Raw genomic sequence first — 56,103 nt, 5'->3', positions numbered from 1 at the left:
CATTGTGCTGCTGTCGGGACCGGAGACGCCCGCGTCCGGCGCGCTTCTGCCGCAGACGCACATCGCCATCGTGCCGGCGTCGCGCATCGTCGCCGCGCACGAAGACGCCTTCGCGCTGATGCGCGCGGAGCGGGGCGAGTTGCCGCGCGCCGTGAACTTCGTGTCGGGGCCGTCCCGCACCGGCGATATCGAACAGACCATCGTGCTCGGCGCGCATGGCCCGTATCGTGTCCACGCCATCATCGTGCGGGGAGCGTAGGGACAGTGCCGCGTTTCGTTTGGGGCTTTCTGCTATCGCTTTGCGCGATCTCTGACGCTTCGGCCGCCGCGCTCGACGGCGCGTCCCTGTCAGCGGCGTGGGGCGTTCCATTCATCGGCATCCTGCTGTCCATCGCGGTGTTTCCGCTCGTCGCCGGCAAAGTGTGGCATCACCATTTCGGCAAGATCGCGGCGGCCTGGGCGCTGGCGTTCCTCGTGCCGTTCGCGTTCGCGTTCGGCATCGGCACGGCGTTCGGCGTGCTCGTTCACGCGATGGTCGAAGAGTACGTGCCGTTCATCATCTTGCTCGCCGCGCTCTATACGGTAGCGGGCGGCATCTGCGTGCGCGGCAATCTGCACGGCTCGCCGCGCGTCAACACCGCGTTGCTCGCGCTCGGCACCGCGCTTGCCAGCATCATGGGAACGACGGGCGCGGCCATGCTGCTGATTCGTCCGCTCTTACGGGCCAACGACAATCGCAAGCATGTCGCGCATGTCGTGGTGTTCTTCATCTTTCTGGTGGCGAATGCGGGTGGCTCGCTGTCACCGCTCGGCGATCCACCGCTCTTTCTCGGCTTTCTGAACGGCGTCGATTTCTTCTGGACGACGCAGCATCTCGCACTGCCGACGCTCTTCGTCTGCGGCGTACTGCTCGCGCTTTTCTACGCGCTCGACAGCTACTTCTGGCGCGGCAAAGGCGAGTCGCGGCGGCCGTTTCTCGATCCGACGCCGGACACGCCCACGCTCGGCGTCGACGGCATGATCAATTTCGTACTGCTCGCCGTGATCATCGGGCTCGTGCTGATGAGCGGCTTGTGGAAGCCGGGCGTCGCATTCGATGTATTCGGCACGCACGTCGCATTGCAGAACGTCGTGCGCGATGCGGCGCTGGTGCTCGTGCTCCTTGCCTCGCTCGCGCTCACGCCCAAGCGCGCCCGCGCGGGCAACGCATTCGACTGGGCGCCGATGATCGAAGTCGCCAAGCTCTTCGCGGCGATTTTCGTCACCATCGCTCCGGTCATCACCATCCTGCGCGCCGGCGAGGCGGGCGCGTTTGCCGGGATCGTGCGCGCGGTATCGGATGCGAACGGCGAGCCTGCTCATCTGGCCTATTTCTGGGCGACCGGGCTGCTCTCGTCGTTCCTCGACAATGCGCCGACTTACCTCGTCTTCTTTAACCTCGCGGGCGGCGACGCAGACACGCTGATGACCACGGGCGCCACGACGCTCGCCGCCATCTCGGCGGGCGCGGTCTTCATGGGCGCGAATTCGTATATCGGCAATGCGCCGAATTTCATGGTGAAGGCGATCGCGGAATCGCGCGGCGTGCGCATGCCGGGTTTCTTCGGTTACCTCGGCTGGTCATGCGTCGTGCTGTTGCCGCTTTTCGCCGTCACCGGCTGGCTATTTTTCTAGGAGCATGAGATGAAGAAAGTGCTTGTGGCTCGCCCTACGTTTCCTGACGTGATCGAGCGCCTGAAACAGTATTTCGAAGTCGACGTGAACCTGGGCGACGTGCTGCCGCAAGACGAATTCGCGCGCCGGCTCGCCGATAAGGACGGCGCGTTCACGGCCGGCGAGATGGTCGGCGAGAAGGAACTGGCGGGCGCGCCGAACCTGAAAGTGGTCGCCAACATGGCGGTCGGCTACAACAATTTCGACATGCAGGCGTTCGACGCGCACAAGGTGCTCGGCACCAACACGCCGCATGTGCTCAACGAAAGCACCGCCGATTTCGGCTGGGCGCTGATGATGGCGGCGGCGCGTCGCGTCACCGAGTCGGAGCACTTTCTGCGCGCGGGCAAGTGGCAAAAGTGGTCCTACGATTCGTTCCTCGGCGTCGACGTGTACGGCTCGACGCTCGGCGTGATCGGCATGGGACGCATCGGGCAGGCGCTCGCGCGGCGTGCGAGCGGCTTCAATATGCGCGTGATCTATCACAACCGTTCGCGCGTCGCGCCCGAGATCGAGGCGCAACTCAACGCGGAATACGCGTCGAAGGAAGATCTGCTCAAGCGCGCGGATCACGTCGTGCTCGTGCTGCCGTACTCGAAGGAAAGCCACCACACGATCGGCGCGGCCGAGCTTGCGCTGATGAAGCCGACGGCCACGTTGACGAACATCGCGCGCGGCGGAATCGTCGACGATGCGGCGTTGATCGAAGCCCTGCGCGAGAAGCGCATCGCGGCAGCGGGCATCGACGTGTTCGAAGGCGAGCCGAATCTGAATCCCGGTTTCCTCGCGCTGGAGAACGTCGTGCTCACGCCGCATATCGCGAGCGCGACGGAGACGACGCGTCGCGCGATGGCGAATCTCGCCGCGGACAATCTGATCGCCGCGCTCGGCGAAGGCCCGCGCGCCGGCAATCCGCCGAATCCGATCAACCCCGGCGTGCTCGGCTCATGATCGAATTGCTGTACGGCGCGCTCGCGTTGCTGGCGGTCGCGCTGGTCATCGCGTTGATCGCGCTTGTCGCTGTCATGCGGCGCGCCGCGTCTGTCGATATCGACGAGGAGTTCGCCGCGCTCACCGATCGCGTGAACGACATGGGCGAAGCGCATGCGCGCGCGCAGGAGCGGCTCGAACGCGGACTGCGCGGCGACATCGCGGAACATGCGCGCGTCTCGCGCATGGAATCGCAGGGCGGTTTCGCGCAGTTTCATCAGACGCTCGCAACGCAACTGGCGAGCACGTCGAGCGTGCAAAACGCGCAGTTCGACGCGCTCGCCCAGCAACTCGCGCAGCAGAGCCAGCAGGCGCGCGAGGATCAGAGCAACGCCCTTAAGCGTTTCGCCGATTCCATGACGCTGCATCTCGCGCAACTTTCCGAAGCGAACGACCGGCGCCTGGCGGAAGTGCGCGCGACGCTGGAAGCGCGCCTTAAGGACATCGAAGCGAACAACGCCGCGAAGCTCGAAGAAATGCGTCGCACGGTCGACGAGAAACTGCACGCGACGCTCGAGCAGCGGCTCGGCGAATCGTTTCGGCTGGTGTCGGAAAGGCTGGAGCAGGTGCATCGCGGGCTGGGCGAGATGCAGTCGCTGGCTGCGGGCGTCGGCGATCTGAAGAAGGTGCTCACCAACGTCAAGACGCGCGGCATCTGGGGCGAAGTGCAGCTCGAATCGCTGCTGGAACAGTTGCTCACCCCCGATCAGTACGCGAAGAACGTCGCCACCGTGCCGAACAGCAACGAACGCGTCGAGTTCGCGATCAAGCTGCCGGGCCGGCACGACGCGCCGGGTATCGCCGGTTCATCGGGCGATGTCGCGACGCCGGTGTGGCTGCCCATCGACGCCAAGTTTCCCCGCGAGGACTACGAGCGTCTTATCGACGCTCAAGAGCGCGCCGATCCTGTCGCGGTGGAAGAAGCGTCGCGTGCGCTCGAAGGGCGCTTGCGCGCCGAGGCGCGGGCGATCGCGCAGAAGTACGTCGCGCCGCCTTATACGACGGATTTCGCGTTGCTGTTCCTGCCGACCGAAGGGTTGTACGCCGAAGTACTGCGCCGTCCGGGCCTGAGCGACTTCTTGCAACGCGAGTACCGCGTGAGCGTCGCTGGCCCAACGACGCTGACCGCACTGCTCAACAGTTTGCAAATGGGATTCCGGACGCTCGCCATTGAAAAGCGGTCGAGCGAAGTATGGCAAGTGCTCGGCGCGGTGAAGACGGAGTTCGGCAAGTTCGGCGACGTGCTCGCGCGCACCAAGGCGCAGCTGGAAACCGTCACGCGGTCAATCGAGGCGGCGCAGACGCGCACGCGTCAGATGGGCAAGCGCCTGCGCGACGTGGAGGCACTGCCGCACGAGAAGGCGGCAGGCGTGCTCGGAGATCTGTCGTCGCCCGAGAGCGACGACGAAGTGTGAACCGCGCTCAGGCCGCGCCGTCCGCGAGGCGATCCAGCGAATCGCCGGTAATGCGCACGACGCGCCAGTCCGGCAGCACGGTCGCGCCCATCTTCTCGTAGAAGTCGATGGCGTTCTGGTTCCAGTCCAGCACCGACCACTCGAAGCGTCCGCACTGGCGCTCGACGGCGAGCGCGGCCAGTCTCTTCAGCATCATCGTGCCGACGCCGCTGCCGCGCAGCGCGGGGCGCACGTAGAGGTCTTCGAGATAGAGACCGCGCTTGCCGAGGAAGGTCGAGAAGTTGTGGAAGAAGAGGGCATAGGCGACGACTTCGCCCGCCTGCTCCGCGACGAGCGCCTCCGCTGCCGGGCGCGCGCTGAAGAGCGCGTCGCGCAAGCCGTCCTGCGTCGCGACGAAAAGATGCGTGAGCTTCTCGAACTCCGCGAGTTCGAGCATCAGGCCGTAGATGGCGCCGATGTCGGCGGGCGTGGCCGGTCGAATGGACGCGGCGCTCATGCTTCTTCCGGTGCGTCGGACAGCACAATTTCGATGCCGCCGAAGCGCGACGCCACCCAGTTATACGCGTGGCAGGCAATCCACAGCAGCACGAAGCCGAGAATCGCGTTGAGCAGCAGCGCGCTCGTGACCGTGCTCACTTCGACCGAGCCGTAGCGCACGAACGCGACGACGACGCCGAGCAGCACGATCGGCACGCTGAAAGTCAGATACACGAGGATCAGCGCCTTGGCCGTCTGTCCCGGTGCGATGGATGAGATCTGCTTTTTCATGGGAGGAGAACCCCGTCTATCGATAGTTGGAATGTGGGTCGCCGCGGCTTCGCGCATGATGAGTTCGCTATTAACTGTTCGCTGTCAGATGAGGCCGTCGAACGGCACGATGTTCACTTCGTCGCCCGCGTCGATATCGGCGCGGTCGTGTTCCAGCACGATGAAACAGTTGGCCTCGCTCATCGAACTCAGCACGCCGGACCCTTGCGGGCCGGTCGTCACGACGCTCCACTGGCCGTTGCTGTCGCGCGCGGCGATCCCGCGCTGAAACTCGGTGCGGCCCGCGCGCTTCCGGATCGGCTCGCTGCAACGCGCCCGGATCACGATCGGCGCTTGCCGCGCGGCACCGGACATCGCGAGCAGCGCCTCGCGCACGATGAAATAGAAGGTCGCCATGACCGCGACCGGGTTTCCCGGCAAGCCGAAAAAGAGCGCCGACTTGCCTGTGCCCGCGCGCGGACCGGACCACAGGCGGCCGAACGCGAGCGGCCGTCCGGGGCGCATCGCGATTTTCCAGAACGCGACGTCGCCGAGCGAGTTCATCAGTTCGCGCGTGAAGTCGGCATCGCCCACGGACACGCCGCCCGAGCTGATGACGACGTCCGCCGCTTCGGTCGCCTCGCGCAGCGCTTTTTCCAGCGACGCGCGATCGTCGCGGACAATGCCCAGATCGACGGTTTCGACATTCAGCCGGCGCAGCATCGCGAAAAGCGTGTAGCGGTTGCTGTCGTACAGCGTGCCGGGCGTCAGCGGTTCGCCGACGGAGCGGAGTTCGTCGCCCGTCGAGAAGAACGCGACGACGAGGCGCTTATGCACGTCGACTTCCGCGATGCCGAGCGAGGCCAGCAAGCCGAGATCCGACGCGCGCACGATGCGGCCCGCGCGCAACGCCGGCTTGCCGCGCGCGAGGTCTTCGCCCGACAGCCGCCGGTTCTGGCCTGCGCGGACGGCGTCGGCAGCAAAACGAATCTTGTCGCCTTCGCGGGCGACGAGTTCTTGCGGCACGACGGTGTCGCAGCCTTCGGGCATCAGCGCGCCGGTCATGATGCGCACGCATTCGCTCGGCGTCGGTCGACCCGCGAACGGCCGTCCGGCGAGCGCGGCGCCCGCGACTTCGAGCGTCAAAGCCTGCGTTGCCGACGAGAGCGCCGCGCCGGAGAACGCATAGCCGTCCATCGCGGAGTTGTCGAACGCCGGCACGTCGATGGGCGAGATCACGTCTGCGGCGAGCACGCGGTTCAGCGCATCGAAGAGGCCGACGCGCTCCACCTGCTGCGCCTGCCCGCGCGGCATCGCCCATTGACGCACGATTTCCTGCGCCGCCTCGACGGGCAACGCATTCGGATCGTAGTGAGCGACGCAACCGGACAGTGGCTTCAACGTGGTCATGAACTGGCGTGAGGCGCGACGTGCGCGAGAAGCGGCAGACGCCGCGTGACGAAAGGCCGCCGGTGGGCTGGCGCAACGCTGTGCGAGCGCCGGCGTCTCTTTACCGGCGCTCCAGCTCGGCTAGCTGGCGTAAATCATTAATATTGTAAAACGCGCGATCCTCGTGAAATGGCACTTGCACCGCCTTGTGGCGCGCGTACCACGCGCGTACTTTGCGCTCGCCGGCCGCGAGCCGGGCGTCGAGATCGTCGGCGAGCGAGGCGCGCTGAATCGCGAAAACCGGGTGCGCGATGCGTTCGCCGGTCGGTTCGATCGTCGCGGCATAGGCGATGTCGGCGTTTTCGGCGTCGAGCGCTTCGCCGAGCAGCACGCCGAGCCGTTCATCGACGAACGGAGCGTCGCACGGCGCGATCAGCACGAACTCCGTGTGCGCCGCGCGCAACGCCGCCGCGATGCCGGCGAGCGGGCCGGGGTAGTCGCCGAGCGTGTCCCCGATCACGCGGGCGCCGAACGGCGCGGCAAGTTTCGAATACGCCTGGATGTTCCGGTTGGCGCTGATCAGCATGGCGCTCGCTTGCGGCGCCAAGCGGCGCAGCACGTGCAGCGCGAGCGGTTCGCCGAGAAACGGCTGCATGCCCTTGTCGACGCCGCCCATGCGCGAGCCGCGCCCGCCCGCGAGCACGAGACCGGTGATGTTCGAAGCCGAAGCGGCGCGCGCAGTCCCGATCACGTGAAAAAACTCAGCCGCCGATGTACGACATTTCCACGCGCGGGCCGTCTTCCCGCGAGGCCGCCGACGCGCTGCCGCGCAACTGCGAGTAGCGGTCGCCGCGCGCTTCCCAGATGCGGGCGATGGCCGTGGCTACGTCGTCATCGCTCGCACCGCCGCGGATCAGCGCGCGCAGATCGTGGCCAGCGGACGCGAAGAGGCACAGATAGAGCTTGCCTTCGGTGGAAAGCCGGGCGCGCGTGCACGAGCCGCAGAAGGCGCGCGTGACGCTCGAGATCACGCCGATTTCGCCGCTGCCATCCCGGTAACCCCAGCGTTGCGCGGTCTCGGCGGCGGTGTGCGCTTCGAGCGGCGCGAGCGGGAAGTGCGCCGCGATGCGCTCGACCACTTCCGCGGACGGCAGCACTTCGCTCATGTTCCAGCCGTTGGACGCGCCGACGTCCATGTATTCGATGAAGCGCAGAACCACGCCGCTGCCTTTGAAATGGCGCGCCATCGGCACGATTTCCTGGTCGTTCGTGCCGCGCTTGACGACCATGTTGACCTTGATCGGCGCGAGACCGGCCGCTTGTGCCGCCGCGATGCCTTCCAGCACGTCGGCGACGGCGAAATCGGCGTCGTTCATGCGGCGAAAGAGGGCGTCGTCGAGCGCATCGAGGCTGACCGTGACGCGCGAGAGGCCCGCGTCCTTCAACGACCGAGCCTTGCGCGCGAGCAGCGAACCGTTGGTCGTGAGCGTGATGTCGAGCGGCCGGCCCTCGGGCGTGCGCAGTTGCGCGAGCCGCTCGATCAGAAATTCGATGTTCTTGCGCAGCAGTGGCTCGCCGCCCGTCAGGCGAATTTTCTCGACGCCATGCGCGACGAACACGCGTGCGAGCCGCTCGATTTCCTCGAACGACAGCAGCGCGGAATGGGGGAGAAACGGGTAGTCCTTGTCGAAGACATCGCGCGGCATGCAGTAGACGCAGCGGAAGTTGCAGCGATCCGTGACCGAGATGCGCAAGTCGCGCAGGGGACGCGCGAGCGTGTCCGTCAGCAAGCCGGATGGCGCTGCCGCGGCGCCGGCGAAATCCGGGATCGCGCTGACATCGGCTAACGGGATGATGCGTCGGTACATGGCTGCTCGGGACTTCGGTCGAAAAGGCGATCAGCCCATTTTAGCGGAAGCGGGCAAGTCCGGCCGGGCACGGCCAGGCTCGGTGGACCGGGCTTTCCACTAGTGCGCAAAGAAAAAACGCCATCGACCTGAGGTCGATGGCGTTTCGCATGCTACATCGCGCGATCCCGTCAGTGCGCGCTCTTGCCGGTTTCCACCTGCTGCATCGGGGCGGTGTCGAGCGGCGGGAGCGGCTTGCGCTCGCGCGGCACGCGCACCGGCGCCGGTTCCTGCGCGGCCGCGGCATTGGCCGCGCGCAGCTTGTCGGCGTCCGTGTTCACCCAGACGAGGCCGGCCGTGTCGAGCATCGGCTTCAGCGCGTCCGTTCCCGTCGACGATGCGGCGGGCGTCGGTTGCGTCGCGGCAGGCTTCACCGGCTCCGACACGACCGGAACCTGCGGCTCGATCGTCACTTCCGGCTGCGCTATCGGCGCGGCTTCCGACTGGATCGGCTCGACCGCGGTCGCAGCCGGCGTCGAAGCAATCGCGGCGGTTTTCACCGGCTCGGAGACCACGGGTGCTTCCTGCGCTGTTTCCGCCTGGCTCGCGGCTTCGACGGGCTTCGGCTCGTCGACGACCACCGGCGCGAACGGATCGACCGGCTTCGTTTCCGCGACCTTCGGCGACGGCCCGAACGGGTTCTCGACGGCCGGTGCCACTGCGGGCTTCGCGAAGATGTCCGGCGCAGGCTGGGAATCCGCGTTGGCTTCTGCCTTCGCTTCTTCGCTCGCTTGCAACGGCTCGGCTTGCGCGGCCGACGCTGCTACCGGCGCGGCTTCCTGCGGCTGCGCCTGGCGGTTGTCCGCAACCCGCTGCGACTCGGCTGCAACTGGACGCGTTTCTCGGCGTGCGGCGGCTTCCTGCGCGGCTTCGGCATCGAACACACCAGCTTGCGCCGACGTGCTTTCGGCTGCGCCTTCGGCTTCCGCGACATCGGCGGCGTGGTTCACCGTCATGCCTTCTTCATCGCGATCACGGCGACCGCCACGGCGACCCCGGCGGCGGCGACGGCGCTCTTCGCCTTCGCGCGCGGCTGCGGCCTGATCGGCGGAGAGGGCATCGATGTCTTGCGGCAAAGCGTCGGCATTGAGCGGCGTGGTGTCCGCAATTTCCGATGCTGCCGTCTCGCCTTGCGTCAATGCTTCGACGGCGGCTTCCGGCTGCGGCTTGCGGCGCTCAGCGCGTTCGGGACGCTCCGTCCGTTCGGCGCGCTCGCCACGGTCGGCACGCTCGCCACGGTCGGCACGCTCGCCACGCTCCGGACGCTCGCGGCGTTCCTGACGCTCGGCGGCTTCCGGACGCGGTGCGCGCTCGGCGCCACGTTCCTGGCCGCGATCGCGCGGCTCACGCGGTTCGCGCGGTTCACGAGCCTCGCGCGGTTCGCGGGCCTCACGCGGTTCGCGCGTCTCGCGGGGTTCACGCGCCTCGCGCGGTTCGCGGGATTCGCGCGGCTCGCGGACTTCGCGCAGTTCACGGCCTTCGCGAGCTTCGCGCGGCTCCCGGCCTTCACGCGTGCCACGTCCTTCGCGATCTTCGCGACGCGCGGGCTGACGGCTCGCACCGTTGCCGGTTGTCGCCGCGCCATTGGCGGCCACGCCTTCACGGCCCGCGCCGCCGCGACGATTGCGATTGCGGTCGCCGCCGCCCGTGCGCTCGCCGCGCTCGCCGCGTTCCGTACGCTCGCGCTGCGGGCGCGCTGCCGGCTGCGCTTCGACGGGTGTCGGCGCCGCCTTCACTTCGGGCTGAATGCCAAAGAGGTTCTTGATCCAGGCGATGAAACCGCCGCTCGCCGGCACGGGCGTCGGCGCGGGCGCGGGCGCGGCCTCGACCGGCGCGGGCTTGACCGGCGCGCTCGGCGCCGGCTTCTCGGGCGTGATGCCCTTGACCGCCGCTTCCTGCTTCGGCTTCACTTCCTCGGCGCGCTTGCTGTAGCCGGTCTCGGATTCGAGTTCGCTCGCCGCTTCGACGGCCATCTTCCACGAGGCGCGCGGATCGTCCAGACGCGCATCGTCGTGGCGCAGGCGCTCCAGTTTGTAGTGCGGCGTCTCCAGATGCTTGTTCGGAATCAGAACGACGTTCACCTTGAAGCGCGACTCGATCTTGTTGATTTCCGAGCGCTTTTCGTTTAGCAGGAAGGCGGTCACCTCGACCGGCACCTGGCAATGAATCGCCGCGGTGTTTTCCTTCATCGCTTCTTCCTGAATGATCCGCAGCACTTGCAGCGCGGACGATTCGGTGTCGCGGATATGGCCCGTGCCGTTGCAACGCGGGCAGGTCACGTGACTGCCTTCGGACAGCGCCGGACGCAGGCGCTGACGCGACAGCTCCATCAGACCGAAGCGCGAGATCTTGCCCATCTGCACGCGCGCACGGTCGTGCTTGAGCGCGTCTTTCAGGCGCTGCTCGACTTCGCGCTGGCTCTTGGCCGACTCCATGTCGATGAAGTCGATCACGATCAGGCCGCCCAGATCGCGCAGGCGCAACTGACGCGCGACTTCGTCGGCGGCTTCGAGATTGGTGCGCGTGGCGGTTTCCTCGATATCCGCGCCCTTGGTGGCGCGCGCCGAGTTCACGTCGATGGCGACGAGCGCCTCGGTGTGATCGATCACGATCGCGCCGCCCGAGGGCAGCGGCACCGTGCGCGAGTACGCCGTTTCGATCTGATGCTCGATCTGGAAGCGCGAGAAGAGCGGCACGTCGTCGTGATAGCGCTTCACCTTTTGCAGGTTGTCGGGCATCACGATATCCATGAAGGCGCGCGCCTGGTCATGGATTTCGGTCGTGTCGATGAGGATTTCGCCGATGTCCGGCTGGAAGTAGTCGCGAATCGCGCGGATGACGAGGCTCGATTCGAGATAGATGAGCATCGGCTGGCCGGCGACGCCACTTTGCGACGCGGCTTCGATCGCGCGCCACAGCTGCATCAGGTAGTTCAGGTCCCACTGGAGCTCTTCCGCCGAACGGCCGATGCCGGCCGTGCGCGCGATGATGCTCATGCCTTCCGGCAGTTCCAACTGCGCCATGGTTTCGCGCAGTTCCTGCCGCTCGTCGCCTTCGATTCTGCGCGACACGCCGCCGCCGCGCGGGTTGTTCGGCATCAGCACCAGATAGCGGCCGGCCAGCGAAATGAACGTGGTCAGCGCCGCGCCCTTGTTGCCGCGCTCTTCCTTTTCGACCTGAACGATGAGTTCCTGGCCTTCGCGCAGCGCATCCTGGATGCGCGCGGAGCGCATCTCGACGCCGTCGCGGAAATACTGGCGGGCGACTTCCTTGAACGGCAGGAAACCGTGGCGGTCTTCGCCGTAGTTGACGAAGCAGGCTTCGAGCGACGGCTCGATGCGGGTGACGACCCCCTTGTAGATGTTGCCTTTGCGCTGTTCGCGCCCGGCGGTTTCGATGTCGATGTCGATGAGCTTCTGTCCATCGACGATGGCGACGCGCAGTTCTTCTTGCTGCGTCGCATTGAACAGCATGCGTTTCATTGAACGGCTCCAGAGCGGCTTTGACCCTTCCTCGTCTGGCGAATCGGCGCGGATTCGAACATCGGCGCGAAGCGGGAGGGCGGGCGTGCCACGCTTTTTGTGTTGTCACAAAAGCACGCCGGAGCGGATTTTAGGCGGGAGAATTGCCGAAAGCTGGCATCGGGCCGACGAATGCGGCGGCCGGGCCAAGGGGCACATGCGACAACGGCAGCGCGCGGAGGCGATGCGGCCCGTGGCAAGGACGAACGGCGGCGCGGGGCTTTCCGCGTCTCGAAATGGACGCACGGAAAGCCGCAGCGCTCTTTCAACAGAGCCTTTCCCTCCCGACGGCGTTCGCGAAAGGAAGAGCGGTGTCGCGCGAACCGGCGCGATGCTTCGTTACCGATCTTCGTCTTCGCGGACGTGCCGCGCCGGCAGCCGCGGGCTACGTGCTCCCGCCTGCTTGCCGTGTCTCGCCTCGTTGCGGCGTTTTTTTGCGTCTCGCGCTTCGCAGGAATCAGCGCAGCAGCGAGATGCGTCGCCGTTGTTCGCAAATCGGCGAGCCCCGATGTGCCGTCTTCGCCCCTTGCTCGATGGCAGGGCTGAATCGGGCGGGCAACCGGTTGAACGCCCGGATGCCGTCAGTTCTCGCCGATGAAATTCTTTTTGACCAAAAATCCGTTACCGATCGGCGATCGACCCGACCGAACGCGCCTGTGGGCTCCGTCCCTGCCGGTGATATCGCCGTGCGTGCAACTCGTTGCTCGATTTTCCGGGCGAGCAACCGGCCCTTGGCGCAAGTAAAATAACGGTTTATCGCTTGCACCTGTACAGTCTGATGAATCGCGCCGTAGCTCCTCATGGGTAACTGAGTCGAGTCCGGCCTTTTCAGGCTGCTCGCAAATTATATTCAGAATGAATGAGTTAGGCAAAACATCCCATAAACAAGTTGCAAGCGAGCGCACGTCGATGATCGAAGTCGATGAAACCGCTGCCGGACAGCGCATCGACAACTTCCTTCTGCGCGTCTGCAAGGGCGTGCCCAAGAGCCATATTTACCGGATTCTCCGAAGCGGCGAAGTGCGCGTGAACAAGGGCCGCATCGACGCCGCGTATCGCCTGGAGCTGGGCGATGTCGTCCGCGTGCCGCCCATTCGCATCGCCCAGCCCGACGAAGCGCCGGTGTCGTCGAATGCGCCCGCCGCCGAATTCCCGATTCTCTTCGAAGACGAGCACCTGATCGTCATCGACAAGCCGTCGGGCGTGGCGGTGCACGGCGGGAGCGGCGTGGCGTTCGGCGTCATCGAGCAACTGCGCAACGCGCGGCCGCACGCGAAGTTTCTGGAGCTGGTGCATCGGCTGGACCGGGAGACGTCCGGCGTGCTCATGCTCGCCAAGAAACGCGCGGCGCTCGTCAATCTGCACGAGCAGATCCGCGAAAATCGCGTCGACAAGCGCTATTACGCGCTCGGACACGGCGACTGGCCGAGCGACTGGGGCCGGCGGCGCATCGTGAAAGCGCCGCTGCACAAATACGTGGCGGCGGACGGCGAGCGGCGCGTGCGCGTCCAGGAAAACGGGCTGGCGTCGCATACGGTGTTCAACTTGATCGAACGCTGGACTGACTATGCGTGGGTCGAGGCGGAACTCAAGACCGGCCGCACGCACCAGATTCGCGTGCACATGCAGAGCATCGGCCTGCCGATTGCGGGCGACGCGAAATACGGCGACTTCGCGCTGAACAAGGAACTCGCGCGGCCGAGCGCGATGCCTTCGCTCAAGCGCATGTTTTTGCACGCCTATCGGCTGAAAATTACGCATCCCGCGACCGGCGCGCCGCTGCAGTTCGAAGCGCCGCTGCCCGCCGAGTGCAGGCGCTTCATCGAACAACTCAAAAACCGAGAGACATAAATGGCGCGGCAGCAATTCGATCTGATCGTTTTCGACTGGGACGGCACGCTCATGGATTCGACCGTCCACATCACGCGGAGCATTCAGGCGGCGTGCCGCGATCTCGGCCTGCCCGTGCCCGCCGACGAATCCGCGAGCTACGTGATCGGCCTCGGCCTCAAGGACGCGCTGCAAATCTGCGCGCCGACGCTCGATACGAAGGACTATCCGCGCCTCGCCGAGCGGTATCGCTTTCATTTTCTGACGATGGGCCAGCAAACCGAGCTCTTCGCCGGCGTCCGCGAACTGCTGCAGGAATTGCGCGACGAGGGCTATTTTCTGGCGGTGGCGACGGGCAAGAGCCGCGTCGGGCTGAACCGGGCGTTGGATCAGTCGCGCTTGACGAGCGTTTTCGACGGCACGCGCTGCGCCGACGAAACCTTCTCGAAGCCGCACCCGGCGATGCTTCAGGAACTCACGCGTGAACTGGGGCAGGACCTGTCCCGCACGCTGATGATCGGCGACACGACGCACGACCTGCAAATGGCCATCAACGCAGGCGCGGCGGGCGTGGGCGTCGCGTACGGCGCGCATCCGGCGAATTCGCTCACCGCATTGCAGCCGCGTTTTTGCGCAGATAGTGTCGCGTCGCTGGCCGGCTGGCTTCGGGAGCACGCATGACCGAGCCGACACGAGAGGCGGTGCGCGTCTGCGCATCCGACGAACTGGTCGATGGCGGCGCGGGCGTGCGGCTCGGGGCGCAGGACGGGAGCGGCGAGGCGGTCGTGTTCTTCGTCCGCTACGACGGCAAGCCGTACGGCTACCTGAACCGCTGCGCGCACGTGCCGATGGAACTCGACTGGGCCGAAGGCCAGTTCTTCGAAAGCTCGGGCCTATACTTGATGTGCGCGACGCACGGCGCGATCTACGAGCCGGACACGGGCAAGTGCGTCGGCGGCCCGTGCCGAGGCGCGCGGCTTCGGCCTGTCGCGGTCGAGGAGCGCGAGACGCCGGAAGGCCGCGCGGTGTTCTGGCTGCCCGACGACGCGCTTCGCCCCGCCTGATTCCCCTTTTTTCCTTTGACCCGGCCGTACGACCGGAAGACCACGCATGTCCGATAACCTTTCGCCCAACCCGCGCGGCAACGACAACTGGGAGCGCGACGCGCTGGAACGCGTCGCGCTTGCCGCGATTCGCGAGCAACGCGCCGCGCGCCGCTGGCGCATCTTTTTTCGCTTCGTCTTTCTCGCGGTGCTCGCGCTGATCGGGTGGGGCGTGTTCGATTTCACCGGCGATCACGTCGCCAAGTCCGGCAAGCACACGGCGCTGATCGACCTTCAGGGCGAAATCTCCGCGAACAGCGACGCGAGCGCCGACAACATCGACGGCGCGCTACAAAGCGCGTTCGAAGACGACGGCACGGCGGGCGTGATCCTGCGCATCAATAGTCCGGGCGGCAGTCCGGTGCAGGCGGGCATCATCAATCGCGAGATTCGGCGGCTGCGCGCGAAATATCCGAAGACGCCGCTCTACGTGGTCGTCGACGACATGTGCGCGTCGGGCGGCTATTACGTCGCGGCGGCAGCGGACCGCATTTATGTGGATCGCGCGAGCATCGTCGGGTCGATCGGCGTGCTGATGGACGGTTTCGGCTTCACGGGCCTGATGGACAAGCTCGGCATCCAGCGCCGCATGCACACGTCGGGCGCGAACAAGGGCGCGTTCGATCCGTTCTCGCCCGAAACGCCGCAAATGACGGCGCACGCTCAGGAGATGCTCGACGAGATTCACACGCAGTTCATCGACGCGGTGAAAGAGGGACGCGGCAAGCGTCTGAAGGACGATCCGGATCTCTTCTCCGGCATGTTTTGGACGGGCGAAAAGAGCGTGCAGCTCGGTCTCGCAGACGGCTTCGGCGACGCGAACTACGTGGCGCGCGAGATCATCAAGCAGCCGGATATCGTCGATTACACGCAGAAGGAAAGCATCAGCGAGCGCGTGGTGCGGCGCTTCGGCGCTTCCGTGGGCGATGCCGCCGTGCGCGCGCTGACGCTCGGCGGCAAGGTGCAGTTGCGCTGATTCGTAACGCGCTTACGACGCGAGCAGCAGAAAAATGGCCGGGCGCTTGTGCAGGTCCGGCGCGGCGTGCTTTTTCCAGTCGGCTGCCGTGCGCGTGACGATTTGTTCGCCCGGCAGCGTCAGGTCCACGGCCACGCAGATCAGCGTCGAAGGCGCGCAGGCCGCGACGAGCGTGTCGAGCATCGCGCGGTTGCGGTACGGCGTTTCGATGAAAATCTGCGTTTGATTCGCCTTGCGCGACAACTGTTCGAGTTCGCGCAGGCGCTTGCCGCGTTCCGCTGCATCGACCGGCAGATAACCGTTGAACGCGAAGCTCTGGCCGTTCATGCCCGAGGCCATCAGCGCGAGCAGGATCGAACTCGGACCGACGAAGGGCACCACTTTCACGCCGCGCTCGTGCGCCCGCCGCACCAGCAGCGCGCCGGGATCGGCGACGGCGGGGCAGCCCGCTTCTGAGACGAGGCCGGCGTCGGCGCCCGCGAGGATCGGCGCAAGCAGCCGGTCGATTTCGGCGCGCGGCGTGTTCACGTTCAGCTCGCGTATCTCGATTTCCTGAATCGGCCGTTCGGTGCCGACTTTCTTCAGAAACGCCCGCGTGGTCTTCGCGTTTTCGCCGATGTAGTAACCGAGCGCCGCAGCCCGCGCGCGCACCGGCTCGGGAAGCACGGACGCGAGCGCGGCGGCGTCGCCTTCGCCGAGCGTGTTCGGGATCAAATAGAGAACGCCGCTCATGCCGCCCCCAGAACCGAGAGGCCGGCGGCGCGCAGCATCTTTGTCAGCGCGATGAGCGGCAGGCCGATGAGCGCCGTCGGGTCGTCCGAGTCGATCGCGTCCAGGAGCGCGATGCCCAGACCCTCGGATTTCGCGCTGCCCGCGCAGTCGTAGGGCGTTTCGGCGCGCAGATAGGCTTCGATTTCAGCGTCCGAGTAGTCGCGAAAGCGCACGCGCGTGACGATATCGGCGGATTGCACGTCACCCGTGCGCGTGTCGAAGAGGGCGAGCGCGGAGTGAAATTCGACGCTGCGGCCGCGCATCGACCGAAGCTGTTCGACGGCGTTGTCGTGCGTGCCCGGCTTGCCGAGCTGACGGCCATCGAAGGTCGCGACCTGATCGGACCCGATCACGAGCGCGCCCGCCGCGTCCGCCAAGCGCTCGGCAGCGGCGCGCGCCTTCGCGATCGAAAGCCGCACGGCGGTGGCTTCGGGCGATTCGCCTTTGAGCGGGGTTTCGTCGATATCGGGCGAAACGACGTCGAACGGAATGCGCAGGCGCTGCAGCAACTCGCGCCGATACGGCGAACTGGACGCCAGCACGAGGCGCGGCGCTTGAGGAATCGACATGTTCAAAACCGGTGAAATGGGTGGATAAGCCACAGACCGCGTACGCAGCCTTAACTATTTGACTCGAAAGAATAAAGCCTATATGATTTTGGGCTTTTCATCGGCTGTCAGGGCATTGGCGCGGGCGGGAATGCAAATTGGGGCGTGCCGGGCGTGCTCCAAGCCGGCGGGCAGTGCATACTGAGCGCATGCAGACCGATGCAAGCCCACGCTGCGTCGGCGGATGAAAGAACGAACAACCCGGCATAAGGCAGGAGCGCGCATGACTCAGAATCCTGGCAAACCTGCGAGCCTCGCTGACCTGCGCGCGCTCGACCTTTACGACTTCGCCGAGAACAAACGGCAGGCGGCGGGCGCGTTGCGTACGTCGCAAATGCCGCGCATGTTAGCCGAAGTACCGGCGGACGCGCCAGAGGACGACACGGTCTTCACCTGGCAGGGCGAGGGCTCGACCCAGCCGGAATTGCAGGACGACGGCACGGAAGCGCCGCAGCCGTATCTGCGACTCGCGGTGCACGGTTCGGTGTGGCTCACGTGCCAGCGCTGTCTTTCGCCGTACTCGCAGCATCTCGACGTCGACGCGACGTATCGGATCGTCGCGACGGAGGAAGAGGCAGACGAGTATCCGCTCGACGAAGATGAAATCGAAGTGATCGTCGGCTCGCGCCAGTTCGATCTCATCGACTTGATCGAAGAAGAGTTGTTGCTTTCCTTGCCGCTCGTGCCGAAGCACAGCGTCTGTCCGGAAGTGCATGAAAGCCTGCTCGCAGGCAGCGCCGAGGACGAGGCCGACGAAGGCGGCGAGGAAGCCGAGAAACCGAATCCGTTTGCCGTTCTGGAAAAGCTCAAGACGAGCGGTCCGGACGACAAGAAGCATTGATGGCGCGGTGCGGCGAATCCTCGCCGCACGCAATCTCCCGCTTCGAGCGGTGGGCCGGGACGGCCGCAGTTTTCCGCGAACGCGGAGACAGGCCGCCCTGTGTTAGAATTCGCAAAACTTTTCTGGAGTAATCATGGCAGTTCAGCAAAACAAGAAGTCGCCGTCCAAGCGCGGCATGCACCGTTCCCACGACTTCCTCCCGACGGCGCCGCTGGCTGTCGAGCCGAGCACGGGCGAAGCGCATCTGCGTCACCACGTGAGCCCGAACGGCTACTATCGTGGCAAGAAAGTCGTCAAGACGAAGAACGACTAAGCGTTCGTTCTACGCTTTGCCGCGTGCGCAACGCCGTTTTGCGGTGGCTCGCGCCTGGCACGCTGTTGACACTTTCCCGGTACGACAAGAAGGCGGCATTTCACTGCCGCTTTTTTGTGCCTGAAATTCGTCGCTTTCCATGACCGTAAAGATAACCATTGACTGCATGGGAGGCGACCACGGTCCGGCCGTGACCGTTCCCGCCGCTGTCAATTTCGTGCGCTCGCATCCCGACGCGCACCTGATGCTCGTCGGCATCGAACAGGCGATCCGCGCCCAGTTAAAGAAGTCGAAGGCGCTCGACGAGCCGCGTCTGACCGTCGTTGCCGCAACCGAAGTCGTCGCCATGGACGACCCGGTCGAAGTCGCGCTGCGCAAGAAAAAAGATTCGTCGATGCGCGTGGCGCTCAACCTCGTGAAGGAAGGCGAGGCGCAGACCTGCATTTCCGCGGGCAATACTGGCGCGCTCATGGCGGTGTCGCGCTACGTGCTCAAAACGCTCGCGGGCATCGAGCGGCCGGCCATCGCCTTCGCGATGCCGAGCCAGAAGGGCTACACGACCGTGCTGGATCTCGGCGCGAACGTCGATTGCGAGCCCGAGCATCTGTTGCAGTTCGCCGAAATGGGCCACGCGCTCGTATCCGCGATCGAAGGCCGCGAGCGGCCGACCATCGGGCTGCTCAACATCGGCGAAGAAGTCATCAAGGGCAACGAGACGATCAAGCGCGCGGGCGAGCTGCTGCGCGCGAGCACGCTCAACTTCTACGGCAACGTGGAAGGCAACGACATCTACAAAGGCACGACCGACGTGGTCGTGTGCGACGGCTTCGTCGGTAATGTGGCGCTGAAAACGTCGGAAGGGCTCGCCAAGATGCTCTCCGACATGATCAAGGAAGAGTTCACGCGCTCGCTCTCCAGCAAGCTGATGGCGCTCGTCGCCATGCCCGTGCTCAAGCGGTTCAGAAAGCGCGTCGACCCGGCGCAATACAACGGCGCGGCGCTCCTCGGCCTGCGCGGGCTCGTGATCAAAAGTCACGGTTCCGCGGAAGCCTACGGCTTTGAGTGGGCGATCAAACGCGGGTATGATGCCGTCAAAAATGGCGTGCTCGAACGCCTCGTGCGCGCGATGGAGGAAAATGCGCTGTCCGCGCGAGACGCGGGCACGAGCGCAACGGCTGCCGATGCATCGGCCAACGCGCTGGTGATGCAGCCTAACCCCTCGCCTAACCCGCCGGACGCGTCCGGCAACGCGCAACACACGAAGGCATAATGGCTCAATCCAATCTCTACGCTCGCGTGCTCGGCACTGGCAGCTATCTGCCGTCCGAGCGCATCACGAATCAGGCATTGGCGGACCGTCTCTCGCAGCAAGGCGTCGAGACGAGCGACGAATGGATCGTCGCGCGCACGGGCATCCACGCGCGGCACTTCGCGGCTCCGGATCAAACCACGAGCGATCTCGCGCTCATCGCTTCGCAGAAGGCCATCGCGGCGGCCGGCATCGATCCGCAGTCGATCGACCTCATCATCGTCGCGACATCGACGCCCGACTTCGTGTTTCCGAGCACCGCGTGCCTCTTGCAGAACAAGCTGGGCATCAAGAACAACGGCGCGGCGTTCGACGTGCAGGCCGTGTGCTCGGGCTTCGCGTACGGCATGGCGACGGCGGACAGCTTCATTCGCAGCGGCATGCATCGCACGGCGCTGGTCGTCGGCGCGGAAACGTTCTCGCGCATTCTCGACTTCAAGGACCGCACGACCTGCGTGCTGTTCGGCGACGGCGCGGGCGCAGTGGTGCTTCAGGCGTCGGAAGAGCCGGGCGTGCTCGCGAGCGCGCTGCACGCGGACGGCAGCTATGCCGACATTCTCTGCACGCCGGGCAACGTGAACGGCGGCGTCGTGAGCGGCAGCGCGTTCCTGCACATGGACGGCCAGGCGGTGTTCAAGCTCGCCGTGAACGTGCTGGAGAAGGTCGCGATCGAAGCGCTCCAGAAAGCGCATCTCACGCCGCAGGAGATCGACTGGCTCATTCCGCATCAGGCAAACATCCGCATCATGCAGAGCACCTGCCGCAAGCTGCACTTACCGCAGGAGCGCATGGTCGTGACGGTCGGCGACCACGGCAATACGTCGGCGGCGTCGATTCCGCTCGCGCTCGACGTCGCGGTGCGCGACGGCCGCATCAAGCGCGGACAGAACGTGCTGATCGAAGGCGTCGGCGGCGGCTTCACGTGGGGCGCGTCGGTCTTCCGCTACTGATTCTTTCATCCGTCTCCCTCCATTAATCTGCAACTGATCCGCTGTCGATGAAGCTGCGCGCCGCGCGTGCAACCGGCGACGCCGCGCGCGCCCTAGACGCATAGGCGGATCATTCCAATCCAACGAGGACGATATGAAATTTGCGTTCGTTTTCCCGGGCCAAGGCTCGCAATCGATCGGCATGCTCAACGCATTCGCCGATCACGCCGTGGTGCGCGAGACGGTGCAGCAGGCATCGGATGCGCTCGGGCAAGATCTCGCCAAGCTGATCGCCGAAGGCCCGGCCGAAGAGCTCAATCTGACGACGAACACGCAGCCGGTCATGCTCACGGCGGCGTACGCCATCTACCGCGTCTGGGAAAAGGAAACCGGCCTCACGCCTGCGCTCGTCGCGGGTCACAGCCTCGGCGAATACACGGCGCTGGTCGCGGCCGGCGCGCTCGCTTTCGCGGACGCCGTGCCGCTCGTGCGTTTTCGCGCGCAGGCGATGCAAAGCGCGGTGCCGGTCGGCGAGGGCGGCATGGCGGCGATTCTCGGTCTCGACGACGACACGGTGCGCGCAGTGTGCGCCGAAAGTGCGTCGGCGGGCGTCGTGGAGGCGGTTAACTTCAATGCGCCGTCGCAAGTGGTGATCGCGGGCGCGAAGGCGGCTGTCGAAAAGGCGTGCGAAGTGGCGAAAGCGAAAGGCGCAAAGCGCGCGCTGCCGCTGCCGGTTTCCGCGCCGTTTCATTCGTCGTTGCTCAAGCCCGCGTCCGATCAACTGCGCGACTATCTCGCGAACGTCCGCATCGAAGCGCCGCGCATTCCGCTGATCAATAACATCGACGTCGCGCAGGTCTCGGACCCCGCCGCGATCAAGGACGCGCTCGTGCGTCAGGCCGCGGGTCCCGTGCGCTGGGTCGAGTGCGTGCAGGCCATGGCGCGCGAAGGCGTCACGCATGTGATTGAATGCGGTCCGGGCAAGGTGCTCGCGGGGCTGACGAAGCGCATCGACGGCAATCTCGTCGGCGGTGCGGTGTTCGATCCCGCCTCGCTCGAGGAAACGCGCAAACTGATCGCTGGATAACAGGCAACCACATGAACATGGACAATCAGGTAGCTATCGTCACGGGCGCGTCGCGTGGCATCGGGCGCGCCATCGCGCTGGAACTCGCTCGTCAAGGCGCGACGGTCATCGGCACGGCCACGAGCGAAAGCGGCGCGGCGGGCATCAGCGAAGCGCTGGCGCAGGCGGGCGGCAAGGGCCGCGGCGCGGTGCTAAACGTGAACGACGCCGCAGCGGCCGACGCGTTCATCGAAGCCACCGTGAAGGAGTTCGGCGGCCTCAACGTGCTCGTGAACAACGCGGGCATCACGAAAGATCAGCTCGCCATGCGCATGAAGGACGACGAATTCGACGCCGTCATCGACACGAATCTGCGCGCGGTGTTCCGCCTGTCGCGCGCCGTGCTGCGCCCGATGATGAAGGCGCGCGGCGGCCGCATTATCAATATCACGTCGGTGGTGGGCTCGTCGGGCAATCCCGGTCAGGCGAACTACGCGGCGGCGAAGGCCGGCGTCGCGGGTATGACGCGCGCGCTCGCACGCGAGATCGGCAGCCGCGGCATTACGGTGAACTGCATCGCGCCGGGCTTCATCGATACGGACATGACCAAAGTTCTGCCGGAAGAGCAGCGCGCCGCGCTCACCACGCAGATTCCGCTCGGCCGGCTCGGCAGTCCGGAAGACATCGCGCATGCGGTGGCGTTCCTGGCGTCGCCGTTCGCCGGCTACATCACGGGCACGACGCTGCACGTGAACGGCGGCATGTACATGTAATAGGCATTTCGCCGAATATCGCTTAATATCCGCGCGGCACACGGGCGCGCAAAATGCTCTCACCGGCATGCGCGCCCCGTACAGCGCGGCAGCAACGAACGATGCAGGCCGTCGGCTCGCGCCTTGATGAAGCGCAGCAGGCGGCGAAGCATGGAACTGACGCGCCGTATTTTGCGGGTACAAACCTGATAAAATGCGCGCACTCGTATTTTTGAACTTTTATTCCCTCGGAGGGCTGCATGGACAACATCGAACAGCGCGTGAAGAAGATCGTCGCCGAACAACTGGGCGTGGCGGAAGCCGAAATCAAGAACGAAGCGTCGTTCGTGAACGATCTGGGCGCTGACTCGCTCGACACGGTGGAACTGGTGATGGCGCTGGAAGACGAGTTCGGCATGGAAATCCCCGATGAAGAAGCCGAGAAGATCACCACGGTTCAGCAAGCGATCGACTACGCTCGCGCCAACGTCAAGGCCTAAGGCCGGACGCGCCAGCGACCCGTCGCTCTTCGAGCTTGAAGCATCGTCGCTGCAAAGACCGATTTAACAGCCACAGGGCACACAGGGCGGTTTCCTGTGGCCGCTGTGGCTTTTGCTTTTCGTCATTCTATGGATAAGGGGTTAACGTGAGCCGTCGTCGAGTCGTTGTTACAGGCCTTGGGCTCGTTTCGCCTGTCGGCAATACCGTTGCCGACGGCTGGGCCAATCTGGTGGCGGGCAAGTCGGGCATCGCCAACATCACGAAGTTCGACGCCACGAACTTCTCCACGCGTTTCGCGGGCGAGGTGAAGGGCTTCAACATCGAAGACTACATGCCCGCCAAGGAAGCGCGCCACATGGATACCTTCATCCATTACGGCTTCGCGGCAGGCGTTCAGGCGATGCAGGACAGCGGCCTTGCGATCACCGACGAAAACGCGGAGCGCGTGGGTGTGGTGGTCGGCTCGGGCATCGGCGGGCTGCCGATGATCGAAGTCACGCAGACCGAACTGCTCAATCGGGGTCCGCGCCGCATTTCGCCGTTCTTCGTTCCGGCGTCGATCATCAACATGATCTCCGGCCATCTGTCGATCCGCTTCGGCCTCAAGGGCCCGAATCTGTCGATGGTCACGGCGTGCACCACCGGCCTGCACTGCATCGGCGAAGCGTCGCGCCTGATCGAATACGGCGACGCCGACGTGATGATCGCGGGCGGCGCGGAAGCGACGGTTTCCCCGCTCGGCATCGGCGGCTTCGCGGCGGCGCGCGCGCTCTCGCAGCGCAACGACGACCCCGCGACGGCCAGCCGCCCGTGGGATACGGACCGCGACGGCTTCGTGCTCGGCGAAGGCGCGGGCGTCATGGTGCTCGAAGAATACGAGCATGCCAAAGCGCGCGGCGCGAAGATCTACGCCGAAGTGCTCGGCTACGGCATGAGCGGCGACGCTTATCACATGACCGCGCCGCCCGAAGACGGCGACGGCGGCCGCCGCGCGATGGTCAACGCGCTGAAAAACGCGAAGATCAACGCGGACGAGGTCAACTACGTGAACGCGCACGGCACGTCCACGCCGCTCGGCGATATTGCGGAGACCATCGGCATCAAGCGCGCGCTCGGCGATCACGCGAAGAACATCGTCGTGAACTCCACGAAGTCGATGACCGGGCACCTGCTCGGCGGCGCGGGCGGGCTGGAGTCCGTGTTCACCGTGCTGGCCGTGCATCATCAGATCTCGCCGCCGACCATCAACATCTTCAATCAGGACCCGCAGTGCGACCTGGATTACTGCGCGAACACGGCGCGGGAAATGAAGATCGACGTCGCGGTGAAGAACTCGTTCGGCTTCGGCGGCACGAACGGCTCGCTCGTCTTCAAGCGTTTCTGAGCACGGCGCGCTCGTCGGGACAGGGAACACGATGACGAGCGCGCATCTGAATCGGCCGCATGGGAAAGCGGGCACACCGCCGCGCATCCCCATGCGGCCTTCGCGTTTTCTGTTCGCGGCGCTCATCGGTTTTGTCGTTCTGGCGGACGCGGCTGTTTTCCGGGCTGTCTTTGCGCAATTCGGGCCGCTTCACGCGACCGTGGCCGCGCTCGCGTGTCTAGCGGTCCTCGCGCTGGCCGGCGTGCGCTGGACGCTGCGCCAACCGGCGGCCATCGGCCTGCACGCGGACGGCGTCACGGTCTGGAACCGCGCGGGCTACGCGCAGTACCGGCGCATCGTCGGCTGCGCGCAATGGGGCGCGGTCGTCGCGCTCACGTTGTCATCGGAAAAAGGCGGGCCGCGCGCGCTTCTCGTCGCGGCGGATTCCATCGATCCCGACACCTTCCGCCAGCTTGCCGTGCGCGCCCGCCGCGCCGCGAGCGCCTACCTGTAACGACTGTAACGGTCGATGAGCGTCCGGGATAACGCGAAGTCCGTAACGCTACAATACCCGTCCGCGCAACAGCCCAAAGTCAAACGGATTCCCAGGTGAGCGAAAAAGAAATCGACCAAGTGCTGGTCGAACGCGTGCAGAAGGGCGAAAAAGCCGCGTTCGAACTGCTGGTCGCCAAATACCACCGCAAGATCATTCGACTGATCTCGCGCCTCGTGCGCGATCCCGCCGAAGTCGAGGACGTCGCCCAGGACGCCTTCATCAAGGCCTACCGCGCGCTGCCGCAGTTTCGCGGCGAATCGGCGTTCTACACCTGGCTGTACCGCATTGCCGTCAACACGGCGAAAAACTACCTCGCGACGCAGGGACGCCGCGCTCCCACTTCTACCGAAGCAGATGCGGAAGAAGCGGAAACTTTCTCCGACGCCGACCAACTAAGGGATATCAACACGCCCGAGTCGATGTTGATGAGCAAGCAGATCGCTCAAACGGTCAATGCTGCGATGGCGCTACTGCCCGAGGAATTGCGCACCGCCATCACGCTCCGGGAAATCGAAGGATTGAGTTACGAGGAAATCGCGGAGATGATGGACTGCCCGATCGGCACCGTCAGATCGAGAATTTTCCGTGCTCGGGAAGCCATTGCGGCAAAATTGCGTCCGTTGTTGGACACACCCGAAGGCAAACGCTGGTAAGACGGCTAGAAACTTCGGGACAGGGACGCGATATCTGGGTTAGGTGGTGTCACTACGGCTGGTTTCGAAGGATTGGGGAGCATCATGGGGTCGGTCTCGATGCAATCGAACGCAAAATCGCAGGGAAATTCGCAGGCAAGCTTGCGCGGGGAGCGCATGTCGGCGTTCGTCGACGGCGAATCGCTCGGCGAAATCGGAAACATCGGTCAGTTCCTGGCGGAACTGACGAGCGAGGACCGCGCGGCGTGGTCCGACTATCATCTGATCGGCGACGCGCTGCGTTCCGACGATCTCGCCGAGAGCCCGGCGCGCAGCCGCGCGTTCATGGCGTCGTTCGCGGCGCGCTTCGAGGCCGAGGCGCACGTGCTGGCGCCTGCGGCATCGGCTTCGGCGCAAAAGGCGCGCAGCGGCATGCTGCGCCGGCGCGTGGTTCCGGCGTTTGCGGTCGCGGCCGCCGCGGCCACGCTCACGTGGATCGTGGTGCCGCAAATGCAGGGCGTCGGCGTCCACTCGGGCGCGCAAGTGGCAAGCGTCGCGCAGCCGGATTCGGTGCAGCGCGTCGCGCTGGCGTCGGTGCCGGCCGTGACCACCGCCGCGCCGGTCGTCGAGGCGAACATCATCCGCGACGCGAATCTCGATCAGTACCTCGAAGCGCATCAGCAGTTCTCGCAGCAGCCTGCGATGCCCGGCGCCATGCCACTGATTCGCGCGGCGGTGACAACGCAGAGCCAATAACTGAAGGCAGGTGTGCGGTTGAATAAAACTAGATATTGGGGGCGGCTGCCGGCATTGATGTTCTGCGCAGCCGCGTTGTTGTGCGCGGCATCCGCATCGTTCGCTGACAGCGGCAACGCGCCGGATCGCAAAACCGCCGCCAACCTGCTCAACCGCATTCAGGAAGCGGCCCAGCAGCAGAATTACGAGGGCACCTTCCTTTATCAGCGCGGCGCGACGGTGCAGTCGTCGCGCATCACGCACGTCGCCACTCACGGCGACGGCGACTACGAATCGCTCGAAAGTCTCGACGGCGCGCCGCGCCGGATGCTGCGCCACGACGACGACATGCTCACGTTCGTGCCGGAGCGGCATCTGCTCGTCATGGAACATCGGCAGAGCAAGGATTCGTTTCCGTCGCTGCTCGCCACGAGCGGCGATCAGGTGCTCGCGGTGTACGAGCCGAAGCTGCTCGGCACCGACCGCGTCGCGGGCATCGAGAGTCAGGTGATCGAACTCGACCCGAAAGATGCCTATCGTTTCGCCTACAAGCTGTGGGCGGACGCGAAGACCGGTCTCTTGCTGCGCGCGCAGACGCTCGATCCGGACGGCCAGGTGCTGGAACAGCTTTCGTTCTCGCAGGTGCGTATCGGCGGGGCGATCGATAAAGCCTCGATCGCGAACGGCATGCGCGCCACGGCGGGCTGGAACGTCGTGCGCCCGCCGGTGCAGCCGGTCGACTTGCAGGCGCAGGGCTGGCAGATCAAGCCGACCATTCCCGGCTTCAGGCTGATCCGCCAACTGCGCCGGCCGATGGCGTCGAGCGAGCAGGGCCAGCCGCCGATTCCGGTCGATCAGGCGGTGTTCTCAGACGGCCTCGCCGCCATTTCCGTGTTCGTCGAGCCGGTCGAGAAGAATTCCCGCAAGGAAGGCGCGGGCAATAGCGGCGCGACGCATGTGCTCGTGAAGCGTCGCGGCGATTTCTGGATTACTTTGCTGGGCGAAGTGCCGCAATCCACGTTGCAGCAATTTGCTTCTACCATAGAATACAAGCCTTCCAAGTAATCGAATCCCTCGGCCTTCCATCCATGAGCAACTACTCGCTGCGCAAGTTCATCGCGGCCGCGGCGCTCGCCGTGTGCCTGCCGTTCATCTCGCACGCGGCGGCGGCAGCGCCCACGGTGAATCTGCCGGACTTCACCTCGCTCGTCGACAAGGTCGGGCCTTCGGTCGTGAACATCCGCACGACCTCGCGCGTCGGCTCGTCGGGCGAGATGCGCGGCTTGCCGCCGGGCCTCGACGAAGGCGACATGTCGGAGTTCTTCCGGCGCTTCTTCGGCATTCCGATGCCGGGACAGCCGGGCTCGCCGCGCGGCAACGGTGGCGGCGGTGGTGGCGGCGGAGGCGATCAGGGCAAGGGCGGCAGCCGCAGCCTTCCCGATGACAACCAGGACAACTCGGAGCAGAGCAGCGGCGTCGGCTCGGGCTTCATCCTCTCGACCGACGGCTACGTGATGACCAACGCGCACGTCGTCGACGACGCGGACACCATCTACGTCACGCTCACCGACAAGCGCGAGTTCAAGGCGCGGCTCGTCGGCGTCGACGAGCGCACGGACGTCGCGGTCGTGAAGATCAGCGCGTCGAATCTGCCGGCTATCACCATCGGCGATTCGAACAAGGTGCGCGTCGGCGAATGGGTGCTCGCCATCGGCTCGCCGTTCGGTCTCGACAACACGGTGACGGCCGGCATCGTCAGCGCGAAGGGCCGCGACACCGGCGACTACCTGCCGTTCATCCAGACCGATGTCGCGGTGAATCCCGGCAACTCGGGCGGGCCGCTCATCAACATGGCGGGCGAGGTCATCGGCATCAATTCGCAGATTTATAGCCGCACTGGCGGCTTCATGGGCATTTCGTTCGCGATTCCGATCGACGAGGCCATGCGCGTGGCGGATCAGCTGAAGACGTCGGGCAAGGTCACGCGCGGGCGCATTGCGGTCGCGATCGGCGAGGTGACGAAGGACGTGGCCGATTCGCTCGGCTTGCCGAAGGCGCAGGGCGCGCTCGTCAGCAGCGTCGAGGCGGGCGGTCCGGCCGACAAGGCGGGCATCCAGCCGGGCGACATCATCCTCAAGTTCAACGGCGCGAACGTGGAAACGGCGACCGACCTGCCGCGCATGGTCGGCGACAGCAAGCCGGGCATGAAAGCGACGATCACCATCTGGCGCAAGGGCCAGTCGCGCGATCTGCCGATCACCATCGCGGAAATGCAGCCGGACAAGGTCGCGAAGACCGAGCAGCGCCGCGCGCCGCAGCCGAAGGAGCGCGCGAGCAATTCCCTCGGCCTCGCGGTGAGCGACATTCCGGCCGAGCAGAAGAAGGCGCTCAAGCTCAACGGCGGCGTGCAGGTGGATGCCGTCGAAGGGCCGGCGGCGCGCGCGGGCTTCCAGAAGGGCGACATCATCATGCGGATCGGCGACACGGACATCACGAGCGCGAAGCAGTTCGAATCCATCGCGCAGGGGCTCGATGCCAGCAAGATGGTCGCGATTCTCGTGCGCCGTGGCGACAACACGCAGTTCGTGCCACTGCGCCCGCGCGTGCCGGCGCAGAAGTGACGGCCGCGCGATGAGGGCGGACCACGCCGCGCATTTCGTGCTGTACGGGCGCGCGTGGTGCCATCTGTGTGAAGACATGCGCGCGGAGCTCGAGCCGATCGCGCAACGCTTCGGCGTGGCGATCGAGTGGATCGATATCGACGACGATCCGCACCTGGAGGCGCGCTACAACGAGCGCGTGCCGGTGCTGATGCTGGACGGCGCCGAGTTGTGCGAGCATCGGCTCGACGCGGATGCCGTTCTGGCGGCGCTCGCCTCGCGCCGTGCATAAAGCCGCCGAACGCCGAAAACGCCTGTCCACCCCCTTTTCGGCTAAAATGCAGAAGTTTTCCCCCAATTTTTCAAGGCGTGCTCCGCATGTGTGAGGGCGCGCCTTTTTCGCTTGATCGGCACTGAATGAATCATATTCGTAACTTTTCGATCATTGCGCACATCGATCACGGCAAGTCCACGCTCGCGGACCGCATCATCCAGTTATGCGGCGGGCTGTCCGATCGTGAGATGGAAGCGCAGGTGCTCGATTCGATGGACCTGGAACGCGAGCGCGGCATCACGATCAAGGCGCAAACGGCGGCGCTCACCTACAAGGCGCGCGACGGACAGGTCTACAACCTGAATCTGATCGATACCCCCGGACACGTCGACTTCTCGTACGAAGTCAGCCGTTCGCTTTCCGCTTGCGAAGGCGCGCTGCTCGTCGTCGACGCGAGTCAGGGCGTCGAGGCGCAGACCGTTGCGAATTGCTACACGGCAATCGAACTCGGCGTCGAAGTCGTGCCGGTGCTGAACAAGATCGACTTGCCGGCCGCGAATCCGGAAAACGCGATCGCCGAGATCGAAGACGTGATCGGCATCGACGCGACGGACGCGGTGCATTGCAGCGCGAAGACCGGCCTCGGCGTGGAAGACGTGCTCGAATCGCTGATCGCGAAAGTGCCGCCGCCGAAGGGCGATCCGGACGCGCCGCTGCAGGCGCTCATCATCGACTCGTGGTTCGACAATTACGTCGGCGTCGTGATGCTCGTGCGTATCGTCAACGGCACGCTCAAGCCGAAGGACAAGATCAAGATGATGGCGACCGGCGCGCAGTATCCGGTCGAGCATCTCGGCGTGTTTGCGCCAAAGTCGACGAACCTGTCGCAATTGTCGGCGGGTCAGGTCGGCTTTGTGATCGCGGGCATCAAGGAACTGACAGCCGCGAAGGTCGGCGACACTGTCACCGTCGCGAATCGTCCGGCCGCGGAGCCGCTGCCGGGCTTCAAGGAAGTGAAGCCGCAGGTTTTCGCGGGGCTGTATCCGGTCGAAGCGAATCAGTACGACGCGCTGCGCGAATCGCTCGAAAAGCTGAAGCTCAACGACGCGTCGCTGCAATTCGAGCCGGAAGTGTCGCAGGCGCTGGGCTTCGGCTTCCGTTGCGGCTTCCTCGGCCTTCTGCACATGGAAATCGTGCAGGAACGGCTCGAACGCGAATTCGACATGGACCTCATCACCACCGCGCCGACGGTGATTTATGAGGTCGTCCAGCGCGACGGCACCACGATCTCCGTCGAGAATCCGGCGAAGATGCCGGAGCCGTCGAAGATCGAGGAAGTGCGCGAGCCGATCGTCACGGTGAATCTGTACATGCCGCAGGAGTATGTCGGCTCGGTCATCACGCTGTGCACGAACAAGCGCGGTCAGCAGATCAACATGCAGTACCACGGCCGCCAGGTGCAGTTGACCTACGAAATTCCGATGGCGGAAATCGTGCTCGACTTCTTCGACCGCCTGAAGTCGACGTCGCGCGGCTATGCGTCGATGGACTACGAGTTCAAGGAATATCGCGCGGCGGATGTCGTGAAGGTGGACATGCTGATCAACGGCGACAAGGTCGATGCCTTGTCCGTCATCGTTCACCGCTCGCAGAGCCAGAGCCGCGGCCGCGAAGTCGCGTCCAAGATGCGCGAACTGATCCCGCGCCAGATGTACGACGTGGCGATTCAGGCGACCATCGGCTCGAACATCATCGCGCGCGAAAACATCAAGGCGCTGCGCAAGAACGTGCTCGCGAAGTGTTATGGCGGCGACATCACGCGCAAGAAGAAGCTGCTCGAAAAGCAGAAGGCGGGCAAGAAGCGCATGAAGCAGGTCGGCTCTGTCGAGATTCCGCAAGAGGCTTTCCTCGCCATCCTGCGCGTGGACGAGTGACGTTCGCGCGCCGCCGGGCGCAGAACAACAACCGACGATAACAACCGGAAGCGATTGATGAATTTCGCATTGATTCTCTTGATCCTCGTCGTGGTGACGGGTATTGCATGGGTGCTGGACAAACTGGTGTTCGTGAAGCAGCGCCGTCGCTCGGCGGACGCTGCCGTGGCCGAGTTCGACCGCCAGCAGGAACGCGTCGGCGAGCGTTTTGCCGATGAAAACGCCGATCAAACGCGCGCACGCCTGCGCAACGAGGCGCTGCGCCAGCCGTGGTGGCTCGAATACACGGCGAGCTTCTTCCCGGTGATTCTCGCGGTGTTCGTGGTGCGCTCGTTCATCGTCGAGCCGTTCAAGATTCCGTCCGGGTCGATGGTGCCGACGCTGCTCGTCGGCGACTTCATTCTGGTGAACAAATACGAGTATGGCCTGCGCCTGCCGATCAGCAACACGAAGCTGACGCAAGGCAAGCCGCTCACGCGCGGCGATGTGGTCGTGTTCCGCTATCCGAAAGACGAATCGGTAGACTACATCAAGCGCGTGATCGGCCTGCCGGGCGATACCGTCGCGTACGAAAACAAGCAGCTCACGATCAACGGCAAGCCGGTGCCGGAAACGCCGCAGCCGGACTACTTCGACGACGAGCGCATCGGTTACGCGAAGCAATTCATCGAAGATCTCGACGGCCGCAAGAACGCCATCCTCAACAATCCGCAAGTGCCGCCGTTCGTCGTCGGCCAGGACGACTTTCCGTATCGCGACAATTGCGTCTACAACGCGCAAGGCGTGACCTGCAAGGTGCCGCCGGGCCATTACTTCATGATGGGCGACAACCGCGACAACAGCGCCGACAGCCGCTATTGGGGCTTCGTGCCGGACAACAACATCGTCGGCCGCGCGTTCTTCATCTGGATGAACTTCAGCAACCTGAAGCGCATCGGCTCCTTCGAGTGATCCATCGCGGTGCCGTCGCGCTCGCGTCGGCGCTGCTTCGAAACGGCGTGAAGAAGCGCGGCTAAGACCGTCTCGCCACGCGTTTTCCCGGCTCGCCGGGCGGAATCGGCCGCCCGCGCGGGCGCGTTATACTCTGTCCATGCCATCTTCTCCGTTGGAAAGCCGGCTGCAGTACGAATTTCGCAATGCGGAATTGCTGCGCCAGGCGATGACCCACCGCAGTCACAGCGCCACGCACAACGAACGGCTCGAATTTCTCGGCGACTCCGTTCTCAATTGCGTGGTGGCGGCGCTTTTGTTCCAACGATTCTGCAAGCTCGACGAAGGCGACCTCTCGCGCGTTCGGGCGAACCTCGTCAAGCAGCAGTCGCTTTACGAGATCGCGCAGGCGCTCAACGTTTCCGAAGGCTTGCGTCTGGGCGAGGGCGAACTCCGCAGCGGCGGCTTCCGGCGTCCGTCGATTCTGGCGGACACGCTCGAAGCGATCTTCGGCGCGATCTTTCTCGACGGCGGCTTCGACGCCGCGTTTGCCGTCATCAAGCGCCTCTACACGCCGGTGCTCGATCACATCGATCCGCGCACCATCGGCAAGGACGCGAAGACGCTGCTTCAGGAATATTTGCAGGGCCACAAGATCGCGCTGCCGACTTACACCGTGGTCGCCACTCACGGCGCCGCGCACAACCAGCAGTTCGAAGTCGAATGCTCGGTGCCCAAGCTCGACGTGAAAGTGTCCGGCTCCGGCGCGAGCCGACGCGCGGCGGAACAGGCGGCGGCCAAGAAGGCGCTCGATGAAGTCATGGCCGCGGCGCCCACGCTCGGCGTGAAGCCGAAGCGCAAGGGCGCGCGCGCCGCCAAGCTCGCGCAGGTGGAAGTGGTGCCGGGCGTGACCGGCGTGCAGGCGGCGCTCGACTTACGCTCGCCGGAGCGCCGCGAGCGCGATCGTCAGCGCAACCATTCCGCCGATGCTGGTGCGTCTGCCGAGCAGACGCCCGCCGCGCCGCTTGCCGTCATTCGCGCAACGCACGTCGAGCCATCCGCTGCGTCGTACGCAGCCGCCGAGAAGCCCGAGCGGCACGTCATCCATCGCCCGGAGAAAGCGGTGAAGAGCGAAGCGGCGCAAACGCCGGATGTAAGCGCCGACAGCGCGCCGGCCACCGACGACGCGCGCAGCACCGCCAGCGACGACGCCTCGGCCAGCCGCGTCGTGCGCGCCGCCGACGCCGGCCACTGACGCGCATTCAGCCGCACATGCGCCATCGCGCCCTCGCAACATCGCGCTCAACGAACCTTCGCCGCACATCACTATGAACGCTCCCACATCATCCGGTTTCCGCTGCGGCATGGTCGCCATCGTCGGCCGGCCCAACGTCGGCAAGTCGACGCTCATGAACGCGCTCGTCGGCCAGAAGGTGAGCATCACGTCGCGCAAGGCGCAGACGACGCGCCATCGCATTACCGGCATCAACACGGTCGAGGACGCGCAGTACATCTTCGTCGACACGCCGGGCTTTCAGACCCGCCACAGCGGCGCGCTCAACCGCTCGCTGAATCGCGCGGTGACGTCCACGCTGACTTCGGTCGATGCGATCCTGTTCGTGATCGAAGCGGGCCGCTTCGGTCCCGACGACGAGAAAGTGCTCGACCTGATTCCGGCCGGCACGCCGACGCTTCTGATCGCGAACAAGCTCGACCGCGTCGGCGACAAGGATTCGCTCTTTCCGTTCATGCAGCAGATGTCCGCGCGACGCGACTTCCGCGAAATCGTGCCGCTCTCGGCGAAGAATCCGGATGACATCAAGCGGCTCATGTCGGTCGTGAAGCCGTATCTGCCGGAAGGCGAGCCGATTTACGGCGAGGACGATCTGACCGACCGCAGCGAGCGCTTCCTCGCTGCCGAGATTCTGCGCGAGAAAGTGTTCCGCTGGACTGGCGATGAACTGCCGTACACCAGCACCGTGCTCATCGACAAGTTCGAGACCGAAGGGCGCCTGCGCCGCGTGTTCGCGACCATTCTCGTGGAACGCGACGGCCACAAGGCGATGATCATCGGCCAGAAGGGCGCGAAGCTGAAGCAGATCAGCACCGAGGCGCGGCTCGACATGGAAAAGCTCTTCGACGGTCCCGTGTATCTGGAAACCTTCGTCAAGGTGAAAAGCGGCTGGGCCGACAACGAAGCGGGCCTGCGCGCGTACGGCTACGAGTGAGGCCCGGACGACGCTCATGGACGCCGGCTCGAACGACGCGTGGATGACCCCGCCCGCCGACGATCGTCCCGAGGACGACATCGGCGCGAGCGAGCGACCGTCGCCGAAGCGGCGGCGGGGATCGTCGTCCACCGCCGCTGCGGGCACCAGCGCGCAGCGCCCGCGCCCGCGCTCCGACTTTCGCGTCAGCGAGCAGCCGGGCTTCGTGCTGCATAGCTATCCGTATCGCGAGACGAGTCTCATCATCGACGTGTTCTCGCGCGATCACGGGCGCATTGCGCTAGTCGCGAAGGGCGCGAAGCGGCCGCATTCCGCGCTGCGCGGCGTGCTGCAAACCTTCCAGCCGCTCGGCCTTTCCTGGACCGGCAAAGGCGAAGTCCGCACGCTGACCACCGCCGAATGGGTCGGCGGCATGCTGCCGCTGCGAGGCGACGCGCTCCTGTGCGGCTTCTACGTGAACGAGTTGCTCGTCAAGTTCTGCGCGCGCGAAGATCCGCATCCCGCGCTCTTCAATCACTACGTGCTCACGCTGTCGCGGCTCGCGCACGACGAGCCCGCCATTCAGGTGCTGCGCTCGTTCGAACGCGTGCTGTTGCGCGAAACCGGCTACGCGATGGCGCTCACGCGCACGGTGGCGCGTCAAGCCGTGCTGCCCGAAGGCCGCTACACGTTCGATCCGGAGCGCGGCGTGCGCGAAGCGTCCGATGACCTTCCCGCGCAATGGCCGGTCATCGCCGGCCAGACGCTGATCGACATGGAGCGCGACGACTACAGCAGCCCGCAAACCGGCGCGCAGAGCAAGACGCTGATGCGCTTTCTGCTCAACTACCATCTGGGCGGCGCGCCGCTCGCCACCCGCCAGATTCTGATCGACCTGCAAAATCTATGAGCTTCTTTCTCTCATCGCCCGCGAACGTGATCGATCTCGGCGTAAACATCGATCACGTCGCCACGCTGCGCAACGCACGCGGCACGTCGTATCCCGACCCGATTCGCGCCGCGCTCGCCGCCGAAGAAGCGGGCGCGGACGCCATCACGCTGCATCTGCGCGAGGATCGCCGTCATATCGTCGATGCCGACGTGCGCACGCTGCGTCCGCTCCTGAAAACGCGCATGAATCTGGAATGCGCCGTCACGCGCGAAATGCTCGATATCGCGTGCGAAATCAAGCCGCACGATGTCTGCCTCGTGCCGGAAAAGCGCCAGGAATTGACGACCGAAGGCGGACTCGACGTCGCCGGCCAGTTCGAAGCGGTGAAGGCCGCGTGCGCGCAGCTCGCGGGCGCGGGCAGCCGCGTGTCGCTTTTCATCGACCCCGACGAGACGCAGATTCGCGCGGCGAAGGAAGCCGGCGCGCCCGTCATCGAACTGCATACCGGGCGCTATGCCGAAGCGCACGACGAAGCCGAGCAGCAGCGCGAGTTCGAGCGCGTCGCGAGAAGCGTCGAGTTCGGCAATTCGCTCGGCCTCAAAGTGAACGCGGGCCACGGACTGCATTACACCAACGTGCAGCCGATCGCCGCGCTCGGTGGCATCGTCGAATTGAACATCGGGCACGCGATCGTCGCGCACGCGATCTTCGCGGGCTGGGACAACGCGGTCCGCGAGATGAAAGCGATCATGGTCGCTTCGCGTCTCGCCGCGCAAACGAAGCGTTGAGCACAGCCATGGCGATCTACGGAATCGGCACGGACCTCGTGCAAGTCAGCCGCGTCGCGGGCGTCATGGAGCGCACCAACGGGCGCTTCGCCGAGAAAGTGCTCGGCCCGGACGAACTGCGCATCTATCACGCGCGGCGCGCGCGCTCCGAAGTGCGCGGCCTCGCGTTTCTCGCCACGCGCTTTTCCGCGAAAGAAGCGTTCTCGAAGGCCATCGGCCTCGGCATGCGCTGGCCGATGACCTGGCGCGCGCTGCAAACGCTCAACGAGCCGAGCGGCAAGCCGGTGATCGTGGCATCGGGCGAACTGGCCGAATGGCTCGCGCAACGCGGCATCACGGCGCAAGTGACGCTCAGCGACGAGCGCGACTACGCGGTGACGTTCGTCATCGCGGAAATTGCGGACAAGGCGTGATCGCGCCGAATCATCACACTCACATCACAACAAGAAGCCAATTGAATCCGATGAAACGCATTCCCGGCCCCGTCATGTACGACGTCGCCGGCACGACGCTCAACGACGCGGATATCGAGCGCCTTTCGCATCCGATGACGGGCGGCATCATTCTCTTCGCGCGGCATTTTCAGGACCGCGCGCAACTGGTGGCGCTCACCGACGCGATCCGCGCGGTGCGCGACGACATTTTGATTGCGGTCGATCACGAAGGCGGGCGCGTGCAGCGTTTTCGCACGGACGGCTTCACGGTGCTGCCCGCGCCCGGCAAGCTCGGCGCGTTGTGGGACCGCGATGTTCTGGCCGCGAGCAAGGCGGCCACCGCGTTCGGCTACGTGCTCGCGTCGGAACTGCGCGCGTGCGGCATCGACATGAGCTTCACGCCGGTGCTCGATCTGAACTACGGACAATCGCAGGTGATCGGCGACCGCGCGCTGCATAGCGATCCGCGCGTGGTGACGATGCTCGCGAAGAGCCTGAATCACGGTCTCGCGCTCGCGGGCATGGCGAACTGCGGCAAGCATTTTCCGGGGCATGGCTTCGCGGCGGCGGACTCGCACGTCGCGTTGCCGACGGATGACCGCCCGCTCGACGAGATTCTCGCCGCCGACGTGCGTCCGTACGACTGGCTCGGGTTGTCGCTCGCGTCGGTGATTCCGGCGCACGTCATCTACACGCAGGTCGACGACAAGCCCGCCGGTTTCTCGCGCATCTGGCTGCAAGACATTCTGCGCGGCAAGCTCGGCTTCAACGGCGCCATCTTCAGCGACGATCTTTCGATGGAAGCGGCCCGCGCCGGCGGCACGCTCACCGAAGCCGCGACGGCCGCGCTCACGGCGGGTTGCGACATGGTGCTCATCTGCAATCAGCCGGAAGAGGCGGGCAAGGTGCTGGAGCAGTTGCGCTTCACGCCGACGAAAGCGTCGCAGCAGCGCATCAAGCAGATGCGTCCGCGCGGCAAGGCGCTGCGCTGGAGCAAGCTGCAAAGCCAGCCCGAATATCAGGCCGCGCGCCAGTTCGTGAAAACGGCGCTCGGCTGAACGGCTCATCCGAATGACAAAACGCCACGGCAGTTGCTTGCCGTGGCGTTTTCATTTGACGACTCGCGCCGCTTTACGACGATTCCAGCTTCATGCGCTGGAGCTTGTTGTAGAGCGTCTTGGGACTGATGCCGAGCAGCGTCGCCGCCCGATGCCGCGTGCCGCCGACCGCTTCGAGCGTCGCGCGGATCAGCATGTCCTCGACATCGGCGAGCGCCGTGCCCACCGTCACTTGCACGCTGCTGCCGTTGAGTCCGCGTCCGCCGATTCCGCCCGGCTCGTCGACGCGCAACGTCTCGATCGTCTCGCCCGACGCGTGATACGCGCGGCGCACGCGCTCGCGCATTTCGCGCACGTTGCCCGGCCATTCGTTCGCGAGGCATTCGCGCAGGAAAGCCGGGCTGATGCGCTTGGGCGACCCGCTCGTGATGCCGGCGATGTGATTTTCGCGGTTCAATTCGTCGACGAACTGCTCGGCCATGAGCGCGATGTCGTCGTCGCGTTCGCGCAGCGGCGGCAAGACGATCGACGACGCCGACAGGCGCTGGAACAGGTCTTCGCGCAGGGCGCCGCTCGACACCGCATCGCGGGCCGGCGCGCGCAACGCAGCGATCAGGCGGAAGTCCGTCATGATGCGATTGCTGCCGCCGACGCGCATGAACGTCTGCGAGTCCAGCGCGCGCAAGAGCGCTTCCTGCTGGGCCGCGGGCAGCGAGTCGATTTGATCGAGAAACAGCGTGCCGCCGCCCGCTTGTTCGAGCAGGCCCGGCTCGCGGTTTTCCGCGCCGGCGAACGCGTTGCGCTCGTGGCCGAAAAGGACGCTTTCCATCGAGCGGTGCGCGCCTTCTTCGCGAATCGTCGAGCAGTCGAAGCTGATGAACGGCCCCTTGCGACGGCGGCTCAGCTGATGGATCGTGTGCGCCGCGAGCTTCTTGCCGGTGCCCGGCTCGCCGCTGATCAGCACGGCGGCTTCCGTGGGCGCGGTGTGCTCGATCTGATCGTAGACGTGCTGCATCGGCACGCTGCGTCCGAGCATGTCGCCGAAATGGCCGAGTTCGCGCAGCGTCGAGCGCAGCGCCTGCACTTCTTCCGTCAGTTCGTAAGGACGCGGAATGCGCGCCAGCAGGCTGCGCAGACGCGGAATGTTGACGGGCTTCAGCAAGTAATCCCAAATACCGTGGCGCAGACCTTCGATCGCGCTTTCGACCGTCGCATTGCCCGTCATCACGATAACGGGGAGCGCGCCGTCGGGCGGCTGCGAGGGCAGGCTCGGCAGGAGGTCGAGGCCGCTGCCGTCGGGCAGGTTAAGGTCGATCAGCACGACGTCGGGAATGAAGCGCGTCAATGCGGAACGGGCTTCGGCGAGCGTCGTCGCGGTGTCGACCGAGAAGCCGTCGGCGGACAAAATCGCGGACAGGCCGGAAAGGCTATTGGGATCGTCTTCGACAATCAGAGCGTGTGGCATGGCAGACACAACGTATCAAAATGGACTGTAATTGCCGTTGCCGCATGCGTCGCCAGGCGAGGGCGGCGCTTGAAACTCGGGCGCTCGTGGGCGGGCTGCGGCGTCTCGTCACGGTCGAACATCGGATCGGCGTAGCATCCCGCTGCGGTTTTTCTTTTTGTCCTGCGAGTGGATGGGGCTATTGCGTCATTGCGGCTTCACGTGCAGATCGTTGTTGACGGATTGCACCCCCGACACGCTGCGAGTTACTGCGACGGCCTTCCGAATCTGTTCCTCCGAGTTCACGTTTCCGGACAGCACCACGACGCCGCGATACGTCGACACGCTTACCGCGAGCGACTTCAATCCGGGGTCGGCCAAGAGCGCCGTTTTCACGCGCGCGGTCACCGAGGCATCCGACGCGTGATCTCCGGCGGACTCCGTGGTCGGTGCCGACGCGCATGCCGCCAGGAAGAAGGCGGGCAAGGCGAGCGTCGCGACGATCAGCAGTCGGCCACAGAGAGACGGCGAGTTGCGCATGTCGTGTTGTTTAGTCCGTATCAGCCGAACTGAGCAGGAACTGTGCCAAGCGATTATTGACGAACTGCCGTCCACCCCAGCGCCTGATTTCTCAGGGAAAAGGGGAGCGAAGGACAGTCGTTCGGAACGCGCCACACCACGACATTGCAACAATGACCGGTAAAGTTTGCCTGAAATTGTCAAAAACTTCATGCAAAAGAAAAAGCGCCCGCGATGGGGCGCTTTTTTGTGACAGCGGCGGGAGGCGGTTTCGGAACCGCCGCCCGCGTGCCGCGCAAGGGCGTAATCGTTACGTCTTACGCGCGGCTGCGGTACTCGTTCGTGCGCGTGTCGATTTCGATCTTGTCGCCGATGTTGCAGAAGAGCGGCACTTGCAGTTCGAAGCCGGTGTGGAGCTTGGCGGTCTTCAGCACCTTGCCCGACGACGTATCGCCCTTGACGGCCGGTTCCGTGTACACGATTTCGCGAACCAGCGTGGTCGGCAGTTCGACCGAGATCGCCTTCTCGTTGTAGAACACGACTTCGCACGCCATGCCGTCTTCGAGGTAGTTGAGCGCGTCGCCCATCATTTCGGCTTCGACTTCGTACTGGTTGTAGTCGGCGTCCATGAACACGTACATCGGGTCGGCGAAGTACGAGTACGTCACTTCCTTGCGGTCGAGCACGACGACGTCGAACTTGTCGTCCGCCTTGTAGACGGTTTCCATGCCCGCGTTCGTCAGCAGGTTCTTGAACTTCATTTTCACGACCGCTGCGTTACGGCCGGACTTGTTGTATTCGGCGCGCTGCACGACCATGGCATCGTTGCCGATCATGACGACGTTGCCGACGCGGAGTTCTTGTGCGGTCTTCATAAAACTGGATCCTTACGAATGAATATGGCCAGACTTGGCTAATTAATGTTGATAGTGGCTGATCGGACTCGCGGCGCTGTCAGAACGTTTTCGTCATGGGCCGCGACAGATTCGCGCGACAGAAAGCGGCTTGCTCATCGGATAACCGCTTATTTTAACTGAGTTTTTGCTTATTTGGCGAGCCGGGCCGGCACCGCGCGCGGTTTCATGCGATACGGACGACGGCGCGTTCGCCGTTGTCACGGCGCCATGCGGGCAGTCACATGCGAGACCAGATTGCCGGCCAAATCGCCGACGCTCGCCAGTTCATCCGCCCAGGCAGAAGCCCGCGACTCGAATTCGCCCCGATGCCGCCAGAAGTCCGCCCAGTCCGGCGTGCCCGCGCCATTCCATGCGTGCCAGAAGCGGCTGATCGACTGTTCCGCCGCTGGCGACAGGCCACGCGTGATGTGCGCGAGCGCGGCGTCGAGCTTCGGCAGATGCGCGTCGTCGGCCTGCGGATAGATGTGCCAGACGAAAGGCTTTCGCGCCCACTGCGCGCGCACGAACGAGTCTTCGCCGCGCACGAAGTTGATATCGGACGCCCACAGCAGGTCGTCGAAACGCGGTTGCTCGACGAATCCGAGCGCGTGCGCCTGAAGCGCGCCCGCCCGCGCCGATGTGCCCGCCGCGAATTTCGGCAGGCCGAAGAAACGCGCGACCGCGCCGGAGATGCGGCCCTCGGGCACAAGGAGAACGATAGGCGCCGCGCCGTCGCGCCATTGCGCGAGCAGCGCATCGACGGCGGGGTTCTCGTACGCGAAGAGGGAAACGACCGTCGAGCCGTCGTCCGGACGCGCGATGCCCACGCGTTCTCGCCACCAAGCCGCTGCATCGAAGCGCGTGCGCGCGGTGTCGAGATCGCGCTCCTTCAACACGCCGCCCGTGCCCGCGCCGAGGCCGGGAAAGAAGAACGTCTTGTCGAGCGGATAGCGCGGATGCGGCGAGGGCCGCAGATGGAAGTCCGCGACCCAGTCCTCGCCGCTCAGATATTCGAGGTTGATCCACACGGGCTTGCGCTCGCGCCGCGCCATCGCCGCGATGTACGCGTGCGGCAGTTCGCACGCGAAGGCTTCGACGACGACATCCGCGATTTCGATGGTGTCGCCAGCGTGCGCGGGCTCGCGCCAGTGCTCGATGACGACGCCCTCAGCCTCCTGCCGCGCGAGCGACGCATCGACGGCGGGGCAGAGCGCGTGAAAAACCGCGAGATCATCGACGAAAAGCCGCACGCGCCAGCCATGTTCCGCGCGCAGTTGACGCGCGAGCCGCCAGCACACGCCGATATCGCCGAAGTTATCGACGACCGCGCAGAAGATGTCGCAGGCGAGTTCCGCGGAGGGAGATGTCGTGGAGGCGGTAGACATGGCGAGAGGGCGGCCGGCGGGACCGCGCCGTAATGATCTAAACTGGCGATTCTAAGATACCGTCCGCCCCACGGCTTGCCGCCGCCCTTGTCCCTTCGCGCTTTGTCGCGATATTCGCTGCATGACTCAGACCGACGCCCCCGAATCCCATTTCGACCCGAAGAAGACGCTCGCGCAACTGCCGCATCTGCCGGGCGTGTACCGCTATTACGACGGCGACGGCAACGTGCTCTACGTCGGCAAGGCGCGCAATCTGAAGAAGCGCGTGTCGAGCTACTTCACGAAGACGCTGCATTCGCCGCGCATCGCGATGATGGTCACGCGCATCCGCAAGATCGAGACGACGGTGACGCGCTCGGAAGCTGAAGCGCTGCTGCTCGAAAACAATCTGATCAAGGCGCTCGCGCCGCGCTACAACATCCTGTTTCGCGACGACAAGTCGTATCCGTTTCTCAAGCTGACCGGGCATCAGTTTCCGCGCATGGCGTACTACCGCGGCGCGGTGGACAAGAAGAACCAGTATTTCGGGCCGTTTCCGAGCGCGTGGGCCGTGCGCGAGAGCATCCAGATTCTGCAGCGCGTGTTTCAGTTGCGCACGTGCGAGGACTCGGTGTTCAGCAACCGCACGCGTCCGTGTCTGCTGCATCAGATCGGGCGATGCACCGCGCCATGCACCGGCCTTATCACCGAGGAGGACTACGCCCGCGACGTCGCCAACGCGTCGCGCTTTCTGCTCGGGCGGCAGGGCGAGGTGATGAAGGAACTGGAGCAGAAGATGCACGCGTTCGCCGCCGATCTCAAGTTCGAGCAGGCAGCGGCCGTGCGTAACCAGATGAGCTCGCTCTCGACCGTGCTGCATCAGCAGGCGATCGAAGTCGGCAGCGACAGCGACGTGGATATCCTCGCGGTCGTCGCGCTGGGCGGCAAGGTGTGCGTGAATCTCGCGATGGTGCGCGGCGGGCGGCATCTGGGCGACAAGGCGTATTTCCCGGCGCATGTGGAGAGCGCGGTGGCGCTCGGCGGCGACGAGGACGACATCGAGGATGGCGAGCCGGGGGAAATCGCGGTCGAGGGAGAGGTTGACGCGGATGTGGACTTGTCCTCAAGCGTGGAGGCAAAGGCGAAGTCTGAGTTGAACGCCGAAGCCAACGCCACAGCCAACGCCAACGCCGAATCGGAGATCGAAGCCGAAGCGCCACCCGATGCCAGCGCAGACACAAAAGCCACCCCCGAACCCCGCGAAGGCTCCCTCGAATCCGAAGTGCTCGAAGCCTTCATGGCGCAGCACTACATCGGCAATCGCGTGCCGCCGGTGCTGATCGTGACACATGCGCCAAGCCGCGAACTCGTCGATCTGCTCATCGAACAGGCCGGGCACAAGGTCGCGCTGCTGCGTCAGCCGCAGGGCCAGAAGCGCGTATGGCTTTCGATGGCCGAGCAGAATGCGAAGCTCGCGCTCGCGCGCCTCTTGTCGGAGCAGGGCTCGCAGCAGGCGCGCACGCGCTCGCTCGCCGAAACGCTCGGACTAGAGATGGACGATCTGGCGCTGATGCGCATCGAATGTTTCGACATCAGCCATACGATGGGCGAGGCGACGCAGGCGTCGTGCGTCGTGTATCACCATCACAAGATGCAGACGGGCGAATACCGTCGCTACAACATCAACGGCATCACGCCCGGCGACGACTACGCCGCGATGCGCCAGGTGCTCACGCGCCGCTACGGGAAGATGGTCGCGCAGGCGGCCGCGAACGCGAACGAGGAAGCGGCGGCCCTGCAACCCGAAGACGCCGCCGATCCGAACGTCACGCCCGATGCGGCGCCCGCGGTCGCGGCGGGCGGCACGCTGCCGAACATCGTGCTGATCGATGGCGGCAAGGGGCAAGTCGAGATCGCGCGGCAGGTGTTCTCGGAACTCGGGCTGGATCACGGCATGCTCGTCGGCGTGGCGAAGGGCGAAGGGCGCAAGGTCGGCCTGGAGACCTTGATCTTCGCGGACGGGCGGCCGGCGCTCGAACTCGGCAAGGAAAGCGCCGCGCTGATGCTCGTCGCGCAGATTCGCGACGAAGCGCACCGCTTCGCGATCACCGGCATGCGGGCGAAGCGCGCGAAGGCGCGCCAGACGTCGCGTCTGGAGGAACTCGAAGGCGTCGGCGCGAAACGGCGTCAGCGGCTGCTGTCGCGCTTCGGCGGATTGCGCGGCGTGCAGGCGGCGAGCGTCGAAGACCTGGCGAGCGTCGAAGGCATTTCGCTTGCGCTCGCGCAGCAGATTTACCGGCAGTTGCATTGACAGGCCCCGCCGCGCGGCCCGCTGCGAGCCGCGCCGCGCGGGGCGCGCGCCTTGTGAGCGGCAGAGCGACACGGCACAATGGCGGCTCCCTTACATGTCCTTCACTCGCTGATCGCCCATGCCGTTCAACTTACCGATCTTTCTGACGTGGTTGCGAATCGTGCTGATTCCGCTCGTCGTGGGCGTGTTCTATCTGCCGGACATGATGTTGAGCCCGGAGCATCGCAATCTGCTCGCGATGATCATCTTCGTGCTCGCCGCGCTCACCGATTGGTTCGACGGCTTTCTCGCGCGCAAGCTCGATCAAACCTCCGCGTTCGGCGCGTTCCTCGATCCGGTCGCCGACAAGCTGATGGTGACGGCCGCGCTCCTCGTGCTCGTGCAGCTTTCGCGTCTGAACGCGGTGATCGCGCTCGTGATCGTCGGCCGGGAGATCACCATTTCGGCGCTGCGCGAATGGATGGCGCAGATCGGCGCATCGAAGAGCGTGGCGGTGAATTCGCTCGGCAAGTTCAAGACCGTCTGCCAGATGGTCGCCATTCCGATGCTGCTGTTCTACGGCCCGCTGCGTATCGCGGGCACGCAGTGGGTCATGGACACGCGCGTGTGGGGCTTGTGGCTCATCGACGTCGCGGCTTTCCTCACCGTCTGGTCGATGCTGTACTACATGAAGCTCGCGTGGCCGCAGATTCGGGAGCGCGGCGGCATGTTGTGAGCCGGTGTCGGCGCAGTGCAAAAAATTGCGTCGAATGCGAATAAACCGCACGAGAGACAGTTGACAGGCGGCTTTTCCTTCTACATAATCTCGTTTCTCTGATGCGCGACGCAAAGCAGCAAGCGAATAAGCGAAGCGGTCAAGCAAGAAGTGAATGCGGGAGTAGCTCAGTTGGTAGAGCGCAACCTTGCCAAGGTTGAGGTCGCGAGTTCGAGACTCGTCTCCCGCTCCAGGTTTCGAAGTTTTCGGTGCAAGCAGCGCGTGAGCGAAGCGGCATCGGAAACAGCAAGCAGTAGATAGCAGTAAAGCAGCGCAGGTTTTACGCGGGAGTAGCTCAGTTGGTAGAGCGCAACCTTGCCAAGGTTGAGGTCGCGAGTTCGAGACTCGTCTCCCGCTCCAGTCAAAGGGGAAGCAACGCTTCCCTTTTTGTTTGGTGAGTCAGCCGGCGTCGTTCGACCGGCGCGCACCACACCGCTTTCGGCGCGATAGCAAAGCGGTTATGCAGCGGCCTGCAAAGCCGTTTAGACCGGTTCGACTCCGGTTCGCGCCTCCACTTGAAAAGCCCTGACCCGTCAGGGCTTTTTCTTTATCCGCGCTTCATTCGGCACCGACGCAACCGGCCGCGCGGCATAATCGCAGAACGCCCGTGCGATCCGATATCTATTCCCATGACCGACCGACTCTCCGACATTCAATGGCGCTGGAAGCCCTTCGACGACCTCACGCCCGCTGAAGTCTACGACATGCTCGCCGCCCGCAGCGCAGTGTTCGTCGTCGAGCAGAATTGCGTGTATGGCGACATCGACGGGCTCGATACGAACGCGTGGCATCTTCTCGCGTACGGGGAAGGGGACAAGCGTCCGCGCTTGGCGGGCTACCTGCGCGTGCTGTTGCCGGGCAATCCGGACGCCAGCGAGAAAGACGTGCGCATCGGCCGCGTGCTGACGACCGCCGGCTTTCGCGGCATGAAGCTCGGCAACGCCATGCTGGAACGCGCGCTGAAACACATCCTCGAACAATGGCCGGATGAGCCCATCAGCCTGCACGCCCAGGCGCACTTGCAACGGTTCTACGGCGCATTCGGCTTCGTGCCGTCGTCGGGCGTGCATGACGAAGACGGCATCCCGCACGTCTGGATGCGCCGTCCCGGCTTCGGCTCATGATTCGGCTCATGACGCGGTCGCGCGCACCGGCTTGACCGGCGTCGCGCGCTCCTGACGCAGCCGCGAGCGCGCCGACAGCCGCAGCCAGTGGCGCAGCGCGATCAACGCGCCGATCACGCTCATCATCGAGCCGGGAATCCACAGCAACAGACCGCCGATCTGCTGATCGCGCATCGGCGTGATCCAGGTGAACGCGCGGCCGCAGATCGAATAGATCGGATACAGCTCGTGCGGCGTGAAGAAGATGAACGCGCCGAGAATGATCTGCGGCGGAATCGCGGCGATCACCACGAGAATGCGTCGTCCCGGCGCGAGCCGCGCGGGCGGCGCGGGCCGCGGGTCCAGCACGAGCCACCAGAACAGCAGCCCGTCGATCACCATGCTCCAGTTCATCACGCGATAGAGCCGGGCATCGAGCATCGCCTTGAAGTGGATCGGCGAGAGCAGCCAGAAGTAGATCAGCCCGACGAACAGCAGCACGGCGACGGCCGGATTGAACACGATATCGAAGAACATGCGCGCCGCTCGCGTCTCGGTGAGCGGGCGCAGCCAGCGTTGCCGCCAGGCGAACGGCACCCCGGCGCGCAGCGCCGCACCGGGATACGACAGCGCGATCAAGAACGGCCCGAGGTGATGCAGCACCAGATGTTGCAGCCGATGCATGAAGAACTCGTGCTCGAAAAAGTAATCGAGCCGCGTGTGCAGCGCCACGTACAGCGCGCCCAGGCCCAGCCAGAACGCAATGTGCCGCGAGACGGACACTCGCGCATGCCGCGCGCCGCGCGCGAACAGCACCGCGGCGGCGAGCACGGCGATCACGACCGTCGGCGACGGTTCCCACGGGTCGAGCCAATAGAGGAGCGTGTCCATGTCACGCGTCCTTCGAATGGATGATGCGGCGCAGATCGGCCGCGATGGCGTCGATGGAATCGCGGTCGGTCGCAAGCAGGCGCGCGTGGCCTTCGCGATCGAAGATATAGACGCCTGAGCTGTGCGAGACCTCGTAGGCGCCGCGCGGATCGCGTTTTTCCATCTGATACGCGATGCGATACCGCTGCGCGACCGCTTCGATGGCGCGGTCGCTGCCGGTCAGCCCGACGGCATGCTTTTCGTCGAACGCGCGGACGTACGCGCGCAAAAGCGGCGGCGTGTCGCGCGCGGGATCGACGGAGACGAACAAGATGCGTGCGTTGTCCGCGTCCGGTCCGACGCGCTGTAAAACCTGCATCAGCCGCGCCATCGTTTCGGGACAGACATCCGGGCAATGCGTGTAGCCGAAGTACACGAGCGTCGTGTGGCCCTCGAACGAGCGTCCGGTCACGGGCGCGCCGCTGTCGTCGGTGAGCGAGAAGTTCAGGTCGGGCAAGTGTCCTGACACGTCCGTCAGATGCCACGGCTCGCCGGGCCGCGAGCATGCGGCGAGCGCGAGAAAAGCAAGCGGAGCGGCAAACCGGCGCCAGCGCGCGGCCAGCGTTAGAGGCGAAGCGGGGAACGAAGTGTGCATCGGGAGGATCGGGCCGCGATAGGCGGCGGGCTTTGACGGCAGGAACATCTGTCGCAAAATACACGCCTTTGCGGACCGAGGTGGCGCATCATCTACGTTGCGGACCATTTTTGAGACGATTTGCCGCACAATCCCGGCGTGCCGAAAGCTCCGTCGAAGATGAACGGAAGGCTCGCCGAATGCGTCCGTCAGTCACGCGGCTTTCCAGACCGAAAGCTGGCGCACGTAAGATGCGCAACACTTCGCGCGCCGCGCGCCGTCAAAGGGAAACCACAGGCCAACGACCGATGCAAATTCTTCCCGATTCCCTGTCTCTCGCCGAGACCGCATTCTTCTTCGATTTCGACGGCACGCTCGTCGAGCTCGCCTCCACGCCGGACGGCATTTTCGTGCCGCGATCGGTGCCCGACATTCTCGCTGCGTTAAGACGCGCGACCAACAACGCGGTCGCGGTCGTGTCCGGGCGGGGTATCGACAATATCGACTCGTTCTTGCAGATGCCGGACTTGCCCGTCGCGGGCATGCACGGCGCGGAGCGGCGCGACGCCAACGGCGATGTCCAGCGCATCGGCTTCAACGACGAGCGGCTTCTTCGCATGGAGCATGTGCTCGAAGGCGTGGTCAAAGCCAATCCCGGCATGCTGCTGGAGATCAAGGGCGCGGCGCTCGCGCTGCACTACCGTAACGCGCCCGACCGCGAGCCGGCCGCGCGCGCGGCGACCGAGCGGCTCGTGAACGAGTACGCCGATGCCTACGTGCTCCAGCCCGGCAAGATGGTGTACGAGATCAAGCCGAAGGACGTGGACAAGGGCCGCGCGTTGCGCGCCTTCATGGCCGAGCCGCCGTTCACGGGTCGTAAGCCTGTGTTCATCGGCGACGACCTGACCGACGAGAAAGGCTTTGCGGTCGTCAACGAGTTCGATGGTCTGTCCATCAAAGTCGGTCCGGGCGAGACGGTGGCGCGCTCGCGCATCGAATCGGTGGAACTGCTGCTCGACTGGCTGCAAGTGATCGCGGGAACGGCGGGGAAGCACGCGTGAGCCGTCTGATCATCGTTTCGAACCGGGTCGCGCCGATCTCCGAGGGCGGTCCGGCAGCGGGCGGGCTGGCGGTCGGCGTCTACGACGCGCTCAAGGAGACCGGCGGCGTGTGGTTCGGCTGGAGCGGCGAAGTGCTCTCCACGCCGCCCGACGGCATCACGCTGGAGGAGCACGGACCGGTGACGTTCGCGACCATCGGGCTCGTGCGGCGCGACTACGACCAGTATTACCGCGGCTTTTCGAACGCGACGCTGTGGCCTGCGTTCCACTATCGCCCGGACCTGATCGAGTTCGATCGCCATGAGTACGACGGCTACTGCCGCGTGAATCACTGGCTCGCCGCGCGGCTCGCGCCGCTGCTGCGGCCCGACGACGTCATCTGGGTCCACGACTATCACCTGATTCCGTTCGCGCAGGCATTGCGCGCGCTGGGCGTCGAGAATCGCATCGGCTTCTTTCTGCACATTCCGTTTCCCGCGTCGCAGATTCTGTTAAGCGTGCCGCGTCACCGCGAACTGGTCGAGGCGCTCTGCGCGTTCGATCTGCTGGGCTTTCAGACTGAGCCGGACGTGCGCGCGTTCTGCGATTACATCGAAACCGAGGCGGGCGGGGCGCTCACGCGGCACGCTGACAAGCCTGTCGAGATTCGCGCGTTCGGCCAGACGCTGAAGGCGGCGGCGTATCCCATCGGCGTGTACCCGGACGAAGTGCGCGCGCTCGCGAAGGACGGCGAAGGCGGGCGCGACGTGCAGATCGTCAAGGAGACGCTGCATCAGCGCAAGCTGGTGATGAGCGTCGACCGGCTGGATTACTCGAAGGGCCTCGTCGAGCGGTTTCGCGCGTTCGAGCGTCTGTTCGAGCACGATCCGCAGCAGCGCAACAACGTGTCGTTGCTCCAGATCGCGCCGCCGACGCGCACGGACGTCGACGCTTACCGCGACATTCGCCAGCAACTCGAAGCCGAATCAGGGCGCATCAACGGGCGCTATGCGGAACTGGACTGGACGCCGATCCGCTATATCCATCGCCAGTACGAGCGGCCGGTGCTCGCCGCGCTCTTTCGCGAGGCGCATGTCGGCCTGGTGACGCCGCTGCGCGACGGCATGAATCTGGTCGCGAAGGAATACGTGTCCGCGCAGAACCCCGAGGATCCCGGCGTGCTCGTGCTCTCGCAGTTCGCGGGCGCGGCGCGCGAACTGACGGCGGCGCTGATCGTGAATCCGCTCGACATCGACGGCATGGCGGATGCGCTCGCCACCGCGCTCGCGATGCCGCTCGACGAGCGCCGCGCCCGGCATCAGGAGATGTATGCGCTCTTGCGCGACAACAACGTATCGGTGTGGCGCGATAACTTCCTGCGGGATCTGAAAGCGCGATAGACGCAAAAAAGCCGCGTTTCCCCAATCAGGAAACGCGGCTTTCTCGGCACTCGCTTGTCAGGGTCAGGCCGGCTGCTTGTGCGGCGTCGCGACGATGGAAGGCAGCTTGCCGTGTTGCTTCGCCAGCAACTCGCGATACAGCCCCGGCCGCTCGCGCAGTTCTTGCGGCGAGCCGTCGTCGATCACGCGGCCCGCACTCATCACGATGATGCGGTCGAAGTTCTGCAACGTCGACAACCGGTGCGCGATGGCGATAACCGTGCGGCCGATCATCAGCCGGTCGAGCGCCTGCTGGATCGCTTCTTCCGAGGCGCTGTCGAGCGCGGACGTGGCTTCGTCGAGCAGCAGGATCGGCGCGTTCTTCAAAATGGCTCGCGCGATGGCGATGCGCTGGCGCTGGCCGCCCGACAGCTTCACGCCGCGATCGCCGACGATCGTATCGAAACCTTCCGGCATCGCCTCGATGAAGTCCGTGCAGCGCGCCTCGCGGGCGGCGGCGAGCACTTCCTCGCGGCTCGCATCCGGACGCCCGTACGCGATGTTCTCGAACACGGTGCGATGGAACAGCGAGATGTCCTGCGGCACGAGCGCGATGGCGTGACGCAAGCTGTCCTGCGTGATCGAGGCGATATCCTGGCCGTCGATCTTGATGCTGCCTTTCTGCGTCTCGTAGAAGCGTTGCAGAAGGGCGAGCACCGTGGACTTGCCCGCGCCCGACTTGCCGATCAAGCCGACGCGTTGCCCCGGCTCGATATGCAGATGGAAGTTGTCGAGAATCGGACGGCGGCGCGGATACGCGAACGTCACGCCTTCGAAATCGACGCGCCCGCCTTGCGGCACGAGCTCTGTCGCGTCCGACCGGTCCGGCATGCCGTGCGGCTCGAGCAGCGTCTGAACGGCTTCGGCGAGACGCGCGACGTGCTGCGTCACATCGACGAGCGCGACGGCGAGATCGCGCGTGCCGTGCAGAATGGTGAAGCCGAGCGAGCTGACGAGCACGATATCGCCGGACGTCGCGCGGCCTTGCGACCACAGCCACAGCGCCCAGCCGAGCAAGCCAGCGGAAAGAATCGCGGTGACGACGGCGTGGAAGAGGCGCAGCTTTTCGAGGTAGAGCAGGCTTTGCTGGCGCGCGACCATTTCGGCCTTCACCGTCGAGCCGAAGCGTTTTTGCTCGCGGAACGTCATGCCGAACGCGCGCACGAGTGCCATGTTACCGATCACGTCGACGAGTTCGCCATCCACCGACGCCGCCTTCGACGCAAAGCTGTGATGCCGCGCCGAGCCGCGCTTCGCGAGCCGGTAGAGCACGAGCGCGAGAATGATGGAGGCAGCCATGAGGCCCGCCGCCATCAGCGGATTGACCGCGACGATCATCACGATCGCGCCCAGCACCGCAATGCACGGCGGCAGGACGTTCCACGCCATCACGTTTTCGGAGGTGTAGATGGCGTTCGAGGTCGCGGTAATGCGGCTCGCCAGCATGCCGGGCTGCTTCTCGGAGAAGTACGTCGGCGAATGGCCGGAGAGGTACGAGAACAGGTCCTTGCGCAGATCGCCCGTGACGATGACGAACACATGCGCGCCGACCCAGCCGCCGACCCGCCACAGCAGGTTGTCGGCGGCGATCAGGCCGACCAGGATCATGAACGCGCCCCAGAGCGGGCCGGGGTGGCCGCGCCCTTGACCGAGCACGTCGATCAGATGCTTGATCGCGTATTGCGACGCCAGCGCGCACCCGACGGCCGCGAACACGCTCGCGAGCACGATGGCATGGGCGATCGGATGCCGGCGGATGTAGCGCATCAGGAACGCGAGCGGGCGGTGCGCATAGCTCGCGAGCTTGGCGTTGTGCGCGTTACGCTGGGAGACGGTGAGTTGGTCCAATGGTCTTTTTGGGTCGTAAAGCGGTTGAGCGTGTGTTGCGCCTTCGGGCGATGCCATGCGGATGCACTGCCTGTCCGATGCGTCGGCGTGGCCGGCGCGATTGACATCGAAACCGAGGCGGCGCGGCGCCGTCTCCATCGCTGAATTGTAGCCAGTAACCGGGCGTGCGAACGTCGTTCAGGCAAATGATGCACGGCGGATGTTGCCGTCCGTACATCGACTGTGCGCTTCGCGTCGTATCCGCGAGCACGTCTTTTCGGCTTGGGCGCGCATTGTAAGCATATCGCGCGCATTTTTGCGATGAAGCGGCGGCTGGCGGGCCGCCGCGCGTGCTCCTGTCCGGGAGCTTCTCGCGCGGCAGCGTCGATATAAGCATGGGATGCGCCAGCATCCCGTTCAATGTGTCTCGCGACGACAGCGAGCGAGTGGCCGCCCGTGCATCGCCGCGGCACGTGCTCCAATGTAGAACAACCTTAATAAACAGGGGTTTGTTAAATGTTTCCCCGGTGTAACAAGGTAAATAAGTTGAAATGACTCCCTGTCGCCGATGTAAAAGGCTCCATAATGCGCTCCGGGTTTTCACTTAGACTTTTTGACAGCTTTCTGTAGGAAGTCGTCAACCGCCCGAGCCCGAGCGCGTTTATTGCTGGGCGCGGCGGTTTTTGAGATATGGCTCCGAAGTTGCTTGTGGCAACGCCCGCGTGGAGCCGGTGATCAGCGACCCGCTTTTTCACTCGAGCACCAGCCGCTGCCGAGGCCGACGCGCCGCGAAAAGCTCTCGCCCGAGCCGAGCGATTCGCTCCCGATGTCAAACATGACAGCAGTACCTTGCCTGACCTTTTATTAGGAGTTTCACGATCATGCGAATCGCTCAAATCGCGCCCCTCCACGAGGCTGTTCCGCCGAAGCTCTACGGCGGCACGGAACGCGTGGTGTCTTATCTGACCGAGGCTCTTGTCGAGGCTGGACACGACGTCACGCTCTTCGCGAGCGGTGATTCGCAGACGTCCGCGAAGCTCGAAGCCTTCTGGCCGCAAGCGCTGCGCCTCGACCCGACCATCCGCGACACGATGGCGCCGCACATGCTGTTGCTCGAAGAAGTCCGCCGCCGCGCCGACGAGTTCGACGTGCTGCATTTCCATATCGACTATTACCCGTTCTCGCTGTTCGCGCGTCAGCCGGTGCCGTTCCTGACGACGATGCACGGCCGTCTCGATCTGCCGGAACTCCAGCCGATCTTCAATACGTTCAAGGACGTGCCGGTGGTGTCGATTTCCGACAACCAGCGCCAGCCGCTACCGCAAGCCAACTGGCTCTCGACGGTGTACCACGGCCTGCCGGAAAACCTGCTCAAGCCCATTCCGAACGTGAAGCCCGGCTATCTCGCGTTCCTCGGCCGCATTTCGCCGGAGAAGCGCGTGGACCGCGCCATCCGCATCGCGCAGGCCGCGGGCATGAAGATCAAGATCGCCGCGAAGCTGGACAAGGCCGACCGCGCTTACTACGAAGAAGAGATCAAGCCGCTCTTCGCGTTGCCGCACGTCGAGTACATCGGCGAGATTAGCGAGGCCGAGAAGACCGAATTTCTCGGCAACGCGCATGCGCTGCTGTTCCCGATCGACTGGCCGGAGCCCTTCGGCCTCGTGATGATCGAGGCGATGGCCTGCGGCACGCCGGTGATCGCGTTCAATCGCGGCTCGGTGCCGGAAGTGATCGAGAACGGCGTGTCGGGCTTCGTCGTGGAAGACGAACTCTCGGCGATCGCCGCGGTGAAGCGCCTAGACTCGCTGTCGCGCGCGAAGGTTCGCGAGACGTTCGAGACGCGCTTCTCGTCGAAGGTGATGGCGGCGCGCTACGTGCAGAACTACGAGGAACTGCTGCGCCAGAAGCGCCGCACCGTTCTGCGCGAAGTGAACGCCTGATAGCTGCGAACTGTCCGTGGCCGCAGCGATGCGGCTCGGAGAACGCCCCGCCCGCCGAAAGGTGCGCGGGGCGTTGTCGTAATGGCACAGTCCAGACGTAATTCGAGCGCTGCGCCGCATGCGCGAAGCGAAACCGATGACGCCCTCCGTAATCTCCCTATAATGTCCGAGCTTTGCGCTGCGCAAGGCGCAGTGGCCGCCCGCTCGCACAGACAGCGGCGGCAGGCAACGTTTGTGGACAGGAGCGCACCCTTTGGCGAGAACCAAGCAAACCAGCGCGAGCCCGGCACCGGGCGCAGGGACGTTGTTCGCGCTGCGGGCCATCGGCGTGATCCTCGCGGCACGATGGGCGCTCTCGATGTCGCAGATGGGCTATCTGTCCTCGGTGCGCGCGATGACTTCGTCGCCATGGGCCTGCCTTAATCTCGTCTTGATCTTCCTTCTGATCGTGCTGCCGGGCGCGAAGCCGCGCATGGAGCGTCCGCTGCACCCGTTGCCGCAGTGGCTTCGGCAAGCGCTGCGGCTGCTCGCGCTGCTGACGTTCGGCTTCGCGATTTTTTCGGTTGGCGCGTTCGTGTGGACGTCGGGCTGGCGGCGCTTCGTGCACACGCTCGCTGAAACCAACGGCTGGCTGGCGGTCGCGCCGGCGCTGTATGCGGTGGTGATGTGGATCTGCCGGCCCCGCGCGCTATGGCGCACGAACATCGCGGCGCGGCGCTTCGCTATCGGCCGCTATGCCATTTCGCTCGATCCCGTCACGCGCACGGCGATGGTCTGGGCCGAAAGCCGCAAGCTCGGCCAGTACGACGCACGAGAACTGTCGGTGAAATGGCCGGTCCTGGCGGCATCGGCGCAGCCGGCCGCGGTGCCTGTGGCATCGAACGGCATCGCGCGGCGAAGCTGGTTTTTGCGGCGTCCGAAAGTGGAACTGCTGTGGGATTCGCCCGCCGCGGCCGGTCACAATCGCACGACGGTTTTTCGCGCGTCGCTTTCCACCGAGAGCGACCGCAGCGCCGCACGCGCGCTCGACGCCACGCTGAGCCAGGTCTAAGCTGCGTCGGGCGGAGCCGTACCGGTGTTTCTTGTCGATCGTGGAGGAAAGGATGCTGATACGTTGGTTGCTCGCCGCGCTTCATCTGCTCGCCTTCGGCTTCGCGCTCGGTTCGGTACTCGCGCGTGCGCGCGCATTGCGCCGGCTGGACGCGGCGGAATCGGTGCAAGCGAACGCATTGCGTCTGCGTGATGTGTTCCGGTCGGACGCGGTGTGGGGCATCGCGGCTGCCGTGCTGATCGTCACCGGCCTGACGCGCGCGTTCGGAAGCTTCGAGAAGGGCGGTGCGTACTATCTGCACGAGCCGCTTTTTCACCTGAAGATGACCGCGCTCGTGGTCATTCTGCTGATCGAAGTTTCGCCGATGCTCGCGCTGATCCGTTGGCGTGCGGCGCTGGCGCAGGGCGGGGCGATCGACTTGACGCGCGCGCGGCGCTTCGCGTGGATGAGCGATCTCGAGGCGGCGCTCGTCATCGTGATGGTGATTGCGGCGACTGGGATGGCGCGGGGCGTTTGGGCGAGGTGAAGTGCCGGGTTTGCGCGCGGGAAATGAAAAAGGCCCAAGTCGCTAGACTTGGGCCTTTTGATCTTCGGTGTCTTGGCGTTACCAGCACCAGAATTCTGGTGGGTAGTACTGGGATCGAACCAGTGACCCCTGCCGTGTGAAGGCAGTGCTCTACCGCTGAGCTAACCACCCGAAGAGATTGAGATTATGTCAGGACTATCTCGTCTCGTAAAGCGATTCTTTAAGCAATTTCGAAAAATTATGCGGCGACCGCATCCGGCTCGGTCTGCGGCGCTTCTGTTCGCCACACGCTCGTGCCCTTGAGAGCCTTGTCGAGATCGTTGAGCACCGCTTCGTGCGCAGCGAGTTCTTCGCCGCTCGCGACGATCACCGGCAGATCGAGGTCGTCCAGCGCGATGCGCGGCGCAGCCGTCGCGCCTTCCGTTTCCGCGTCGCCCAGCATGTCGATGACGAGGCTCTCCTGGCCGCGCGTCATCGCCAGATAGACCTCGGCGAGCAATTCGGAGTCGAGCAGCGCGCCGTGCAGCGTGCGGTGCGCGTTGCTGATGCCGAAGCGGTCGCACAGCGCGTCGAGCGAATTGCGCTTGCCGGGGAACATCTGCTTCGCGTGCGCGAGCGAGTCGATCACGCCGGCGCAGATCTCGGACACCTTCGGCAGCCCGAGCAGCGCGAACTCCATGTCGAGAAAGCCGATATCGAAGGGCGCGTTGTGGATGATGAGCTCCGCGCCCGCGATGAAATCGCGCAGCTGCGCGGCGATCTCCGCGAACTTGGGCTTGTCGCTCAGGAATTCGGTGGTGAGGCCGTGCACCGCCAGCGCGCCGGGGTCGCTGTCGCGTTCCGGGTTGACGTAGATGTGCAGGTTGTTGCCCGTCAGCCGGCGATTGATCAGCTCGACGCAGCCGATTTCGATGATCCTGTCGCCCGTGCGAGCGTTCAGGCCGGTGGTTTCGGTGTCCAATATCAGTTGGCGCATGAGATTCGGTGTAGTGCAGCGTTCAGCTTTCGGCAAGCGATGTCACGCCGCGATTGGCGAGCGCATCGGCGCGTTCGTTTTCGGGATGGCCGGCGTGTCCTTTGACCCAGCGCCATTCGATCTCGTGTTGCGCGACGAGCGCGTCGAGGCGCTTCCACAAGTCGGCGTTTTTCACGGGCGTCTTGGCGGCCGTCATCCAGTTCTTTTTCTTCCAGCCGTGAATCCACTCGCTGATACCTTTCTGCACATATTGCGAGTCGGTGTGAATCACGGCGTGGCACGGCCGCTTCAACGCCTCGAGGGCGGCGATCACGGCCATCAA

General features: G+C 64.9%; 55 protein-coding genes and 4 tRNA genes (2 of these 59 cut by a window edge). 41 read left to right on the top strand and 18 right to left on the bottom strand.

Translation table 11 applies throughout. The features are described from left to right. The 4 genes in view from JYK05_RS09250 to JYK05_RS09235 are tightly spaced (at most 9 nt apart) and all read left to right on the top strand, a layout consistent with a single transcriptional unit that may run on beyond the window. A protein-coding gene (locus JYK05_RS09250; protein ID WP_175944509.1) for a lactate utilization protein C crosses the window boundary here: on the top strand, window positions 1-259 show its end. 413 nt of this gene lie to the left of the window's left edge; only the last 259 of its 672 coding nucleotides appear in the window; its start codon lies off the left edge, out of view; its stop codon occupies window positions 257-259. Window positions 260-264: 5 nt separating this feature from the next. Beyond that, on the top strand, window positions 265-1,674 hold the full coding sequence (locus JYK05_RS09245; RefSeq protein WP_206466728.1) for a sodium:proton antiporter: 1,410 nt from the start codon (window positions 265-267) through the stop codon (window positions 1,672-1,674). 9 nt (window positions 1,675-1,683) lie between these two features. Then, complete coding sequence (locus JYK05_RS09240) at window positions 1,684-2,664, top strand: D-glycerate dehydrogenase (protein WP_175944505.1); 981 nt, start codon at window positions 1,684-1,686, stop codon at window positions 2,662-2,664. Continuing rightward, entirely contained in the window at window positions 2,661-4,118 is a 1,458-nt protein-coding gene (locus JYK05_RS09235; protein ID WP_175944503.1) for a DNA recombination protein RmuC, read from the top strand. The genes JYK05_RS09240 and JYK05_RS09235 overlap by 4 nt, the downstream gene beginning before the upstream one ends. A 7-nt stretch (window positions 4,119-4,125) precedes the next feature. On the opposite strand, the gene JYK05_RS09230 is transcribed toward JYK05_RS09235, so the two are convergent. From JYK05_RS09230 to JYK05_RS09205, 6 genes are all read right to left on the bottom strand, one after another. After that, on the bottom strand, window positions 4,126-4,614 hold the full coding sequence (locus JYK05_RS09230) for a GNAT family N-acetyltransferase (RefSeq protein ID WP_206466727.1): 489 nt from the start codon (window positions 4,612-4,614) through the stop codon (window positions 4,126-4,128). Next, window positions 4,611-4,886 (bottom strand): hypothetical protein, encoded by a 276-nt coding sequence (locus tag JYK05_RS09225; protein WP_049655276.1) that lies wholly within the window; start codon window positions 4,884-4,886, stop codon window positions 4,611-4,613. Before JYK05_RS09225 ends, JYK05_RS09230 begins: the two co-directional genes overlap by 4 nt. An 84-nt stretch (window positions 4,887-4,970) precedes the next feature. After that, on the bottom strand, window positions 4,971-6,275 hold the full coding sequence (gene glp, locus JYK05_RS09220; RefSeq protein WP_206466726.1) for a gephyrin-like molybdotransferase Glp: 1,305 nt from the start codon (window positions 6,273-6,275) through the stop codon (window positions 4,971-4,973). Window positions 6,276-6,375: 100 nt separating this feature from the next. Then, a complete protein-coding gene (mobA, locus tag JYK05_RS09215) occupies window positions 6,376-6,930 on the bottom strand; it encodes a molybdenum cofactor guanylyltransferase MobA (RefSeq protein WP_241269899.1) in 555 nt (184 codons plus the stop codon). A gap of 85 nt (window positions 6,931-7,015) precedes the next feature. Further along, window positions 7,016-8,122 carry a GTP 3',8-cyclase MoaA gene (gene moaA / locus JYK05_RS09210; RefSeq protein WP_175944496.1) on the bottom strand — a complete coding sequence of 369 codons (1,107 nt, stop codon included), beginning with the start codon at window positions 8,120-8,122 and terminating at the stop codon, window positions 7,016-7,018. A gap of 170 nt (window positions 8,123-8,292) precedes the next feature. Next, complete coding sequence (locus JYK05_RS09205) at window positions 8,293-11,643, bottom strand: Rne/Rng family ribonuclease (RefSeq protein WP_206466725.1); 3,351 nt, start codon at window positions 11,641-11,643, stop codon at window positions 8,293-8,295. A gap of 894 nt (window positions 11,644-12,537) precedes the next feature. Between JYK05_RS09205 and JYK05_RS09200 the strand changes: the two genes are divergently transcribed. The 4 genes from JYK05_RS09200 to JYK05_RS09185 are packed head-to-tail and all read left to right on the top strand — an operon-like array spanning window position 12,538 to window position 15,591. Further along, window positions 12,538-13,533 (top strand): RluA family pseudouridine synthase, encoded by a 996-nt coding sequence (locus JYK05_RS09200; RefSeq protein WP_206466724.1) that lies wholly within the window; start codon window positions 12,538-12,540, stop codon window positions 13,531-13,533. Then, window positions 13,534-14,193, top strand: a complete 660-nt coding sequence (locus JYK05_RS09195; protein ID WP_206466723.1) for an HAD-IA family hydrolase — start codon at window positions 13,534-13,536, stop codon at window positions 14,191-14,193. Next, on the top strand, window positions 14,190-14,576 hold the full coding sequence (locus JYK05_RS09190) for a Rieske 2Fe-2S domain-containing protein (RefSeq protein WP_175944487.1): 387 nt from the start codon (window positions 14,190-14,192) through the stop codon (window positions 14,574-14,576). The genes JYK05_RS09195 and JYK05_RS09190 overlap by 4 nt, the downstream gene beginning before the upstream one ends. Before the next feature lie 46 nt (window positions 14,577-14,622). After that, window positions 14,623-15,591, top strand: coding sequence for a S49 family peptidase (locus JYK05_RS09185; RefSeq protein ID WP_175944485.1), 969 nt, complete (start codon window positions 14,623-14,625; stop codon window positions 15,589-15,591). Between the two features lie 12 nt (window positions 15,592-15,603). Here the strand turns inward: JYK05_RS09185 and JYK05_RS09180 are convergent, their stop codons facing one another. Further along, complete coding sequence (locus JYK05_RS09180; protein ID WP_175944483.1) at window positions 15,604-16,323, bottom strand: SAM-dependent methyltransferase; 720 nt, start codon at window positions 16,321-16,323, stop codon at window positions 15,604-15,606. Then, window positions 16,320-16,931: a Maf-like protein gene (locus JYK05_RS09175; RefSeq protein WP_206466722.1), complete on the bottom strand. Its 612-nt coding sequence runs from the start codon at window positions 16,929-16,931 to the stop codon at window positions 16,320-16,322. Before JYK05_RS09175 ends, JYK05_RS09180 begins: the two co-directional genes overlap by 4 nt. Window positions 16,932-17,193: 262 nt before the next feature. On the opposite strand from JYK05_RS09175, the gene JYK05_RS09170 reads away from it, so the two are divergent. The 22 genes from JYK05_RS09170 to nagZ all read left to right on the top strand — a co-directional run bounded on the left by JYK05_RS09170 (window position 17,194) and on the right by nagZ (window position 37,084). Next, window positions 17,194-17,811 (top strand): DUF177 domain-containing protein, encoded by a 618-nt coding sequence (locus tag JYK05_RS09170; protein ID WP_175944479.1) that lies wholly within the window; start codon window positions 17,194-17,196, stop codon window positions 17,809-17,811. A gap of 133 nt (window positions 17,812-17,944) precedes the next feature. Continuing rightward, window positions 17,945-18,124 carry a 50S ribosomal protein L32 gene (gene rpmF, locus JYK05_RS09165; RefSeq protein ID WP_159836666.1) on the top strand — a complete coding sequence of 60 codons (180 nt, stop codon included), beginning with the start codon at window positions 17,945-17,947 and terminating at the stop codon, window positions 18,122-18,124. 139 nt (window positions 18,125-18,263) lie between these two features. Beyond that, window positions 18,264-19,394, top strand: coding sequence for a phosphate acyltransferase PlsX (gene plsX / locus JYK05_RS09160; protein ID WP_206466721.1), 1,131 nt, complete (start codon window positions 18,264-18,266; stop codon window positions 19,392-19,394). Then, complete coding sequence (locus JYK05_RS09155) at window positions 19,394-20,383, top strand: beta-ketoacyl-ACP synthase III (RefSeq protein ID WP_175944475.1); 990 nt, start codon at window positions 19,394-19,396, stop codon at window positions 20,381-20,383. The genes plsX and JYK05_RS09155 overlap by 1 nt, the downstream gene beginning before the upstream one ends. Before the next feature lie 133 nt (window positions 20,384-20,516). Next, entirely contained in the window at window positions 20,517-21,449 is a 933-nt protein-coding gene (gene fabD, locus JYK05_RS09150) for an ACP S-malonyltransferase (RefSeq protein ID WP_206466720.1), read from the top strand. Window positions 21,450-21,460: 11 nt separating this feature from the next. Beyond that, complete coding sequence (gene fabG / locus JYK05_RS09145; RefSeq protein WP_175944471.1) at window positions 21,461-22,201, top strand: 3-oxoacyl-ACP reductase FabG; 741 nt, start codon at window positions 21,461-21,463, stop codon at window positions 22,199-22,201. 239 nt (window positions 22,202-22,440) lie between these two features. Further along, entirely contained in the window at window positions 22,441-22,680 is a 240-nt protein-coding gene (gene acpP, locus JYK05_RS09140; protein WP_004197638.1) for an acyl carrier protein, read from the top strand. 146 nt (window positions 22,681-22,826) lie between these two features. After that, window positions 22,827-24,065, top strand: a complete 1,239-nt coding sequence (fabF, locus tag JYK05_RS09135) for a beta-ketoacyl-ACP synthase II (RefSeq protein ID WP_206466719.1) — start codon at window positions 22,827-22,829, stop codon at window positions 24,063-24,065. A 91-nt stretch (window positions 24,066-24,156) separates the two neighbouring features. Continuing rightward, window positions 24,157-24,558, top strand: coding sequence for a protein YgfX (locus JYK05_RS09130; RefSeq protein ID WP_241269790.1), 402 nt, complete (start codon window positions 24,157-24,159; stop codon window positions 24,556-24,558). 95 nt (window positions 24,559-24,653) lie between these two features. Next, complete coding sequence (gene rpoE / locus JYK05_RS09125) at window positions 24,654-25,253, top strand: RNA polymerase sigma factor RpoE (protein WP_206466717.1); 600 nt, start codon at window positions 24,654-24,656, stop codon at window positions 25,251-25,253. Window positions 25,254-25,337: 84 nt separating this feature from the next. Next, on the top strand, window positions 25,338-25,988 hold the full coding sequence (locus JYK05_RS09120) for a sigma-E factor negative regulatory protein (protein ID WP_206466716.1): 651 nt from the start codon (window positions 25,338-25,340) through the stop codon (window positions 25,986-25,988). 57 nt (window positions 25,989-26,045) lie between these two features. Continuing rightward, window positions 26,046-27,032, top strand: a complete 987-nt coding sequence (locus JYK05_RS09115) for a MucB/RseB C-terminal domain-containing protein (RefSeq protein ID WP_206468262.1) — start codon at window positions 26,046-26,048, stop codon at window positions 27,030-27,032. A 23-nt stretch (window positions 27,033-27,055) separates the two neighbouring features. After that, complete coding sequence (locus JYK05_RS09110; protein ID WP_206466715.1) at window positions 27,056-28,588, top strand: DegQ family serine endoprotease; 1,533 nt, start codon at window positions 27,056-27,058, stop codon at window positions 28,586-28,588. A 10-nt stretch (window positions 28,589-28,598) separates the two neighbouring features. Then, complete coding sequence (locus JYK05_RS09105) at window positions 28,599-28,859, top strand: glutaredoxin family protein (RefSeq protein WP_206466714.1); 261 nt, start codon at window positions 28,599-28,601, stop codon at window positions 28,857-28,859. 125 nt (window positions 28,860-28,984) lie between these two features. Further along, the gene (gene lepA / locus JYK05_RS09100; protein ID WP_206466713.1) at window positions 28,985-30,775 is read left to right on the top strand and encodes a translation elongation factor 4; all 1,791 of its coding nucleotides are present in this window, start codon (window positions 28,985-28,987) and stop codon (window positions 30,773-30,775) included. Window positions 30,776-30,832: 57 nt separating this feature from the next. Next, the gene (gene lepB, locus JYK05_RS09095; RefSeq protein WP_175944459.1) at window positions 30,833-31,726 is read left to right on the top strand and encodes a signal peptidase I; all 894 of its coding nucleotides are present in this window, start codon (window positions 30,833-30,835) and stop codon (window positions 31,724-31,726) included. A gap of 139 nt (window positions 31,727-31,865) precedes the next feature. After that, window positions 31,866-32,960 carry a ribonuclease III gene (gene rnc / locus JYK05_RS09090; RefSeq protein WP_206466712.1) on the top strand — a complete coding sequence of 365 codons (1,095 nt, stop codon included), beginning with the start codon at window positions 31,866-31,868 and terminating at the stop codon, window positions 32,958-32,960. Window positions 32,961-33,033: 73 nt separating this feature from the next. Beyond that, window positions 33,034-33,933: a GTPase Era gene (gene era, locus JYK05_RS09085; RefSeq protein WP_206466711.1), complete on the top strand. Its 900-nt coding sequence runs from the start codon at window positions 33,034-33,036 to the stop codon at window positions 33,931-33,933. Window positions 33,934-33,949: 16 nt separating this feature from the next. Next, complete coding sequence (recO, locus tag JYK05_RS09080; RefSeq protein WP_206466710.1) at window positions 33,950-34,822, top strand: DNA repair protein RecO; 873 nt, start codon at window positions 33,950-33,952, stop codon at window positions 34,820-34,822. Further along, the gene (pdxJ, locus tag JYK05_RS09075) at window positions 34,819-35,592 is read left to right on the top strand and encodes a pyridoxine 5'-phosphate synthase (protein ID WP_206466709.1); all 774 of its coding nucleotides are present in this window, start codon (window positions 34,819-34,821) and stop codon (window positions 35,590-35,592) included. The genes recO and pdxJ overlap by 4 nt, the downstream gene beginning before the upstream one ends. A gap of 8 nt (window positions 35,593-35,600) precedes the next feature. Continuing rightward, window positions 35,601-36,005 carry a holo-ACP synthase gene (acpS, locus tag JYK05_RS09070; protein WP_206466708.1) on the top strand — a complete coding sequence of 135 codons (405 nt, stop codon included), beginning with the start codon at window positions 35,601-35,603 and terminating at the stop codon, window positions 36,003-36,005. 50 nt (window positions 36,006-36,055) lie between these two features. Continuing rightward, window positions 36,056-37,084, top strand: a complete 1,029-nt coding sequence (gene nagZ, locus JYK05_RS09065; protein WP_206466707.1) for a beta-N-acetylhexosaminidase — start codon at window positions 36,056-36,058, stop codon at window positions 37,082-37,084. Window positions 37,085-37,157: 73 nt separating this feature from the next. On the opposite strand, the gene JYK05_RS09060 is transcribed toward nagZ, so the two are convergent. The 4 genes from JYK05_RS09060 to earP form a co-directional block, all read right to left on the bottom strand. Next, window positions 37,158-38,549 carry a sigma-54 dependent transcriptional regulator gene (locus JYK05_RS09060; protein ID WP_206466706.1) on the bottom strand — a complete coding sequence of 464 codons (1,392 nt, stop codon included), beginning with the start codon at window positions 38,547-38,549 and terminating at the stop codon, window positions 37,158-37,160. 186 nt (window positions 38,550-38,735) lie between these two features. Beyond that, the gene (locus JYK05_RS09055) at window positions 38,736-39,068 is read right to left on the bottom strand and encodes a BON domain-containing protein (protein WP_175944443.1); all 333 of its coding nucleotides are present in this window, start codon (window positions 39,066-39,068) and stop codon (window positions 38,736-38,738) included. A gap of 296 nt (window positions 39,069-39,364) precedes the next feature. Further along, window positions 39,365-39,922 carry an elongation factor P gene (efp, locus tag JYK05_RS09050; protein WP_175944441.1) on the bottom strand — a complete coding sequence of 186 codons (558 nt, stop codon included), beginning with the start codon at window positions 39,920-39,922 and terminating at the stop codon, window positions 39,365-39,367. Window positions 39,923-40,161: 239 nt separating this feature from the next. Then, a complete protein-coding gene (gene earP / locus JYK05_RS09045) occupies window positions 40,162-41,328 on the bottom strand; it encodes an elongation factor P maturation arginine rhamnosyltransferase EarP (RefSeq protein ID WP_175944439.1) in 1,167 nt (388 codons plus the stop codon). Window positions 41,329-41,449: 121 nt separating this feature from the next. Here earP and uvrC point away from each other — a divergent pair, with 121 nt between their 5' ends. From uvrC to JYK05_RS09015, 6 genes are all read left to right on the top strand, one after another. Next, window positions 41,450-43,618, top strand: a complete 2,169-nt coding sequence (gene uvrC, locus JYK05_RS09040) for an excinuclease ABC subunit UvrC (protein ID WP_206466705.1) — start codon at window positions 41,450-41,452, stop codon at window positions 43,616-43,618. Between the two features lie 118 nt (window positions 43,619-43,736). After that, a complete protein-coding gene (pgsA, locus tag JYK05_RS09035) occupies window positions 43,737-44,333 on the top strand; it encodes a CDP-diacylglycerol--glycerol-3-phosphate 3-phosphatidyltransferase (RefSeq protein ID WP_175944435.1) in 597 nt (198 codons plus the stop codon). Between the two features lie 156 nt (window positions 44,334-44,489). Beyond that, window positions 44,490-44,565, top strand: a tRNA-Gly gene (locus JYK05_RS09030). A gap of 91 nt (window positions 44,566-44,656) precedes the next feature. Further along, window positions 44,657-44,732, top strand: a tRNA-Gly gene (locus JYK05_RS09025). Window positions 44,733-44,812: 80 nt separating this feature from the next. After that, a tRNA-Cys gene (locus JYK05_RS09020) sits at window positions 44,813-44,886 on the top strand. A 115-nt stretch (window positions 44,887-45,001) separates the two neighbouring features. Continuing rightward, window positions 45,002-45,496, top strand: a complete 495-nt coding sequence (locus JYK05_RS09015) for a GNAT family N-acetyltransferase (RefSeq protein WP_175944433.1) — start codon at window positions 45,002-45,004, stop codon at window positions 45,494-45,496. 6 nt (window positions 45,497-45,502) lie between these two features. Here JYK05_RS09015 and JYK05_RS09010 read toward each other — a convergent pair whose 3' ends face one another. Together JYK05_RS09010 and JYK05_RS09005 are read right to left on the bottom strand one after the other, a co-directional pair. Beyond that, window positions 45,503-46,366: a cytochrome c oxidase assembly protein gene (locus JYK05_RS09010; RefSeq protein WP_175944430.1), complete on the bottom strand. Its 864-nt coding sequence runs from the start codon at window positions 46,364-46,366 to the stop codon at window positions 45,503-45,505. Between the two features lies 1 nt (window position 46,367). Further along, entirely contained in the window at window positions 46,368-47,000 is a 633-nt protein-coding gene (locus JYK05_RS09005) for an SCO family protein (protein WP_175944428.1), read from the bottom strand. 287 nt (window positions 47,001-47,287) lie between these two features. Here JYK05_RS09005 and otsB point away from each other — a divergent pair, with 287 nt between their 5' ends. After that, entirely contained in the window at window positions 47,288-48,040 is a 753-nt protein-coding gene (gene otsB, locus JYK05_RS09000; protein WP_175944426.1) for a trehalose-phosphatase, read from the top strand. Beyond that, window positions 48,037-49,419, top strand: coding sequence for an alpha,alpha-trehalose-phosphate synthase (UDP-forming) (gene otsA, locus JYK05_RS08995; RefSeq protein ID WP_206466704.1), 1,383 nt, complete (start codon window positions 48,037-48,039; stop codon window positions 49,417-49,419). The genes otsB and otsA overlap by 4 nt, the downstream gene beginning before the upstream one ends. 63 nt (window positions 49,420-49,482) lie before the next feature. Here the strand turns inward: otsA and JYK05_RS08990 are convergent, their stop codons facing one another. Further along, window positions 49,483-51,363, bottom strand: a complete 1,881-nt coding sequence (locus JYK05_RS08990) for an ABC transporter ATP-binding protein (protein WP_241269898.1) — start codon at window positions 51,361-51,363, stop codon at window positions 49,483-49,485. 803 nt (window positions 51,364-52,166) lie between these two features. Between JYK05_RS08990 and JYK05_RS08985 the strand changes: the two genes are divergently transcribed. The 3 genes from JYK05_RS08985 to JYK05_RS08975 all read left to right on the top strand — a co-directional run bounded on the left by JYK05_RS08985 (window position 52,167) and on the right by JYK05_RS08975 (window position 54,805). Beyond that, window positions 52,167-53,228, top strand: coding sequence for a glycosyltransferase family 4 protein (locus JYK05_RS08985; RefSeq protein WP_175944420.1), 1,062 nt, complete (start codon window positions 52,167-52,169; stop codon window positions 53,226-53,228). Between the two features lie 253 nt (window positions 53,229-53,481). Beyond that, window positions 53,482-54,279, top strand: a complete 798-nt coding sequence (locus JYK05_RS08980; protein ID WP_206466702.1) for a hypothetical protein — start codon at window positions 53,482-53,484, stop codon at window positions 54,277-54,279. 52 nt (window positions 54,280-54,331) lie between these two features. After that, window positions 54,332-54,805, top strand: coding sequence for a DUF2214 family protein (locus JYK05_RS08975; RefSeq protein WP_206466701.1), 474 nt, complete (start codon window positions 54,332-54,334; stop codon window positions 54,803-54,805). Window positions 54,806-54,901: 96 nt separating this feature from the next. On the opposite strand, the gene JYK05_RS08970 is transcribed toward JYK05_RS08975, so the two are convergent. The 3 genes from JYK05_RS08970 to rnhA form a co-directional block, all read right to left on the bottom strand. Then, window positions 54,902-54,976, bottom strand: a tRNA-Val gene (locus JYK05_RS08970). Window positions 54,977-55,043: 67 nt separating this feature from the next. Further along, on the bottom strand, window positions 55,044-55,781 hold the full coding sequence (dnaQ, locus tag JYK05_RS08965) for a DNA polymerase III subunit epsilon (protein ID WP_206466700.1): 738 nt from the start codon (window positions 55,779-55,781) through the stop codon (window positions 55,044-55,046). Between the two features lie 22 nt (window positions 55,782-55,803). After that, on the bottom strand, window positions 55,804-56,103 hold the 3' portion of the coding sequence (gene rnhA / locus JYK05_RS08960; protein ID WP_175944412.1) for a ribonuclease HI. Its footprint extends 162 nt past the window's final position; the window shows 300 of its 462 coding nt (coding positions 163-462); its start codon lies off the right edge, out of view — the gene reads right to left on this strand; the stop codon is at window positions 55,804-55,806.

The sequence above is a fragment of the Caballeronia sp. M1242 genome, from assembly GCF_017220215.1.
Classification (GTDB): Bacteria; Pseudomonadota; Gammaproteobacteria; order Burkholderiales; family Burkholderiaceae; genus Caballeronia.
Note: the sequence above shows the minus strand (reverse complement) of the source record. Positions and strands in the feature narration are given on the sequence as shown.

Excerpts from the sequence above, each read along its gene's own strand:
- pdxJ (WP_206466709.1), top strand. The coding sequence starts at position 34,819 with ATGAGCTTCTTTCTCTCATCGCCCGCGAACGTGATCGATCTCGGCGTA.
- lepB (WP_175944459.1), top strand. The coding sequence starts at position 30,833 with ATGAATTTCGCATTGATTCTCTTGATCCTCGTCGTGGTGACGGGTATT.
- dnaQ (WP_206466700.1), bottom strand. The coding sequence starts at position 55,781 with ATGCGCCAACTGATATTGGACACCGAAACCACCGGCCTGAACGCTCGC.
- JYK05_RS09130 (WP_241269790.1), top strand. The coding sequence starts at position 24,157 with ATGCGGCCTTCGCGTTTTCTGTTCGCGGCGCTCATCGGTTTTGTCGTT.
- JYK05_RS09055 (WP_175944443.1), bottom strand. The coding sequence starts at position 39,068 with ATGCGCAACTCGCCGTCTCTCTGTGGCCGACTGCTGATCGTCGCGACG.
- JYK05_RS09010 (WP_175944430.1), bottom strand. The coding sequence starts at position 46,366 with ATGGACACGCTCCTCTATTGGCTCGACCCGTGGGAACCGTCGCCGACG.
- JYK05_RS09240 (WP_175944505.1), top strand. The coding sequence starts at position 1,684 with ATGAAGAAAGTGCTTGTGGCTCGCCCTACGTTTCCTGACGTGATCGAG.
- fabG (WP_175944471.1), top strand. The coding sequence starts at position 21,461 with ATGAACATGGACAATCAGGTAGCTATCGTCACGGGCGCGTCGCGTGGC.
- JYK05_RS09005 (WP_175944428.1), bottom strand. The coding sequence starts at position 47,000 with ATGCACACTTCGTTCCCCGCTTCGCCTCTAACGCTGGCCGCGCGCTGG.
- fabD (WP_206466720.1), top strand. The coding sequence starts at position 20,517 with ATGAAATTTGCGTTCGTTTTCCCGGGCCAAGGCTCGCAATCGATCGGC.
- JYK05_RS09175 (WP_206466722.1), bottom strand. The coding sequence starts at position 16,931 with ATGTCGATTCCTCAAGCGCCGCGCCTCGTGCTGGCGTCCAGTTCGCCG.
- JYK05_RS08975 (WP_206466701.1), top strand. The coding sequence starts at position 54,332 with ATGCTGATACGTTGGTTGCTCGCCGCGCTTCATCTGCTCGCCTTCGGC.
- rnc (WP_206466712.1), top strand. The coding sequence starts at position 31,866 with ATGCCATCTTCTCCGTTGGAAAGCCGGCTGCAGTACGAATTTCGCAAT.
- era (WP_206466711.1), top strand. The coding sequence starts at position 33,034 with ATGAACGCTCCCACATCATCCGGTTTCCGCTGCGGCATGGTCGCCATC.
- JYK05_RS09235 (WP_175944503.1), top strand. The coding sequence starts at position 2,661 with ATGATCGAATTGCTGTACGGCGCGCTCGCGTTGCTGGCGGTCGCGCTG.
- plsX (WP_206466721.1), top strand. The coding sequence starts at position 18,264 with ATGACCGTAAAGATAACCATTGACTGCATGGGAGGCGACCACGGTCCG.
- JYK05_RS09120 (WP_206466716.1), top strand. The coding sequence starts at position 25,338 with ATGGGGTCGGTCTCGATGCAATCGAACGCAAAATCGCAGGGAAATTCG.
- JYK05_RS09060 (WP_206466706.1), bottom strand. The coding sequence starts at position 38,549 with ATGCCACACGCTCTGATTGTCGAAGACGATCCCAATAGCCTTTCCGGC.
- JYK05_RS09110 (WP_206466715.1), top strand. The coding sequence starts at position 27,056 with ATGAGCAACTACTCGCTGCGCAAGTTCATCGCGGCCGCGGCGCTCGCC.
- lepA (WP_206466713.1), top strand. The coding sequence starts at position 28,985 with ATGAATCATATTCGTAACTTTTCGATCATTGCGCACATCGATCACGGC.
- JYK05_RS08985 (WP_175944420.1), top strand. The coding sequence starts at position 52,167 with ATGCGAATCGCTCAAATCGCGCCCCTCCACGAGGCTGTTCCGCCGAAG.
- JYK05_RS08990 (WP_241269898.1), bottom strand. The coding sequence starts at position 51,363 with ATGGCATCGCCCGAAGGCGCAACACACGCTCAACCGCTTTACGACCCA.
- acpS (WP_206466708.1), top strand. The coding sequence starts at position 35,601 with ATGGCGATCTACGGAATCGGCACGGACCTCGTGCAAGTCAGCCGCGTC.
- JYK05_RS09230 (WP_206466727.1), bottom strand. The coding sequence starts at position 4,614 with ATGAGCGCCGCGTCCATTCGACCGGCCACGCCCGCCGACATCGGCGCC.
- acpP (WP_004197638.1), top strand. The coding sequence starts at position 22,441 with ATGGACAACATCGAACAGCGCGTGAAGAAGATCGTCGCCGAACAACTG.
- glp (WP_206466726.1), bottom strand. The coding sequence starts at position 6,275 with ATGACCACGTTGAAGCCACTGTCCGGTTGCGTCGCTCACTACGATCCG.
- JYK05_RS09155 (WP_175944475.1), top strand. The coding sequence starts at position 19,394 with ATGGCTCAATCCAATCTCTACGCTCGCGTGCTCGGCACTGGCAGCTAT.
- JYK05_RS09205 (WP_206466725.1), bottom strand. The coding sequence starts at position 11,643 with ATGAAACGCATGCTGTTCAATGCGACGCAGCAAGAAGAACTGCGCGTC.
- efp (WP_175944441.1), bottom strand. The coding sequence starts at position 39,922 with ATGAAGACCGCACAAGAACTCCGCGTCGGCAACGTCGTCATGATCGGC.
- JYK05_RS09195 (WP_206466723.1), top strand. The coding sequence starts at position 13,534 with ATGGCGCGGCAGCAATTCGATCTGATCGTTTTCGACTGGGACGGCACG.
- uvrC (WP_206466705.1), top strand. The coding sequence starts at position 41,450 with ATGACTCAGACCGACGCCCCCGAATCCCATTTCGACCCGAAGAAGACG.
- pgsA (WP_175944435.1), top strand. The coding sequence starts at position 43,737 with ATGCCGTTCAACTTACCGATCTTTCTGACGTGGTTGCGAATCGTGCTG.
- JYK05_RS09225 (WP_049655276.1), bottom strand. The coding sequence starts at position 4,886 with ATGAAAAAGCAGATCTCATCCATCGCACCGGGACAGACGGCCAAGGCG.
- JYK05_RS09185 (WP_175944485.1), top strand. The coding sequence starts at position 14,623 with ATGTCCGATAACCTTTCGCCCAACCCGCGCGGCAACGACAACTGGGAG.
- rpmF (WP_159836666.1), top strand. The coding sequence starts at position 17,945 with ATGGCAGTTCAGCAAAACAAGAAGTCGCCGTCCAAGCGCGGCATGCAC.
- moaA (WP_175944496.1), bottom strand. The coding sequence starts at position 8,122 with ATGTACCGACGCATCATCCCGTTAGCCGATGTCAGCGCGATCCCGGAT.
- earP (WP_175944439.1), bottom strand. The coding sequence starts at position 41,328 with ATGTCTACCGCCTCCACGACATCTCCCTCCGCGGAACTCGCCTGCGAC.
- JYK05_RS09115 (WP_206468262.1), top strand. The coding sequence starts at position 26,046 with ATGTTCTGCGCAGCCGCGTTGTTGTGCGCGGCATCCGCATCGTTCGCT.
- JYK05_RS09190 (WP_175944487.1), top strand. The coding sequence starts at position 14,190 with ATGACCGAGCCGACACGAGAGGCGGTGCGCGTCTGCGCATCCGACGAA.
- recO (WP_206466710.1), top strand. The coding sequence starts at position 33,950 with ATGGACGCCGGCTCGAACGACGCGTGGATGACCCCGCCCGCCGACGAT.
- JYK05_RS09200 (WP_206466724.1), top strand. The coding sequence starts at position 12,538 with ATGAATGAGTTAGGCAAAACATCCCATAAACAAGTTGCAAGCGAGCGC.
- JYK05_RS09170 (WP_175944479.1), top strand. The coding sequence starts at position 17,194 with ATGACTCAGAATCCTGGCAAACCTGCGAGCCTCGCTGACCTGCGCGCG.
- otsB (WP_175944426.1), top strand. The coding sequence starts at position 47,288 with ATGCAAATTCTTCCCGATTCCCTGTCTCTCGCCGAGACCGCATTCTTC.
- JYK05_RS09105 (WP_206466714.1), top strand. The coding sequence starts at position 28,599 with ATGAGGGCGGACCACGCCGCGCATTTCGTGCTGTACGGGCGCGCGTGG.
- JYK05_RS09180 (WP_175944483.1), bottom strand. The coding sequence starts at position 16,323 with ATGAGCGGCGTTCTCTATTTGATCCCGAACACGCTCGGCGAAGGCGAC.
- mobA (WP_241269899.1), bottom strand. The coding sequence starts at position 6,930 with ATGGGCGGCGTCGACAAGGGCATGCAGCCGTTTCTCGGCGAACCGCTC.
- JYK05_RS09015 (WP_175944433.1), top strand. The coding sequence starts at position 45,002 with ATGACCGACCGACTCTCCGACATTCAATGGCGCTGGAAGCCCTTCGAC.
- nagZ (WP_206466707.1), top strand. The coding sequence starts at position 36,056 with ATGAAACGCATTCCCGGCCCCGTCATGTACGACGTCGCCGGCACGACG.